We start from the raw sequence: 56334 nt of genomic DNA, 5'->3' as shown, positions 1-56334 counted from the left end.
AGATGCCGGCGTCGACGAACAGGTCAACCGCTTCCAGGGTCGAGGGCATGTTGGCGCCCTCGGCCACACAGATGCAGCCGTTCTTCAGCAGCGTGCGGGCGTTGTCGCCGTCCAGCTCGTTCTGCGTCGCGCAGGGCAGCGCGATGTCGCACGGCAGGTCCCAGGGGCGCTGGCCGGCGAGGAACTGCAGACCGTAGTGCTCGGCCATTTCGCGCAGACGGCCACGGCGCACGTTCTTCAGATCCATCAGGTACAGCCACTGCTCATCGCTCAGGCCGCTCTCGATATGCAGAGTGCCCTCGGAGTCGGACAGCGAGATGACGCGACCGCCCAGTTCCATGACCTTCTGCGCCGCATACTGGGCGACGTTGCCGGAACCGGAGATGGCCACGCGCTTGTCTTCGAAGCCCTTACCGATGCGTTTGAGCATCTCCTGAGCGAAATACACGCAACCGTAACCGGTCGCTTCCGGGCGGATCAGGCTACCGCCGTAACTCAGGCCCTTGCCGGTCAGCACCGAGGTGAACTGGTTGGACAGACGCTTGTACTGGCCGAACATATAACCGATCTCGCGGCCACCGACGCCGATGTCACCGGCTGGTACGTCCAGGTCGGCACCGATATGGCGGTACAGCTCGCTCATGAACGACTGGCAGAAGCGCATTACTTCGCCCTCGCTCTTGCCCTTGGGATCGAAGTCCGAACCGCCTTTGCCACCGCCCATCGGCAGCGAGGTCAGCGAGTTCTTGAACACCTGTTCGAAGGCCAGGAACTTGAGCACGCCCAGGTTCACCGAAGGATGGAAGCGCAGGCCGCCCTTGTACGGACCGATGGCGCTGCTCATCTGGATGCGGTAGCCACGGTTGACCTGCACCTGGCCGCGGTCGTCGACCCACGGCACACGGAACAGGATGGCGCGCTCCGGCTCGACCATGCGTTCGAGAATACCGGCATCGCGATAGCGCGGGTTGGCTTCAAGGAAGGGCCACAGACTGCGTACGACCTCCTCCACCGCCTGGTGAAATTCCGGCTGATCGGGATCGCGCTGTTTCAGGCGCGCCAGGAAAGAATCGACGGACAACGACATGCGGCACCTCGACACCACAAAGACAAAAGTGGCCGGCACTCTATCAGGCGGCAAAGCACCAAAACAGATCAAAATGTCGCTTTAGTGAAACTTTTTAGTGCATTAACCCGGGCGCATGGCCAAATGGCCCGCTTTAAAGCCGTTCACGCCCGTTCACGCGCGCACCAAAATCCGTCCTACTGCGCACAGTTTTCGATCACCGCCGTCATCTCGAGGTCCGCTATCGGTGCGCCTTCAGCGCCCAGCAGCAGCGCCTCCATGCTCTGCCGCGTATCGGCCATCAGGGTGGCGAGGCTATCGCGGTCATAGCGACTGGCATCGATCGCAGCGCCGATCGCCAGCTGTACCGGTTGATCGAGATTAAGGCGCCAGGTACGCGCCGGCAGCACATGCTGAATGCCGCGGATGGCGACCGGCACGATCACCGCATCGGTATCCAGCGCCAGGTGGAAGCAACCTTTCTTGAACGGCTGCAGCCGGCCATCGACCGAGCGCGTCCCCTCCGGCGCGGCCCACAGCACGATGCCGCTTTCCATCATCTGACGGGCGCGCTGTAGATCACGTCGGGCCTGCTGCGGATTGTGCCGGGCCACTGAGGGAAATTCTGCAGCGCGCATGGCGCGGCCGAGAAATGGAATGCGGTACAACTCGCTCTTGGCCAGCATGCGAATCGAACCCGGCATGGCAACGAAGCTGGCCGGAATGTCGTAATGGCTGGAATGCGTGCTGAGGATCAGGTAACGCCGACCGTCATTGAAGTCCGGACACTGGCCCTGCACCGTCATATGCATGCGCACCAAACGCAGCAATGTTGCAGACCAGGCACGGGTATAACCATCGACGTGCTCGCGGCGCAACCGCCCTACCGCGGCCCGGCCAATCACCAGCAGGCAGAAATGCAGCGTCACGCCAAGCGTGCACAACACCACACCGGCACGACGAGCCAGATTCGCGCTGTGCGCGATGGGTTGCAGTCTCAGCATGAAATGGCTCCTTACTTATCGGGAGGTTGATCCGGGTGCAGCGCATTGGCTAGGCGGTATGATGCCGACAAACGCGTCTACGACACAGGAGGTACCATGCCATTCGCTCAACTGATCAGCACGGAACAGCTTCAAAGTCGCCAGGGCCAGGACAACCTGCTGATCCTGGATTGCCGCTTCGCCCTCGAAGACCCGGCCTATGGCCGTCGCAGTTACCTTGACGGGCATATTCCCGGTGCCCACTTCCTCGATCTCGAACAAGACCTGTCTGCCCCGGTGATCAAGGGCGTAACCGGTCGCCACCCGCTACCGGACCCAAGCTCACTGGTCGAACGTTTGCGCAGCTGCGGCCTGCGGGCGGACAGCCAGGTGGTGCTGTACGACGACGGCCCCGGCGCCTTCGCGGCTCGGGCATGGTGGTTGCTGCTTTGGCTGGGCAAGCGCGATGGCCTCTACCTGCTCGATGGCGGCTTGAAGGCGTGGCGCGAGGCCGGCCAGGAACTGAGCATTGCCCCGCCGGAGAACGCACCCGGTGATTTCTCGGCGCAACCCGACAGCGACCTGCTGCTGAGTGCCGAGCAACTGACCCTGCGCCTGGGCAATCCGGATCTCACCCTGCTCGACGCCAGAGCGTTGCCGCGCTTTCGCGGCGAGGTCGAGCCACTCGACCCAGTCGCCGGACACATTCCCGGCGCGCAATGCGCGGCATTCACCGACAACCTCGGGGCCGATGGCCGGTTCCTGCCGGCACAAGCGCTGCGCGATCGCTTCGACCAACTACGCGGCGATCGCCCACTGGAAAACCTGGTGGCCTACTGTGGCTCCGGGGTTACGGCCTGCCACAACCTGTTCGCAATGAGCCTGGCCGGTTATCCGCTGGCACCGCTGTACGCCGGCTCATGGAGCGAATGGATCACCGACCCGGCGCGTCCGGTTGCCACCGGAGAATGACCGGGTTTTAAGTACCAATCGAAATATGCGCAATAACTCAAATCTGGAATCAATTTAAAAACAGTCCTTTACAGCTGAAATATCGCGCTAGACTTGAAATTGAGCGGCTAACCCCGCTCCCGGTGGGGCCTTTATCGAAGAGCCACTAGAAAAGCTGCCACGCGCCCGGCCCCACCGGCACTCTCCGCGAGGATGCCATGGGAATTGCCGCCTGCGATCTCAGCCAGCACGTGATCCGCCCTACCCTTCTCTATCTGAAGTGTCATAGCGCCACGGCCGAAGCCCTGCTGCTGGGGGCTGCAGCCTGCCAATCGGCACTCGGCAGCGCGCTGGACACCCCGCAAGGCCATGGCCTTTACCGCATCAGCGGGCAGCGTCACCAGACGCTCTGGGATCAGCATTTGGCCTTCGACCCCGAACTGGCCAGCCGCGTCCGTGGTCTCGCCAGCCAGCACGCCTTTCTCGAAGCCCCGCATATGGAACTGACCGTCAACCTGCGCTACGCCACGGCCATCGCCTGGCTACTGGTGGAAGCCGAAAAACTGCAGCTGCCAGCCGCCAATGACCTGATGGCCTTGGGCCGAATTTGGTGCAAGGTTTTTCAACCTCAAGGCCGCCAGCACGACTTTCTCGAAGCCTGGCAGCGCTGTATCGAGCCGGTGAGCCAGGTCGCCTGACCAAGCCGTCAGAAAAAACCTGAGGGAGATACGCGCCAAATCTCACCAATTGTCCGACAATGCGCTCTATTTCGGGAACTTCAGCGCCTTGGCAGCGGTCAGGAAAAACTGTAGCGTGCGCCCCCTCGCCTCACCACAGGAGCTTCCCCGTGAGCAAACGCCTTCTCAAGACCGGCCTTGCCGTCGCTATCACTGCCACTTCCAGCCATGGCTTCGCCGCCGGCTTCGCCCTTAACGAACAAAGCATTTCCGGCATGGGTACGTCGTTTGCCGGCCGCTCATCGTCCGCCGATGACGCCAGCACCGTGTTCGGCAACCCGGCCGGCATGTCCCGCCTCAAGCGCGAGGAAATCAGCGTTGGCGCCGCTGCCATCTATGCCAAGAGCGATATCAGCCATGCCACAGCCAGCTCCGCCTTCGGCCCTGTAGCCGGCAGCAATGACGGCGACATGGTGCCGGTCACAGGCGTGCCCATGGGTTATTACGTCAAGCCGCTGGACGACAAGGTCGCCTTCGGCCTCGGTATCTACGTGCCATTCGGTCTGATGACCGACTACGAAAGCGGCTACCAGGGCCGCTACTACGCCGACAAGAGCTATGTGCGCGTCATCACTGTCCAGCCGACGCTCAGCTATCGTTTCAACGACAAGCTGTCGGTAGGCTTCGGCCCCACCTTCAACCATATCGAGGGCGAGCTCTCCTCGTCGCTGAATGCCGGCACCGAAGACGGCAAGGTGAAGGTCAAGGGCGATGATACGGCGGTCGGCTTCAACGTCGGCGTGCTGTACGAATTCACCCCGCAGACCCGCCTCGGTCTGACCTACCATTCGCGCGTGAAGTACGAGCTGGAAGGCGACACCCGGGTACAGGTCGGTGGCGCACTGGCAGGCCTGGCCGGCAAGTACGATGCCTCGCTCGACGTGACCACTCCCGAATCCGTGGACCTTTCGCTCACCCACGAACTCGACGACCGCTGGACCCTGTACGCCGGCAGCACCTGGACGCGCTGGAGCCGCTTCCAGGAAATCCGCATCGAGAACGAAACCTCGACGCTGCCGCCGCCGCTGGCCACCATCGTCGAAGAGCAGAACTGGCACGACACCTGGGCCCATGCGGTCGGCCTGTCGTACAAGCTCAACCCACAGTGGACGCTGCGTACCGGCGTCGCCATCGACCAGTCGCCGACCAACAACGTCGACCGTTCGCCGCGCGTGCCGTCCGGCGACCGCACCATCTTCAGCGTCGGTGCCGGCTGGAGCCCGAGCGAGGACATGACCATCGACCTGGCCTACTCCTACCTGCGCGAAGAGTCGGTAGACGTCGATCACGTCAGCGCCACTCGCGGCGCCTACAGCGCCCGCTACAAGAACAGCGCGCATGGCCTGGGGGCGTCGCTCAGCTACCGTTTCTGATCGGCGTCACGCACGCGGCCAGGGACGGCTGCGTGAGCTACCTCCAACCGCTGAGGATCAGGGCTGCGAGGCGATGGCCTTTTCCACAGCGGCGATCAACTCGGGATCATCCGGCTTGGTCAGGCTGGAGAAGCTGGCCACCACCTTGCCCTGGCGGTCGACCACATATTTGAAGAAATTCCAGCGCGGCTGCCGGCTCTGTTCGGCCAGGCCCTTGAACAGCGGAATGGCGTCATCGCCTGACACCGCTTGCGGCTCGGTCATAGCGAAGGTCACGCCGTAATTGACGTAGCAGACCGTAGCCGTTTCCTTGCTGTCAGCAGACTCCTGACGAAAGTCGTCGGACGGCACGCCCAACACTTCCAGGCCCTGATCCTTGAAACGCTGATAGAGCGCTTCGAGCCCTTTGAATTGCGGGGTAAAGCCGCAGAAGCTGGCAGTATTGACCACCACAAGCGGCTTGCCGCTGTACTGGCAGAGTTCGATGTTCTCGCCCTTGGTGCGCAGCTTGGGCAGCTCGCCCTGCAGCATCGCCGGACATTCGGCGGCCAGCACCGGCAGCGCCAAACTGGAGAGCAGCAGGAAGCAGGCAAAACGGCGGAAAGACATGACGATTAACCTCGAGCGATAAAGCGATCTCGCCACGCTACTCGCAGGTCCGCCCGCAGGCAACTAGCAGATACCGACGCCCAACTGCAGCAAAGCCAGCCCGCCCTGGCGCCAACCCCACCAGGCCAGCGCCAGCAGCGAAGCGAAGCCCAGCGCCACGGCACCGAACGTCAGCGCCTTGCGGCTCACGCGGGCGCCCCCTGCAGGCGCGCCACCGGTACCTCGCGCACGGGCCAGTTGAGCGCCGCGGCCATCAGGCTCAGGCCGATGGAAATCTGCCAGACCAGATCGTAGCTGCCGGTGGTGTCGTAGAGATAACCGCCCAGCCAGCCGCCGAGGAAGGAGCCGAGCTGGTGGAACAGGAAGACGATACCGCCGAGCATCGAAAGGTTGCGCACACCAAACAGGGTCGCCACGGTGCCGTTGGTCAGCGGCACCGTCGACAGCCACAGCAGGCCCATGGCGATACCGAACAGGTAGGCGCTCCACTGCGTCAACGGCGCCACCAGGAACAGCGTGATCACCACGCCACGCAACAGGTAAAGAATGCTGAGCAGACGCGGCTTGGCCATGCGCCCGCCGAGCCAGCCGGCGATGTAGGTACCGAAGATATTGAACAACCCGACCAGTGCCAGCACCGTAGTGCCGGTGAGTGCCGGCAGGTGGTGGTCGACCAGATACGCCGGCAGGTGCACGGCGACGAACACCACCTGAAAGCCACAGACGAAGAAGCCCAGCGCCAGCAGCCAGAAGCCGGAATGACTGGCGGCCTCACGCAACGCCTCACCCAGGGTTTGCTGCGGGCCATAGCTCGCCGGTGGCGGCGTCTCGTTGATCATCGCGGCCAGCGGCACGATCAGCGCCACCAGCAGGCCCAGCGCCAACAGCGCCGCCGACCAGCCCAACCAAGCGATCAGGCCCAGCGTACCCGGCAACATGGCGAACTGGCCGAACGAGCCGGCGGCCGCTGCGATACCCATGGCCATGCTGCGCTTCTCTACCGGCACGGCGCGCCCGACCACGCCGAGAATGACCGAGAACGAGGTGCCGGACAGGCCGATACCGATCAGCAGGCCGGCGCTCAGCGACAATGACAGCGGCGAGTCCGCCATGCCCATGCACAGCAGCCCCAGCACATAAAGCACGCCGCCGATGACGATGGCCTTGCGCGCACCAAAACGGTCGGCCAGTGCGCCAGTGATCGGCTGCGCCAGGCCCCAGATCAGGTTCTGCAGCGCGATGGCGAAGGCGTACACCTCGCGCCCCCAACCGAACTCCGCACTCATCGGCGGCAGGAACAGGCCGAAGCCATGGCGAGTGCCAAGCGACAGCGCCAGGATCAGCGAGGCGCCGAGCAGCAGCCAGGTGGTTGAACGCCAAGCAGTTGTCATTATTGTCTCCAGCGTACGGCCGCCTGCGACCGCGTAGGCAGTAATACGGCCATCAGGCCAGTTCGTCGAGCAGCTTCATCAACTCGGCGCGGCGACTCTCACCCAGCCGAGCGTTCAGCGCACACTGCACCTGTTCCCACAGCGGCAGCGCCTGTTCGACACGTTGCAGGCCGGCCTCTGTGAGCCGTACCTCGCGAGCGCGCAAATCGCGCCCTTCCCCCAGTTGCACCAGCCCCTGTTCTTCCAGCACCCGCAGATTGCGCCCCAGAGTACTGCGATCCAGCCCCATGGCTTCGGCCAGCACGGATATGCTCGGCTGGCCGAGCCGCTGAACATGGCGCAGCAAGGAAAACTGGGCAGCCCCAAGGCCGACGGCGGCCAGCGCGTCGTCGTAGCGTCGGGTCACGCCACGGCTGGCGCGGCGCAGTTGGGTACAAAGACAGGAAGTCGGCAACATAAATGCAGGTATATACCCGCATCGGCGATTCACACTCATACAGTTACGTAGCGCGTCACCATAACAGTTGCTTCAGAGGCTCAATGCCAACGCCAGCAGCGCGCCGCATTCGGCCAGTTCGACCAGCGCTCCAGCGGTATCGCCCGTGGTGCCGCCCAGGCGCCGCAACAGCGCGCGGCGCAGCCACACGAACAACAGCAATGCCGTCGCCAGAGCCAGCAATGCGGGCCAGCCGAACAGCAGCATGCCCAGCAGATGCCCGCCGAGCACCCAGGGCAACTGCTGGCGCGGCAGATGATCGACCAGCGCCTGGCCCAGGCCACCGGCGCGCACGTATGGCGTGCTTGCCAACAACAGCGGCAGCAGGCTGCGCCCCAGCCAGGGTAGCAGTATCAGGCAGGCGCCCTTTCCGGTTTGCAACAGCGTCAGCAGCGCAGCGAACTTGAGCAACAGCAGCAGCACCAGCACCACCACGGCGATCGGCCCGCTGCGTGGATCCTTCATGATCGTCAGGGTGCGCTCGCGGTCGCCAAAGCCGCCCACCCAGGCGTCCGCGGCGTCGGCGAGGCCATCCAGATGCAATCCGCCGCTCAGGCCAACCCACAGTGCCAGGATGATCGCGGCCTGCAACAGAGCCGAAGTCTGCCCCAGCAGCAGATGTGCAAGCCATAGCAACAGGCCGAGCAACAGCCCTACCGCGGGATACCAGAGCAGCGAGCGCCCCATCTGCTCGGGCGTCGGCATGCCCGGCAGACTGACCGGCAGACGGGTGAGGAACTGCAGGGCGATCAGCAGCGCAATCATGGCAACTCCGTCAGGCGCCCGTCGGCATCCAGGCTCAGGCGAAAGCGTTCGGCGTAGCCGACGTTGACCTGCAGCAGATCCTGGCGCGGCAGCTCACGTGCCCGCGCCAGCAGCAGGCGCATCACGCCGCCGTGAGTGACCAGCAGCAGACGCTGGCCGGCATGCGCCCTCGCCAGCCCCTGCAAGGCGGCGAGCACGCGGGCCTCGAACTGCAGCAGCGGCTCGCCATTGGGCGGCGTGAAGGCATAAGGGTCGGCCCAGAAACGCCCCAGCGCTTCGGCATCGCTGTCCATCAGCTGCGCGGCGCTGCGTCCTTCCCAGTCACCGAAATGCAATTCCTGCAGGCCTGGCTCGTAGTGCAGCGGCAACCCATGAGCTGCGGCCACTTCCTCGGCGAAACGCGCGCAGCGCTGCAGCGGCGAGCTGATCAATCGATCCCAGGGCCCTGCGCCCTGCACGGCGACGCGCAACTGCGCCCAGCCCTGCTCGGTCAACGCATCGTCCAGGCTGCCGCGCAAACCACCGCCCTGCTCCGTCTCACCGTGACGCAGCAACTCCAGATGCAGCATTAGCTCGGCCTCTCTGCCACAGCAGCCTCGGCGAAGGTCGCCATCTGGCCGTGCAGCGCACAAGCCAGACGCAGCAAGGGTACGGCCAGGGCAGCGCCGCTGCCCTCGCCCAGGCGCAAACCCAGCTCCAGCAGCGGCTCGGCCTCCAGCGCCTGCAACACACGCACGTGGCCTGGCTCGGCTCCGTGGTGGGCGAACAGCAGCCAGTCACGGCAACCAGGATTCAGGCGCACGGCGAGCAAGGCCGCAACGCTGCAGATAAAGCCGTCGACCAGTACCGCGACGCCCTGCTGTGCAGCGGCCAGGTAGGCGCCAACGAGGGCCGCGATCTCGAAGCCGCCAAGGTGGACGAGCGCCTGCAAGGGTTCATCGATCTGTGCCCGATGCAATGCCAGCGCCGCATCGATGACCCGCGCTTTGTGCGCCACGCCCGCGCCGTCCAGGCCGGTGCCGGGGCCAGCCAGATCGCTCGCCGGACAGTTCAGCAGCCAGCAGGCCAGCGCTGCCGCTGCCGTGGTATTGCCAATACCCATCTCGCCACCGACGAACAGATCGCAGCCGGCGGCGCGGGCGCGCTGGATACTGTCGCGTCCCGCTTCCAGACAGATCATCGCCTGGGCCAGAGTCATGGCCGGATCACGGACGAAATTCTGTGTACCGGCGCCAACCTGCAAATGTCTTACCCCAGGCAGCAGCGGCAGCGGCTCGGCAGTACCCAGGTCGATCACCTCCAGCGCGGCATCCAACTGACGCGCCAGCACGCTGATGGCCGCGCCGCCGCTGACGAAGTTGGCCAGCATCTGCCCGGTCACGGACTGCGGGTAGGCGGAAATACCCTCGGCCACCACACCGTGGTCGCCGGCGAAAATGGCGATCCACAACTTGTCCAGGCTGGGCCGCTCGCGCCCCTGCAGCGCCGCCAGATGAATGGCCAGCGCCTCCAGTCGGCCGAGCGAGCCGGCCGGCTTGGTCAATTGCTGCTGACGGGTTTCAGCCTTGGACTGGGCAACATGATCGAGCGGCTGACACGACCCCTGCCACCATTGCAGACTCATAGGGCATTTCCCTTGAGGGTCATCGGCAGCCCGGCGACGGTGAACACCACGCGCTGGCTGCGTTCGGCCAGCGCCTGATGCAGCCAGCCAGCCTCATCGACATAACGGCGCGTCAGTTCGCCCAGCGGCACCACCCCCAGCCCGGTTTCGTTGCTGACCAGCAGGATGCGCCCCGGCAACTCGGCCACGCAGTTCAGCAGCGCCTCGCGCTCGGCATCCAGGCGCTGCGGGTCTTCCAGCATCAGCAGGTTGGTCAGCCACAGGGTCAGGCAATCCACCAGCAGGCAACGCCCGGGGGCTGCCTGTTCGCGCAGCACGCGAGCCAGCGCCAGCGGCTCTTCGATCAGCGCCCAATGCGCCGGACGCCGCGTGCGATGCTGTGCGACACGGGCGCTCATCTCGCCATCGAGCGGTTCGCTGGTGGCGATATACACCACGTCCAATCCGGATTCGTCGGCAAGCTTCTCGGCCAGGCGGCTCTTGCCGGAACGGGCACCGCCGAGGATCAGTTCAAGCATGATTCAATCCACATTCGTTTCTACCGATAGGCCGCACAGCGCTCTGAGTTTTTCGCTATCCAGGTGCAACTCCACCTGATCGGCCAGGCGCTCGATATCGCGTTCGCGCAAGGCCTGATAATCCACGTGCTGCACCTCGTCCAAGCCAGCCCAACGCAGCAGCGCAGCGAACGCTGGAGGCTGTTCGAACAGGCCATGCAGGTAGGTGCCGAGCACCTGGCCATCGGCGCTGAAGCCGCCGTCGCTGCGGCCGTCGGCGAGCCGCACTGCGCCATTGAGACCCGGCCCGCGACTGACGCCGGCATGAATCTCGTAGCCGCTGACATCCGCTTGTTCCAGGCAGAGCTGGCCGTGCACGTTGCGTAGCTGTTTCTCCGGCTCCAGTACCGTCTCGAAATCCAGCAGGCCCAGGCCTTCGCTGGTACCAACAGCGCCCTCCAGGCCATGCGGGTCATGAATCTGCCGCCCCAGCATCTGCAGGCCGCCGCAGATGCCCAGGACCTTGCCGCCGTAACGCAGATGGCGGGCGATAGCTGCATCCCAGCCCTGCTCGCGCAGACGCGCGAGATCAGCGCGCACGCTCTTGGAGCCGGGCAGGATGATCAGATCCGCAGGTGGGATGGCCTGACCCGGTCCGACGAAGGTCAGCTGTACCCGAGGATGCAGGCGCAGCGGGTCGAAATCGGTATGGTTACTGATACGCGGCAGCACCGGCACCACCACGCGCAACGCCTGTTCTTCCTTGGCCTGCTGACGGGTATCGACGGCGTCCTCGGCCTCCAGGTGGAAATCCATCAGGTACGGCAACACGCCAAGCACCGGCTTGCCGGTGCGCTGCTCCAGCCAGTCCAGGCCCGGCTTGAGCAGGGCGATATCACCGCGAAAGCGGTTGATCACGAACCCCTTCACGCGCGCCTGTTCGCTGGGGCTGAGCAGCTCCAGGGTGCCGACCAGATGGGCGAACACGCCGCCCTTGTCGATATCGGCGATCAGTATCACCGGGCAATCGACTGCCTCGGCAAAGCCCATGTTGGCGATGTCGCCGGCGCGCAGGTTGATCTCGGCCGGCGAGCCGGCGCCTTCGACCAGCACCAGTTGGTGGCTCTCCAGCAGACGAGCGTGGGACTCCAGAACCGCCGCCATCGCCACCGGCTTATAGCCGTGGTAGGTCAGTGCCTGCATATTGCCGATGGCCCGGCCATGGATGATCACCTGGGCACCCATGTCGCTGTTGGGCTTGAGCAGCACCGGGTTCATATCGGTGTGCGGCGCCAGGCCAGCCGCCTGCGCCTGCACCGCCTGGGCACGGCCGATCTCGCCGCCATCTTCGGTCACCGCCGAATTGAGCGCCATGTTCTGCGGCTTGAATGGCACCACGGACACGCCCTGGCGGCGCGCCCAGCGACACAGCGCCGTTACCAGGGTGCTCTTGCCGGCATCGGAGGTGGTGCCCTGCACCATCAGGGTCGGCATCAGGAGGTTTCCTCAAGACTGGCGAGGATCGGCGCGCACTCCAGCAAGCCCTGCTGCAGCCGCAGCCAGCCGGCCTCGTCTGCCGGCAGGCCGAAACGCAGGCTGTCCAGCTCAGCGAACAGGCGTACCAGGATGCCGCGCCTCGCCAACAGCTCCATGCAGGGCACCGCACGACGGGTGCAGCAGAACTGGAACAGCGCCGAGCTACCGGTGACCGGCATGCCGCAATCACGCAGCAGTGCCGCCAGGCGCTCGCCGTCGGCCAGCAGGCGCTCGCGCTGGCGGCGCTGCCCATCACGGTCGGCCAGCAGACTCAACGCCACGCTACGCGCCGGACCGCTGACGGCCCAGGGCCCGAGCAGCACCTCCAGCTCATCCAGCAGTGCCTGGGCGGCCAGGACGAAGCCCAGACGCAGGCCGGCCAGGCCGAAGAATTTGCCGAACGAGCGCAGCACGATCAGCCCGGGCATATCGCTGTAGGCAGCCAGACTGTGCTCCGGCGTGCAGTCCATGAACGCTTCGTCGACCACCAGCCAGCCGCCGCGCTCGGCCAGCTCATCGTGCCAGTCGAGCAGGCGCGCCGGCTCGATCAGGCGGCCAGTCGGATTGTTGGGATTGACCACCAGCAATACGTCGAGCTGTGGCAGGGCTCGATGCACCGAACCCTCGCTGAGCTTGGTGATGCGATGACCTTCGCGGCGCCAGGCCGCTGCATGCTCGGCATAGGTCGGCGTGAGGATGCCCACGCTGCTGTGCCCGTGCAGACGTGGCAGCGCCTGGATCGCCGCCTGCGAGCCGGCCACCGGCAACAGGCTGGCGGCGCCGTAGTAATCGCGCGCGACCGCCTCCAGGCCGTCGTTGACCTCGGGTAACCGCGCCCAGGCGGCAGCCGGAACCGGCGGAAGCTCCCAACCGTAGGGCGCGACACCGGTGGACAGGTCCAGCCAGTCTTCCAGGGGAATGCCGTAGCGCTGCGCCGCGGCGCGCAGTCGACCTCCGTGTTCAAGCACCCAGCACCTCCCAGATCATCAGGCACAGCAGCCACAGGCCAACGCCGGCAACGACTCTGTTCATTGCCCGCTCGATATCCCGCGCGCGCGGCGCCGGGCCCTCGCCTAGCTGCGGGCGCTCATGCAGCTCACCGTGGTATTCGGCGGCGCCGCCCAGACTCACTCCCAGGCTGCCGGCACCGGCCGCCATCACCGGGCCAGCATTGGGACTGTCCCATAACGGCGCCTGCCTGCGCCAGCAGCGCAACGCCAGCCAGGTACGCCCGAGCAGTGCATAAGTCAGCGCCACCAGGCGCGCCGGCACGTAATTGAGTACGTCATCGATTTTCGCGGCCGCCCAGCCGAAGCGCTCGAAGCGCTCGTTGCGATAGCCCCACATGGCGTCCAGGGTGTTGCTCAGGCGATACAGCACGACGCCAGGCGCACCGGCGACAACGAACCAGAACAAGGCGGCGAATACCGCATCGGAACCGTTCTCCAGCACCGACTCGGTACCGGCGCGGGCCACGCCGGTGGCGTCCAGCTCGGCGGTGTTGCGGCTGACCATCCAGCCGACGCGCTCACGGGCGAGCGGCAGATCGCCCAGGCGCAGTGCGCGCGCTACCGGTTGCGCATGCTCGTAAAGGCTGCGCAGGCCAAGGGCGAAGTACAGGGCGAAGATCTCCACCGCCCAGCCCAACCCGCTGATCTGTACCAGCAGCCAGGTGAGCAGGGTCAGCGGCAGCACCGCCAGGCACCAGGCAGTGACACCGTGGCTGCGCCAGCCGCCGCCGGCGGGATTGAAGCGTTGCTCCAGGCGATCGGCCAGGCGCCCAAAGGCCACCAGCGGGTGCGCGCGACGCGGCTCGCCCAGCACGGCATCCAGCGCCACGCCGGCACAGGTGATCAGCGCCAGGCTCATCGTTCAGTCACCCTGCACTCCCCATCGATTCTCGAATAGCAACTCGCTCAGCGGTCGAGGCGTGGCCCAGCCCTCTTCAACCAGCATCGGTTTCTCATAGAAGGCGTCCACCGGCCCCAGACACAGCAGCGCCACCGGCTTGCTGCCGGCCGGCATACCCAGCAGCTCGGCCAGCGCCTCGGGGTCGAACAACGATACCCAGCCGAGCCCAAGGCCTTCGGCGCGCGCAGCCAGCCACAAATTCTGAATGGCGCAGGCGACCGAGGCCATATCCATTTCCGGCAGCGTGCGTCGCCCGAAGACATGCGCTTCGCGCCCCTCCATCAGCGCCACGGCCAGCAGTTCGGCGCAGTCACGAACGCCCTCGACCTTGAGCCGCATGAACTCGTCGCTACGCTCGCCCAGGGCCTCGGCGGTGCGCACCCGCTCAGCCTCCACCAACCCGTGGGCGGCCTCGCGCAGTTGCCGGTCACTGATACGCAGGAAACGCCAGGGCTGCATCAGGCCGACGCTGGGGGCGTGATGCGCCGCTTCGAGCAGACGCGCCAGCACTTCGGGCGGCACCTCGCCGCCGGCGAAGTGACGCATGTCGCGACGCTCGGCGATGGCGCGGTACACCGCCGCGCGCTCTTCGGGGCTGAAGGCGTGCTCGCTCATGGACGCAACAGCGCGGCGGCCGCCTCCGGGTTGGACGGCAGATAGAAGTGGATGTAGCTGGCAGTTAGCCGCCCCAGGCGATACACCGCTTCGGCCACCGGCTTGCCGTTAGGGCAGCGACCCAGTGCCAGTGGATCGAGCGGGCTTTCCAGCCGCGAGTGATGGTAGGTGTGACCGCGCAGCTCACCTTCCGGGAGCGTCACTTCCTGCAGGGCCAGTGCGGTCAGGCGCGGCTGCAACGCGGCGCTGCCCGCCAGCAGACCAAGCATGCGCCCGCTGGCGCCATGTTTGTAGCGCAGCTCATCGAGCAGATAGAGCATGCCACCACATTCGGCGAGCAGCGGTTTGCCGGCCTGGTGATGGGCGCGAATCGCATCGGCCATGGCCTGATTACTCTCCAGCTCGGACAGGTACAACTCGGGGTAACCACCAGGCAGATAAAGGCTATCCACCTCGGGCAGCTCGCTATCGGCCAGCGGCGAAAAGTAACGCAGCTCTGCGCCGAGGGCCTGCAGCAGATCAAGGTTGGCCTGATAAAGGAAGGCGAACGCGGCATCACGCGCCACGCCGATACGAACTCCGGCCAGCAGCTCAGGTGGCGGCTCAATCACCGGCGCGGCAAAACTCACTGCCGGCGGCAGGTCCACATCGGCGGTAGCTACCAGCGCATCGGCCGCAGCATCCAGGCGCGCATCCAGATCCGCGAGCTCGGCAGCCTGCACCAGGCCCAGATGCCGACTCGGCAACTCCACTGCTGCGCTGCGCGGCAAGGCGCCGAACCAGTGGATGCTGGGCGGCAAGGCATCACGCAGGATATCGCCGTGGCGGGTGCTGGCGACGCGATTGCCGAGTACGCCGGCAAAGGGCAAGTCCGGCTGGAAAGTGGCCAGGCCATGGGCCAGTGCGCCAAAGGTCTGCGCCATGGCCGCACCGTCGATCACCCCCAGTACGGGCACGCCGAAATGGCGGGCCAGGTCGGCCGCCGAGGGCTTGCCGTCGAACAGGCCCATGACCCCTTCGATAAGGATCAGATCAGCCTCGCCCGCCGCCTGCCACAACAGCCGCCGGCTCTCGGCCTCGCCGACCATGGCCAGGTCGAGCTGGTACACCGGCGCGCCACTGGCACGGGCGTGGATCATCGGGTCGAGAAAGTCCGGCCCACATTTGAAGACACGCACCCGCCGGCCCTGGCGCGTATGCAGGCGCGCCAGCGCGGCGGTGACGGTGGTCTTGCCCTGACCAGACGCCGGGGCGGCGATCAGCAGCGCCGGGCAGTGACGTGCATTCATCAGAATTCGATGCCCTTTTGCGCCTTCACCCCGGACTTGAACGCGTGCTTGACCAGGCTCATCTCGGTGACCGTATCGGCCGCCTCGATCATTCCCGGCAAGGCGCCACGGCCGGTCACCACCACATGCTGCAGCAGCGGCCGGGCTTCGATATCGGCCAGGACCGCCTCCAGCTCGAGGTAGCCATGCTTGAGGGCGATGTTCAGCTCATCCAGCACCACCAGGCCGACAGATTCGTCGCTGAGCAGGCGCTGAGCCACGGCCCAGGCTTCCTGCGCCTTGGCGATATCACGCTGGCGATCCTGAGTTTCCCAGGTGAAGCCCTCGCCCATCACGTGGTAGCTGACTTCCTCGGGAAAGCGGCGGAAGAAGGCTTCTTCACCGGTACTGGCCGCGCCCTTGATGAACTGCACCACGCCCACCTTGAGGCCATGACCGAGGGCACGCGCGACCATGCCGAAGGCGCTGCTGCTCTTGCCCTTGCCATTGCCGCTGTGTACCAGCAGCAGACCGTATTCATCCTGGGCCTGGGCGATCTTTTCATCGATAAGAGCTTTCTTGCGCTGCATACGCGCCTTGTGGCGGACGTCGCGTTCGGTGGACTCACTCATGCTGTGCTCCTGCAAGTCAGGCGCCCTCGTTGCCTGCATGAGCAGTGCGAACGGTAATGAAGAGATCGCGATGCGCTGCGCGTCCTCATCCAGGCACCAATGGCTGATCAGGCGAGCGGAAGACAGACAACACGAACGCCCCGGTGGAACCGGAGCGTTGGCCGGGCAGCGCCCTCCGCGATGCCGTGAAACTGCGACAGGCCGGTCTCCGGGCTTGTGAGCGAACCCGAAGGTTCGACGCTGCGCCTTCCCGTGCATTGCACAGTGGCCTGAAACAGCGTTTGACTCACCTACCGTTGCGGGGGCAGCGCCGGCATTGGAACCGGCTTCCCTGTTTCACCCTGGCGTGGTCATTCATGACGACTTGGGGCACCTGAAGCAAGGCGCGCAGGGTAGAGGCTGGCAGCCCTGCCCGTCAACGCCGCCGCACTAATGCCTGGGTGTGAACCCCGGCGGCTTGCTCGCCAGCCACTCGACGAAGGTCCGCAAGCGCTCGTCCGCCAACAGCGCCTCGCGACTGTTGTAGGTCAGGGCCAGCTCCTTTTCACTGAACAGCCGGTGAATCTGGTTGTGGCAGGCCCGGCAGACCCAGAGCGTGGCGGTAATGCGCTCATGACGGGCAAAGCGCTTCTGCACGTAGGCCTTGTCGTGCAGCGCCTTGGGAATCAGATGGTGACGAGTGAGTGCCACAGGCCGCGCGCAAAGCTCGCAGACCTCGGGCTGGGGCGGCAGGCGGATGGGCTCGGCCATGGCGAATCAGGGGTTGCGCGCAAGCTCGGGCGTGATCACACGCTTGGCATCGAGATAGACGCGCTGCCAGTAGACGTTGTCGAGGCTGTCCAGGCGCACGGTGCCGCCACTGGATGGCGCATGCACGAAGCGCCCTTCGCCGACATAGATGCCGGCATGGCTCACGGCGCGCCCGCCGTTGGTGGCGAAGAACACCAAGTCACCGCTCTGCAGCGCATCACGGCGAACGTCAGGAGTGCGCATCGCGCTCAACTCGCGGGTCGAGCGTGGCAGGCTAATACCGGCAGCATCGCGGTAGACATAGCCGATCAGGCCGCTGCAGTCGAAACCACCTTCCGGCGTGTTGCCACCATAGCGATACGGCGTACCGACCAGTCCCAGCGCACGGAACAACACGTCCTGCGCGCCACCCTGATAGGAGGACGAAGAAACCGGCGGATGGTAGATGGGCTGGGGGGCGGGAGCGCGGCTGCTACAGGCAGTCAGCAGCAGTGCGAGAGAAACGAGGACGACACGGGTCGTGAAAGGCATAAGCGAGGCGATCCAGGGCCTGAATGCGCTCTACTCTGCCGCTTGCAGGCAAACGGCGCAACCCTGGAGTTACGCCGTGACACATCAATTGTGGCGCTTGGCCGCGACTTGCTCTTCCACCGGAGCCAGCGCAAGGACGCGCTTGGCCTGCAGGTAGCTGCGGTTCCAGTAGCTGTCATCGAGGCTGTCGATGCGCACGCCACCGCTGCGGCTGCTGCTGGAATGGATGAACTGGTCATCACCCAGGTAGATGCCGGCGTGGCTGACACGACCACGACCGCGGTCATTGAACAGGATCAGGTCGCCAGGCTCCAGATCGGCGCGCGCCACCTTGGGCGCGTCGAGATTGATCAGCTCGCGAGTGGAGCGTGGTAGCTCCAGGCCGACTTCCTCACGGAACAGGTAACCGACGAAACCGCTGCAATCGAAACCGGACTGTACCGAGGTGCCGCCGTAGCGATAGCGCGTACCGATCAGCGAACGCCCGAGATCGAGCAGGCTGTCGGCCAGCTGCGGCATTTCATAGGGTTCGTCGTCGATCAGCGCGTTGATTTCATCATCGGCAGGCTCGGCCTGCTGAGACAGCGGACGAACAACGGGCTCGACCGTGGCTTCGCTGACCTGCGGTTGCGGCGAGTGGCCGGCGCAGGCAGCGAGAAAGACTGTAAGTGCAAGAGGCACGAGGGGTGCGAAGCGTTTTAGCATGGGCACGACCGTGTCGATTGAATTTATAAGTGCGCGACTATGCCCTCTATAAAGCCCATTTGCAAATTCTATCGACGGAAATGTGACCCAGTGGTTTCACCGCGCCATCTAAAGCGCCCGACCATTCGCACAACCGGGCGCTTCAGGGCGCTAGCCGAGAATCTCGCTCAAGGGGATGAAGCGCAGCATATCCCCTTCGGCCAGCGTGCTACCTTCCATTACTTCTGCCAGCCCTTCGGCCCACGCGGCGCTTCGCAAAACACCCGAACTCTGGTTGGCGTACGGCACTACGCGGCCATTCTCCAGGCGCGCGCGCAGGTACTCACGACGCATGCCCGGCTTGCCCCAGGTGAACCCTGCCGGCATGGCGAAACCCAGCGGCTCCACTCGCTGCGCGCCGAGGCGACGCAACATGTACGGACGCGCCAGCAAACCGAAGGTGACCAGCGTCGAAGCCGGATTGCCCGGCAGACCTATCACCGGAACGCCCTGGTAATGACCGAAGGTCAGCGGCTTGCCCGGTTTGATCGCCAGCTTCCACAACGCCAGCTCGCCCGCCTCGCGCAGCGCCAGGCCAAGGTAATCCGCCTCACCCACCGAAACACCGCCCGTGGAAAGAATCAGATCCACCTCGCTCAAGGCGCCCAGCGCCTCACGAGTACGCTGCAGGTCATCGGGCAATATCCCCGCATCCACCACCGCGCAGCCCAGACGCTGCAGCCAGGCGATCAGCAGGCGCCGGTTGCTGTTATAGATCTGGCCCGGGCCAAGTGACTGCCCCGGCTCGACCAACTCGTCGCCAGTGGACAGAACCGCAACACGCAGGCGCCGACGTACCAACAGCTGCGCCGCCCCCAGAGACGCGGCCAGCCCAAGCTCGATGGGCCCCAGGCGCGTACCCGCGGGCAGCACGCATTCACCTGTGCGGGTTTCCTGGCCCTGGGCGCGAACGTTCTGCCCGACCTTCAGCCGCTCGCGGAAATCCACGCGCCCAGCTTCATCGACCTCGACGTTCTCCTGCATCTCCACGGTGTCGGCGCCTTCCGGCAGCGGCGCACCAGTGAAAATGCGCGCGCAGGTTCCCGGCTGCAGTGGCGTGGGCGCAGTGCCGGCCTGGACGCGCTGACTGACCGGTAATGGCAGGCCGCTCCAGTCGGCCAGCCGCAGGGCATAACCGTCCATGGCGCTGTTGGCCCAGGGCGGCAGATCCAGCGCCGCGATCAGCGGCTCGGCCAGCACCCGGCCATCGGCATCGGCCAGCGCAACCTGCTCGGTCTGTTCGATGGGCGCAGCATCGGCCAATGCCAGCAGACGCTCCAGCGCCGCCTCCATGGGCAGCAGGCCGGGATGATCGCAACAACTCATCCGCGCGACTCGCAGGCACCCATCGGTTTCAGGTGCGGCACGAAATTGCAGGGGCGATGCCGTGCATCCAGTTGTTCAGCGAGAATTCCGTCCCAGGCCGTGCGGCAGGCATTGGTCGAACCCGGCAGGCAGCACACCAGCGTGCCGTTGGCCAGGCCGGCCAGCGCGCGCGACTGGACGGTGGAAGTGCCGATGTCGGCCACGGAGATCTGCCGGAACAGCTCGCCAAAACCATCGACCTGCTTGTCCAGCAGGCAGGCGACCGCCTCCGGCGTGCTGTCGCGCCCGGTGAAGCCGGTACCGCCGGTGATCACCACGACCTGCACCTGATCCTCGGCAATCCAGGTCGCGACCTGGGCGCGAATCTTGTACAGATCGTCCTGGAGCAGGACGCGCGCCGCCAGTTGGTGCCCGGCAGCGGTCAGGCGATCGGCCAACAGTTGCCCCGAGGTATCGGTCTCCAGCGTGCGCGTGTCGCTGACGGTCAGCACGGCAATGTTCAGCGGCACGAAAACCGCATCGGCCTTGTGGTTCATGGCAGGCTTCCAATTGAGAGAGAATGGGCGCTGTTATATCACACAGCCTGACTTCGGAGACTGTCGCATGCACGCATCCACCACCCTTCCCGCCTGCTCGGTGTTACTGCTTTCCGGCGGCCGCGGCCAGCGCATGGGCGGACGCGACAAGGGGCTGATCGAATGGCGAGGCCAGCCGCTAATAGCCTGGCTGCACGACCTGACCAGGCCGTTGAGCGACGACTTGATCATTTCCTGCAATCGCAACACCGAGCGCTACGCAGCCTATGCCGACCAACTGGTCGCCGATGCGCACCAGGACTTTCAAGGGCCGCTAGCCGGCATTCGCGCCGGCATGGCCGCGGCGCGCCACGAGCAGATGCTGGTGCTGCCCTGCGATGCGCCGCTGGTGGACCGCGCACTGATCGAATCGCTTCTCGCCCACGCCGGCAGCCGGCCGGTGGTGATTCGCCAGGGCAGCTATTGGCAACCACTTTTCTGCCTGCTGCCGACACGATTTAAGGATGACCTGGAACAAGCCTGGCACGCAGGCGAACGCAGCCCGCAACGCTGGTTCGGCAGGCTGTCGCCCGTGGCGATCGACTGCGCCCTGGACGACCTCCGGCTAGCCAACCTGAACACACCGGAAACGCTCGCGGAAAACGCAGCCCCCAATTGAAGCGCAACGCCCTAAGCGGAACTCATACGACAGTTTTACGTCAGAGCGAGGGTATGGCACTTATTTGAATGCAAGGAGACAGACCATGACCAAACGGATCATCCCCGCCCTGCTGATGACTATCGGCCTCGCTGCACTGGCCGGCTGTTCTACGCCGTCGGTGATCACGCTGAACGACGGGCGTGAGATCCAGACCGTGGACAAGCCGAAGTTCGATGAAGACTCCGGCTTCTACGAATTCGAGCAACTCGACGGCAAGCGCGCCACGATCAACAAGGATCAGGTGCAGACCGTCAAGGATCTCTGAGCCCGGACCTGAGGCACTGCTGACAGACACCGGGGCTCGCCCCGGTTGCAAAAAGGGATGATTGGCCTACAGATTTTTTCAGGCTAACCCCTTGTGCAATAAAAGTTTTTCGGTAGAATACGCCTCATTCGGAGTGTAGCGCAGCTTGGTAGCGCGTCTCGTTCGGGACGAGAAGGTCGCAGGTTCGAATCCTGTCTCTCCGACCAATCCCTTGTTCCAGCATGTTCCTACATGTCTCGGAACCCCAGAAAGCCCGGCCTCCAGCGCCGGGCTTTCTGTTTCTGGTTGTCTCACCTTATCCCCGGCTATCTCTACCGATTTGGTATGCCCGTTGGTATGCTGCCCGCTCGTTAGAACTCGGCATACCAAAAACGCATGAAACGAGCGGATATCAAGCGCCGGCCGATGGCCGATACCACCCTTGCCAACCTCGAACCCGAAGACAAAACCTACCGCGAACACGACGGCCAGGGGCTGTATTTTCGGGTGAAGCCATCAGGCCAGAAGCTCTGGGAACTACGGTACTCGAAACCTGGCTCGAAGGCCCGTTCCTGGCTTGGCCTTGGCCCCTACCCTAGCGTCAATGGCGCCGGCGCCCGCGCAAAGGCACAGGAAGCGCGCGAGCTGATCGCCAAGGGCATCGACCCGTCCACCCAGCGTAAAGCTGAGGTCGCCCAGGAGAAGGCCAAGGCCGAGAGCACTTTCGAGCCACTGGCCCGCGAGTGGTATGCCGCCAGGGTGAAGAGCTGGGGCGATGGGTATGCCAAACGAGTAATGGGCGCCCTGGAGCTGCACGTGTTCCCGAGGATGGGCAAGCGCGCCTACGTCGATATCACTCCGATGGAGTGGATGGAGTTCTTCAGGGGCATGGAGAAGAAAGGCATCATCGACCAGATGGGCAACGTGCGCCGCTTCTGCAAAGAGATCTACGACCTGGCCAGGGTCACCGGCCGCGCCACTACCAACCCGGTGGACGGCCTCGACAAGTTCCTGCAGAAGAAGCAGAGCGAGAACTATGCCCACGTCGACCAGGCCGACCTGCCCATGCTGCTACAGTCGATCAGCGCCTACACCAACCGCGTGGTGCGGATCGGCCTGCGCCTGCTGATCCTCAATGGCCTGCGACCGAGCGAGGTGCGCGAGGCGCGCTGGTCAGAGTTCGACCTTGATGCCGCGATCTGGGAAATCCCGGCCGAGCGCATGAAGAAGCGCCGCGAACATATCGTGCCGCTGTCTACCCAGTCCCTGAACCTGCTGCAGGAACTCAAGATCTACTCGGGCTCGTTCGACCTGCTATTCCCTGGCCGGAACGATCGGACCAAGCCTCTGAGCAACATGGTCTTCAACATGGCGCTACGCCGCATGGGTTACCAGGGCCAGCAGACCGGTCACGGCTTCCGCCACATCGCCAGCACCATCCTCAATGAGCACGGTTTCGACGAAAACCACATCGAGGCCCAGCTATCGCACGCGAAAGCAGGTGTTGCCGGCGTATACAACAAGGCGAAGTACTTGGAGCAGCGTCGGACCATGATGCAGTGGTATGCAGATCATTTGGATGCGCTGGAGAAAGGGAATGTCGTTCACGGCACCTTCGGTAAAGCAAGCTAGCCTTTCGTCACCTTGTTCCCGAACTAGGAATCGCAATGATAGCCTTGCGCCATAATTCAAAGCATCGACAGATCGCGTAATACCACTGCTTGATTCATGAATGAGGGATCCACCATGAAACATGTTATTCCCGCCATCCTCACTGTTCTGCTCTCTTCGCAGGCGTCAGCCGCCTGTTTCGGTGGCGGCTCGTACCAGACCTGCTCCGACAACAGCGGCAACACATACAACGTGCAACGCTTCGGCAACACCACCAATGTTCAAGGATTCAACTCCGGCACTGGCTCGCAGTGGAATCAGACCAGCACGAACATAGGCAATACCACCTTCCATAACGGCACTTCTGCAGACGGAAATTCTTGGAACGGTACCAGCACACGAATCGGTAATATCACCTTTCACAGCGGCATGGACTCCAAGGGCAACGCTTACTCCAAGACCTGTAACCAGTTCGGCTGCTTCTGATCGCCGAAAGAGGGCCTTCCATACATTGTTAGCTTGGCCGAAACTGGATCGAAGTTTCTGGGAGATACCCATGCTTCAAGTCTGGATAGGCGCAATCCTGCTGGTGCTCGGCATGTTCATGCTGCTGGCGAACCCTGTTGCCGGCGGCATACTGATCGGCATCGGCTACCTGCTTTACAAGAACACCAGCAAGGCCACACGCGCTGCCGCAGAGTCCACGTTCTGGGGCATCTGCCTGCTGTGTGGCGCGATCGTCGGCGCCGTGGCCTTCCTTGGCCTGGTCTGATCAGAAATCCCCGCCCGCCAGCTTCACGATCCTTTCCGCAATCTGATTCGACTGACGCTGCAGCGCATCCAGGCGTTGCCGCTTCTGCTCTGGCGTCATCTTGGCGTCGCGATAGACCGCATCCATCTGGTTGCGCACGTTGCCCAGTTGCTTACGAGCGAAGCCCAGCGCCGGGCGGTGGCGCAACTTCTCGCGGTTCGCCGCCATCAGCTGCTCTGCAGCGTCGACGCGACCCTCTTCCCTGTAGGCCTTGATCGTGCGATTGAGCTGGTCGGCCTCGCGCATCATGTCGTAGAACTCAGACTGATACTTCGTGCTGCGCGGCGAATCGCCCTGGTACAGCACTTTCAGAATCGGGATATCGCCGCTCCGGCTGGCCGGGCGTTCTGCGTCGCTCATGCTGTTGGCCACCAGGCTCGACATATCCAGCACGTACTGGCCGAGGGTGCCGGTGTAGGCTGCGATCAGGTGGTCGACCTGCTTGGGCGAGAGCCCGGCAATCGGCCCGGTCACCTGGCCCAGCGCGCGGCCAATTGCGCTGGTGCGCTCGTCGTAGCGCGCTTCTGGCAGTTTCCCCTCGTCGCTCATATCCTCGATCGGCGAGTCGCGGAAGAAGTTGCGATTGGCCTGCAGCTCGCGAATCGGCTGGTAGAACTGCGGTACCGGGTTGAATGCCAGGGTGTCGAACACGCCACGCGATACCGCCTTGGCCAGATCGCCGCCGTCCTGAGTACCGGTGAGCGCATGTAGGATGCGCTCGGGCACGGTACCGAAGATCAAGCCAAGTTCGAACGGTTTGGGAATGCGGAAGTGCTCGTCGCCCAGGAAGATATGCCAGTGCATGTCTTTGTCCCAATCCATCAGCGCCTGATAACGCTCGTCATCATCGTTCAGGCCAGCCAGCATCAGCGAGAAGAGCGCGATATACCCGCCCTTCATGGCCACTTCCTTGGCCAGCAGGGTCTTGTCGCCCTTCACCGCGCGGCCGAGCTTGTATAGGCCCTGCAGGCGAGCATTCAGGAACGGCACCACGTCGGTGAACCACTGCGCCGCGGCGAAGTTGCCACGCAGGCTGTAGTCCATCAGATCCTTGGCTTCATAGGATGCCTGCCGGCGCGACTTGCCAGCCTCGATTGCAGCCTTGTAGGTGCTCAGGCGGTTGGCGTTCTCGACCTTATCGCCCAGCTCCCGGTACTTCTGCCATCCCTTGCCCAGCATGGCCGCGGCCTTGGCCGGGGTGTTCACCAAGCTACCCAGGTATGCCTCCTGCTGCTTGCGGGTGAAGCCCTTCTTCTCGAGCGCGCGGCGGATGATCTGCGCCGAGGCCTCTGGGTCTGCCCCGTGCACGTAGCCACCTTGGAAACTGCCGCCGGCAAACATCAGGTCACGGTAATCCTGATCCTCGCGCAGGGCGTCGCGCATACCCTTGAGCGAGTCCTTGCCCAGCGTGAAGCGGTCTTTGTTGATCACCCAGGCATGCGCAGCGTCACGGATGAAGTTGCGCAGGATGAAGTCAGGCGACGCGGTAACGCCCGTGGTGAGGATCCGCTTGAAGGTTCGGCCGATCTTGGTGATGGGGTCATTGAACACGCTGCCTTCCATGAATTTCAGGCCACGCAGCAGGCTCTCGTCATTGACGCGGTAGTACTCGCTCTTGCCGTCGCGTTGCAGCCGGATGATATCGGGGTCAGTCGGCGCCACGCGGGTCCACAGCTTCTCGAAGCCTTCGCTTTCAGGCTTCATCAGCTGGTTCACCACCTTGATGACGTTGGAGCCGGCCGGCAGGTCGAGCAGGTCGGCAGCCAACGCCAGCGCCTTGCGATCCTTGCGGATCTGCTGTGCGATCTGATCGCGACTGATCAGCACCTGCTGCCAGCGCGGGCTTTCGTCGGTCAGGTAGTCGCTGCCCTGCAGGTTATCCACCACCTCCAGCAGTGCCTTGTTCTTCATCGCCGCGTCAATGCGCTTGGTCCAGCCTGCCAGCATGTTGGCCAGCAGGTCGTTGGTCGGCAGGTTGCCGCCCTTCAGCGCTTTGATAGCTGCAGTCTGGTGCGACAGACCGCGTTTGCTGCGCGGTGCAGTAAAGATGCCTTCGCTTTCGTCCTGGCGGTAGAACGGCACGTAGTAATCCGTCAGCCACTTCGCCCGGGCGTCCTGATCGATCAGGCCGGCTTCTTGTGCCAGGTCGAGAACAGCATCGTTCACTTGGGCATATTCGCGATACACCTTCTCGAAGAGCTCTTCCTTGCCCTGCCCCATGGCCACCAGTTCGGCAATCTCGGTATCGGTCAGGTTGTTCTCGCGCCCCTGAGCCTTGAGCAACTGGGCGCGCTTGCCGCCCAACCATGCGAGCCAAGGCGTCAGGTTGTCCGCGCCGAGGTCGCCCAGGATCTCCAGCACGCCGCGGGTACCGGCCTTGCCGGACACGATACCGTCGCGCCATTCCGGCGCCGCGTAGTGCAGCACACCATGCATAACGTCGGCGATGCCACTGGCCAGGCGGGCCGACACATAGCCCTGCTGGTTTGCATCGGTGACGCCTACCGCCTCTTCAGCACGACGAATGCCGGCCAGGCCGTCGAATATCCCCTCTTCCGAACGCACCGACCATTCTTTCAGCTTCGCCTGCAGGCCGCCCAAGGTAACGTTGCGCACCTGATCCACCAGGTTCTGCGCCTCGCTGCCCGCTAGCCCCAGCTTGCGTAGCGCTTCGGTATCGCGCTGGCTGGCACGGGAATAGCGAATGTCCGGATCGACGCCGTCGAACGCCCCAGTGTTGTTCGTGGCCGACTTCACCTGGTTGTTGTAGAAGGCGACCCAGGTACCGGTATCGCCCAACTGAATACCGTCATACCCTTCGCGCTCGAGCTTCTGCCGCATCTCGATGGCAGCCTGCGGCGTATCGATCGCCTGCGACTCGGCAACACTCATGCGGTAAGGGTTCTTGATCGAGGCGAACAGCGGCATCACCGAGGCACTACCGGGAGAACCACCGGACACGTTCTCAGCGTGACCACGGGCATGCTGCTGGTCAGCAGTCAGGAAAATGCCCAGCGGGGCGATGCTATGCCCAGTGGACTCGCCTGCCCGCGCCTGATCGAACACCGAGAACTCGTTCGGCGAACCATGATAGATAACGAGCGGCTCGCCATTACCGTCCGTCAGTTTCGACACGTCGCCTGGGTTGACGCGCTCCAGCGGTCGGCGTACAAAGTCGGTGACCCCGGTATGGGCCGATGTGGCGCGTTCCCCAGCAATGGGGGTATCCCGCGGAGATACTGCCGGGGTTTCTTCCCTCCCCTCCCTGATCTCTGGATCTACAAGCATCGCGTTATAGAACTGCGCGCTGCCATCCTTCAGCCTCTGCACAGTAAAAATTGCAACAAGCTCAGTGTCGGCAACACTGACTTTGGCCAGCAGTTTCTCAAACGCGGCAACGTTCGGTTCTGCAGATGGATCCTTGGGCGCCCTTGAAGACGAATAGACCGCTCGCTTGAAAGCGCTTCGCAGGTCTTCGGCCATCAGCAATTTCGCGGGATCAGCACCTTCACTTATAAACTTGTTGACGCCTTTGTTCCGGCTGATGCTCACCTCGCCGATATCGTCATTCATCAACGGCACACGACTTTTAACAATGGCATCCAGCGCCTGCTTCGCCTTGGCGCGCAGTTCCTTGATGCTCAGATTGCGCCAGCCATCAGGAACCCTGATCCTGACCGGCGACAGATTCGCCAAGCGAGCTTCCGCAGCCACAGCCTGCCAGTCACCGAACCAGCGCTTGAAGTTCTCGCCGCGGGCCTGATGCCACTGCTTCTGCGTCAGTTTCGACGGCTTCCCGTTTGGCGCCAGCAGGCGACCTTGTTCGTCGACGATCTCAGCCCCCATGCCGGAGCGCCCATCACGCGAGAACGCCTCCCGAGCACCAGCACGGCGCCGGCCGTTCTCGATATAGGCCCGGGCATTGGCCAGCAGCCCCTGGATATCGCCCTCGGTCCAGCGCATATTGAAACCGATCGAGCGCAGCGCGTTGCGCATGGCGGTCACCAGACGCGGCCAGAAGTCCTGCTGCTGGATCGTACCGGCGCCAGCCATGTCGGCCAGTACTTCCTCCATGGCCACGGCCGGCTTGTAACCGAACCGGCGCACCAGGGCGTCAGCCTGCGACTTCATTTCAGGATTGCCGTTGTAGATGCTCATGAGCAGCGGCGTCAGGCGTTGGCCGTAGGCGCCCTGAAGGCCGGCATGGCCAAGCACTTCGTGCTGCAGGACGAAAGCCGCATGTTTTGCGTCTCGCAGGTTGTCGGCCACCAGATACACCTGGCCGTCAGCGAAGATGCCTTCCACGTCGAAGGCGCCATCGCGCTCTACCTGGCGGCGCTGGCGGTCGGGCAGATCCTTGATCGACTGCACCACCTTCACATCTGGCGCGTTCTGCCATGCCCCGGTTAGGCGCTTGATCTGCATGCGCAGTTGGCCTGCACGGGCACCCTGGCCCTGCTCTGGCGCACGGCGGTAGCTGTTGCGCGAGTACTGCTGCTGGCCGAACTCTTGGCGCAGAGCCTCCCAGGCCTGGCGGTTCACGCCCTCCGGGCTGTCGCTGTTCAGTTCGTTGTACTGCTCGAACGTAATGCCGGCCGAGGCACGGTCTACGTCCGCCTCGTATTGATCCTGCAGGCGCTGGATGGCCTGGTCGTAGCCTGGCGATCCTTTCTTGATGCCCGCGGCCTTGGCCTGGCGGTCTATGTAGCGCTTGCGCGGCGTCGCCAGGATCTCGGGCAGGGCCGGTGCCTGGTCATCGGCTTGAACTGGTGCATTTTCTTCACTGGTTGCTGATTGATCAGCAGCAGGCTGCTCGCTCAGTGCAGGCTGTCCGTCGGTGGCCGGTGCTGCAGCAGAAACACCTGCTCCACCAGCTTCTGCCGATCGCCCGGCAGCGGCAGGCCGTTCAGCCACAACTGGCTCTCGCGCCACGTTATCTGCCGCATCTGGCACAGCAGGCGTATCGCCTGCGGCTCGGTCATTAACAGGCCCTGGCCGACTATCAGCACCTTGCACCTCCTGGGACGCTTGGTCAGTGAACGAACTGGGGAACTCACGCGCCAGCGGCAGTAGCTCAGCCATCGGTGCATTGAGGCGGATCACCTTCACGTCACCGCCGGCCTCACGCTGCGCCAGCCACTGGTGGTGGCCATCGAGAACATAGCCATCACCGGATACCAGAATGGAACGCTCGGTACCCTCCCGAGCAGCAGCGCGCCCTACCCGCTCCGGGCTGAACTCGGCTTGTGTCGGGCGCAGGCTGCGAGCCGGAACGGTCTGTTCTTCATGGGTCACGCCTCGGGCGTTCATGAAATTGACCATTGCCCCGCGATGGTCGGCGCGAATCTGCGGCATGTCCGCGCGTGGCACGCCAAGACTGCCGGACTGTTGGTTGAAGCCAACCCAGCCGCTACCAAGGTCGTCACCCTGCAGGTCACGCGCAAAAGTCACACCGCTGTCACGGCTATTGTCACGTGACACGTCCGTGACAGGTTGCCTTGCTGCCGGCGCCTGTCGCTCCATGCCAGGGCCACCAATAGGCCGAACCTGCGCACCAGGCTCAACAAAAGGCGCTGTCACACCGCGCTGAGCATTGCCCTGGCTGTCCACCACCATGGTGCTCGGAGCCGGCAGGCCAAGCGGCGCAGGCGGCGGTACCGGCTCACGCGGTACGGCAACGGCCCATCCACCCTCATGCGGGACGATGATCGGGCTTTCACCCTCGCGCTGCAGTTGGTTGAACAAACCCAACAGGCGCACATCTCGTTCGCCACGGAAAGGACGGCCGTTCTTCTGCACGCGGATTTCGAAGTTTGGATCGCCGGCCACAGGCCTGGCCTGCACGTCCTCGACCGCCATCGGCCCGGTGTCCGACTCAACCGTCGGCAGTGGTAGCGGCTGCTCGATCTGCTCTACCGGCTGCGGGCCAGTGTCCGATTCGACGGTAGCAAGCGGCGGTTGCGCTGGCAGTTCCTCTACCTGCGGCACCAGTTCATCCAGGCCGCGAGTGTCCTGCGGATCGAACCCCTGCTGCGCCCAGGTGTCGAGTTGCCGCTGTGCAGCGGCCAGGGCCTCTGCCTCTGGCACCTCAACCATCGACTGGAGGTTCTGGTCGTAACGGTAGAAGCGCAGATTGCCGCTCTCGTCCAGATCAGCCGGGAAAAGCTCCTGAGCAATCGCCAGTTGCTGGCTGATCGGCTCGTATCGACCACCAGGCTGGGTATCGGGCGCACCGCTGAGCATCGATTGACGCACAGCATCCTGCACCGGGGTCTGGCTGCCAGTTGGGGCGCCATCAACGGCAGTTGCAGCAGCGGCAGACAGCGGGCCAGCAGCAGGGTCCAGCCCCATTTGCTCAGACGGCCGACGCGCGACGTTCACCGCACCGCCAATCGCGGAGCCTGCCAGCGTGCCTTCAACTGCGGCACGCGGCACGCCCTCCATCAGCGGCTTCTGCTCGGCCCAGTTCTGCAGCATCTGCTCTTGAACGGACTGCGGCAGCTCTTCTAGCACGCCCTCGGTCAGCGCGCCGCCGGCAACACGTCGGGCAAGGCCTGGCGATTGCCCGGCCACCTGGCCAACGCCGCCAGCCAGTGCACTCTCTACGTCGATCAGGCCGGCACGCTGCGCTAGGCGCGCACCAAAGCCACTCAGGGCAGCACCAGCCACGCCAGCACCAGCAGACGCCAGGGCAGCGCGCCGCGGGTCGACCTCGCGATCGATCTGATCCATGGTGCCGCCGGCGATCACAGCACCTTCACCACCGGCACCCGCCACAACGGCCTGGCGCGCCGCCTGCGCAGCAGTTGCAGGCGCCGCGATAAGCCCAGCCGCTCGCCCACCCACCAGCGCACCGCGACCGATGGCACCACCGGCAAGCATCTGCGGCAGAGACTCAGCGACAAGGCCAGCGACATTGCCGGGGTTGCGCGCATAGGCACCGGCAACATCCAGCGCATCGCCATCCTCCCAGGCCTGTTCGATCTCTGCAGTACCGGCCTGGCGTGCTGGGCTATATTCCTGCCGCGCCTCTTCTTGCCACTTGCTGGGCTGAAAACCGGTCGCCTCGCCGATCTTGTCGGCAGTCTCGTCGACAACGCGGCGTCCGGTCAGGGCGCCAACACCAACGTCGGCCAGACCGGTAACGACGCCTGGCAGTTGCTGAACGCCGCGCTTGAGGTCGGTACCCAGATCGCCGATAAGGGAGGTGTTCTGCTCTGGCGATGGCTGCGATTGCACAGGCTCATCGAAGCTGTCGAAGAAATTGCTGGACTGTCCGCCCGAATCGAACTCGTCGAAGAAATTCGCCACGCCACCCTCCAAAAGAAAACTCCCGCTATAGCGGGAGTTTCAGAGGTAACGCAGGTATGGCCTAACCCTACAGGGGGTGGCCAATGCTAAGAGCTTGAAAAGCGCTCCTGATCTACAACCATTCCTGGATGATCCAGAAGGTTGTTGACGATAGCATCGTACTCTTGATGGTCATTATGATCTTTCTCACGCAACCACCAGAGCACGAATTTAGCCTCGGCATGGCTGCGCGGCTTTATTTCAGCGAGCAGACCAAAGACAAACCATTCTCGAACAGTCGCTTCAGCCGGCCCGTCACAGCTACTAAATGAGTTACGAAGCCAGTAGAGGTCGTTCCAATAATTGAGTTCATACAAGCAGTCAGTGAGAGTATATGGCAGCAAATCGTCATATTTTAAAAAGCGTTTCCTTACCGCAGCCTCATCATAGTCATGGCAACCTTTAAACTTCGGGCAACGCTTAAGCGTAGTTACACAGAAATCCTCGGCTGGCGTGTTGTCCCAAATAGTCTCCCCTGGAAATCTTGCGTTCGCCTCTCGCCTCTTCATCTCCTTTTCAATGGATCGCTCTGCCAACCCCTGAATATCAGCAAATCCAAAAGAAGAAAAAGCGGCGGCCCAATTTCCGGGATTGTCTTTGATGAGCTTCTGCGTATACCGCTTCTCCAGCTCTTTAAACGGGGTCTTGATGTTTTTTGCCGCTTCCAGAGCAATTGCGATAAGACCCTCCTGCCCGGTACTAATCACCTCACGCAACCACAGCAGTGCATCAACCTCTTTGTCGCCCGTGACAACCTTCTGAGGCGGTAAATCCTGAGCAACAAGGGCGGTCTCTTTGCTTGATTGAATTGGCGGCAAGCTGAACATGGCGCGATGCTTCTGGTTATCTTCCAGACGTTTATTCATCGTTGCGCCCTCCTGTGTCCTTTCCAGAAAGCACTCTTCCTATCTTTCCTTCTGCGACCAGCTTCACCATGGTGAACTCGCCATCCCACCCCTTCTTCATTGGTAGTTTGTGCATGAGATAAAACTGATGAAGACGCTGCGCCCCTGCTAGCAACAACTGCAGGTCATACTTTATGAAAGAGTCACACCCCTCAGCCGAAATGGTTCGCGGCTTTTCTGTCAAATAGCGGTCGCGCACCCTGCTTGCAACACGGTACTTGGGGGAGCGCTCAGCATCGCGTTCGGAGTTATATATCCAGCCAAGCTCCAACAAGGTCGCGTTTACCTGCTGAGTATTGACACCGTTAAGTCGCTTACAAAATTGCGTTGGTGTCTCTCCTGGGAGAAAAAGATTTTCCAGGCTATCGATCCGCTGCGCTTGCTGCTTGTTCTCAACCTGCAGCTTGGCCTTCTGCTCTTCCAAATCTGCCGCCAAACGCAAGGCATCGGCGAATGACTGGGGCAAGGATGGCAACTGCACCTCACGCTTGGTGAAGTACCCCTTCACCAATTGCCGCTGCACCTCCCAAGCGAGATCGTCGGTGAAGCTCTTGACCAGCATCAGGTATCCCGATTCGGTTAGCAGGATTCCTTTGGGTGTCCGGGGTGGGAATACATGCCCCAGCGACTGACGACGAATTTCGTCGGAAGTCACCTCGAAATAGTCCTCAGCCTCGATGAAGCGCGGACGATTCTCCCGGAAATTACGGCTTGCCGTGCCCTCGGGTCGCTGGTGAACTTTATCCACCATCGCCAGAGTGACAACCCGCTGGCCGTTGAATTCGACAACCTGAATCTGCTGACCTTGGATGATGACTGTGGGGGATGTGAAGTTTCCCATCATGCAACCTCCCGATCGCACAGCGCGCGATCCAGATAGGTTTTCATCTGGCTCAGCTGCGACTCCAGCAGCCATAGCACGTTCTTCTCATGCGTAGGCAGGCTACCGCCTTGCAGCACAACAGCCAGGCCGATGGCCCGACCGAGGAAGGTATTGAGTACATCCTGATTCAGCGGCACATTGTCGGGCAGGCTGAATATCTCCTCCGGCGTACTGGCGTCCTCAAGGTTGCATTCTGCGGGCTTTGCGTTAGCATTCATCAGGTGAACTCCTTCCAAAGTTTTCACAGCCGAGGCCTCAGGTGTGACCAGCACCTGGGGCTTCATTCTTTCAGGCGTCTGCCTGCTTGCCTCGCTGACTCTCATCTTGCTTCCTCGATTGTTCCAACCTGTAAACGACCTCTGCCGTAAGGCTGCGGCGGCTTTGTCCTGCCTGTTCTGATAGATAGCTTTTCAGCTCCTCAGGCAGGCGCAATTTGAACTGCAGATCTATGCGACTCATCTCTCCTCCTATTGGACCCAATGGGTTCAAGTCGATTAGAACCCACTGGGTCCATTTACGTCAAGACCCATTTGGTCCATCATTCGCGCATGAAAAGAACCGACCCTCAGTTCAAGCTGCGAATCCCAGAAGACCTGAAAGCCAAGGTCGAGGAATCCGCCAAAGCCAACCACCGATCTTTGAATGCGGAGATCGTCGCTCGCCTTGAGTCCAGTTTTGATCGTGAAGTGATTGATTACGCACTGACCCGCCCTGGCGCGGATACGGCAGGGACTTCTTTTGCTCGACCACTCGCCCTGGGCGATGCCGAAAGCCTTCTGGATGCAGCGCGTGCAGCTTTCCGCAAAGAACAGATCGCGCTTCTCACCGACCAGCTGATTGCAGAAATCGAGTTGACGGCTGTTCGCGGCGAAGGCACTGATTTCGACTTGACCATGACCGAGTCGATTACCGAGAACATCGACAAGCTGGCCGCTCTAAAAGGAACTGACCCGCTTCAGGAGTACGCCGCCCTGATGGAGACGGTGGAAAAACGACTGGACGAGGCTTCAGCACCCAGCACCGGCGCTAAACGCATCAGGCGCACCCGCACGCCTAGGGTTTAATCACTCAGTGGCAAGCGCTGGCCATGGATGAATGACCAGCTACCAGAATGGCTCTTGATGGTCTAGCGTCACAAGGCCACCAACCACGGATGATAGCCATGAGCGACTTGGAACAACGCGTTGAAGTGCTGGAAAAGCTACTCCTGAACCTTCAAGCCCAGACGGTTGGTATGCGCAATGCACTGCATGCCATTATCGAAACGCGCCACAACCCCGCCGCTCTGGACGCCATGCTGGCTGACTACAAACTCAAGCTCGAAGCTACTCTTGGGGCTTCAATCGCGTCTGACTCGGCGATTGAAGAGGCACTAGCGCTGCTTGATTTAATGCGTCTATCTGCGCAGAAAGACCGCTGACAGCCCCGGCACTTCGCGCATCCAACTTCTCCACCACCTTGCCGGCCAGCCGCTCAAGGAACTCTTCATCGTCCAGCAGATGATCAGGCCCAGGCCTTGAATCCGCTCGTCCAAGTGCTCTGCTGGCAAACTCGAACAGCGCATTTACGTTGCCCTGCAGGCGGCTTTGCCTACCGCGGCCATCGCTCGATGCTTTACTATCTTCCATCTCACACCTCCAGGCTGTGAAGCCCATGAAAAAACTGCTGATCACCGCCGCCCTGCTCTTGTTCTCCTGCTTTGCCCAGGCCGGCAACTACGCAACCTGCCTGCTCGATAAGCTGCCAGGCGTGCAGAACCATGGCGCCAGCGTGTCAGCCGTGCGCGTGTGCCAGAGCAAGTACCCTGGCGGCCTGGCCGGCGTAGAACAGGGCGCCGGCCGCGGCCTGTTCGCTTCCTACGACAATGGCGATGAATGCACCTACGACAAGGCCAAGGACACGCGCTATACCGGCGCTGTTCGTGTAATGGCCGAGGCGTGCATGCGGCTCTATAACAAGCCGCAGCCGAAGCCCAAACCGAATTTTTTCGACCAGTTCGACGAATAATCCCTCTACCCCTGCAAGTATCTGGCGGCAGTACCTGGCCCATACTTCTGATCAAATTCAGCGGCGCGCTGTGGGTTTGCTCGCAGCGCTTGAACAGCCGCATTCGGCGGATTCGTAGCGGACACCTGCTGCCCACCACCCTGGATAGCCCGCAGCGCTGGCTGTAGCCATTCCTCGAACGACATAGGCCGTGCGCTTTCGCCTTCACCGATGGTTGGCGGTGTCTGCAGGCTGCTGAACGACTTGTAGAGGTCGCTGATCACTCGCTGCTGCTGGCTGTTGGCTTCCTGCTGAGCCTTCAGGCGGGCATCCGGGGTGATCGACAATGCGTTGTAGGCATCCATGGCTTGGGCTCGCTGCTGCTCGCTCAGGGTTGGGTCGTTGATCTGCGCACGCAGCTGATCCAGGCGCTGGCGGTCCTGCACGCCCAGGTCGCCCTCGGCGATCTGCTGCTGCAAGCGCTGCTGGTTGAGCTGCTCGGTACCCATGCGCTGGGCAGCGGTAGCGCGCTCTACGGCTGCATTCGCTTCTCCCTGCTGAGTCTGGCTGCGAATCGCATCAGCTTGCGCGCTCGCGCCAGCCATGCGCGCCCGCTGACGCTCTGCGATAGTTGGTGCACGGCGGGAAGCAAGCCACGAATTGTCTTCAACCACAGTAAGGCGGCCACCGCCTTCTCCGATCTGCCCTCTCCGAGCCTCCCGAATGGTATCGGCATGAATGTCGTTGGCACGCTGATAGCGATCGAGCGCGAGCTGTGCATCACCTGGCTGACCTACCGAGAACGTACCGCGTCCGTCACCAACACCGCTCATGCCCCCTTGCGGCATCGTGCGCGCACCAGAAACAGCCGTGCTGTCGTTGGTGAACTCCGGCACTCCATCATCGCCCCGGCGCATGGCGATGCCATTTCCGACCTGGGAGTAACCGTTACCGATAGAGGCCGGTGCTGGATCTTCGGCAGCCTGACCAGCACTAGGCGCGGCCCCCATATCGCCGGGCACCAGCGTGTTTCCCCTGTACGCCGCCGGTGCCGTTGGTGAGACCGCCTGACTGCCGCTGGCTTCCTGTACCCCGGTAGCATTTCGCAGCCCTGCACGAACGTCGTTGAACAGGTTGACATTGGCATCAGCGAAGTCAGATGCACCCTCGGCAGTCTGGCGCGCAAGCTCGGCCGTTCGCGGGTAGCCCGGGTGCGGTAGAGGATCACCACCAATTGCTCGGCGACCGAGGTTGGCTACAGCCGTGCCGGCAACGTTGGCGAACTCACGCGCAGCCGCTACAGGCACCCCAAGGGCGCCACCCACCATCCGCCCGATGCCGGCACTGTCATCCTTCACCAGCCCGCCATTGGCGAACGGCTGCAATCCAGCGCGCGGCATTTCTTTCCGCTCTTGAGCGGTGACGGGCTTCGGCAAACCATATCCCCGCGGCTTCTGGTCATCCACCAAGCCGCCATCAGCGAAACGCTGGCGAGCACCAGGCATACCAAGGCGCGGCTGCTGCTTCGGATCACGCTCTGATGCAGTTCGTGGCATTCCCAGGCGCGGCTGCTCCGGCGGCATAAGGGTGGTGGTCGGAATGCGCACACCTAAGCCACGGCGCGAATCTACCTCGACTAGACCACCATCAGCGTATCCCCTCACCGGCTCTTGCGCCTCGTCCGCCGCTACGCTTCCCGCAACACTTGCACCAGTTCCAAGAGCAGTCTTACCAAGTGAAGGAACTGCCCCTGCTGCGGTTTTCAGTGTTGGAGCAACAGCCCTAACTGCACCGAAGATTGGCACGCTCTGCAGTGCAGCCACCCCCATTCCAGGCAAATCACCAGACCCAGCAGCATCGTGCATAGCACCCAAAGCAGAGCCGAAGCCGGTCACAGGGTTAAGTGCTCGAGTACCGCGCTCCAGCAGGGTCGGATTACCAGCCTCAAAATTCGCGTTACTTTCTGACCAGTACTCGCCAACTCCATCCAATGGATTAAAGGCTACGCCACCATCAGCAAAGAACTGACGCGGGCCGTCGGCTTGCTGCCTTTTCGCAGCAGCCATCACCGCCTTGGTGAGCCCGAAGCCCTTCTGCTGATGCGTTGCGTTCTTCAGCTGGTCGAGCACCACAGCGCCAAGAGCATGCACATCCTGCGGTGGCACTTCGTACTCACCATTGCTGACCGCTACCGGCACCTGCTTGCCTGGCATACCAAGCCCTGGCTGCTCCTGCGCAGGCCCGTTCTGACCATTTCGCCCAGGCATGCCTAGGCCAAGCTGGGCAGTCGTGTCCGCTGGCAGAATGTAGGTGCCGCCTGGGACGTCCTTGTTGATCGAGTCAGAGGTGCCAGTGCCGGGTCCTTCAATCAGACCGCCATTGGCTGCGTGTTTGCGCTTTGGGATGCCGTACATTGCCTATCTCCCGTGTAATTGGGGGAATCGTTCCACCGACCAGGCAGCAGGCCAAACCCTACAGGGGGCCACGTGCTGACACTGGGCGCCCAACCTATGGCACATCAGGTACCCACCCAGCACCTGCGCCGCCGAATCCATCCTCAGAGCACTGTTTGAACGCCGTCCAGAACGCCGGGATAGCTGGCCCGCTACTGCTCTGAAACAGCGTGGCCAGACCTGGCTCCTGCTCCATATCTGTTTGAACCACTGACCCTTCGCTCATAACACTGTCGGTGGTCAGCTTGAGAGCTTCCCCAGTCAGGTAGATCTCCCATCCAGTTTCGGTTCGAAACGCCACCGCTTCGGGAGAAATCAGCGTTTGAGCATCAGGGTAGGCGGCAACTACACCAGCCATGATTGGCACCGATCGCCCACCAACCAGATCGCGGACGCTTTCGTAGTCGCCCACCTCCTGCTCGATCAGGGTTGGCCCATTCATCGGGCTGTTCGTCGGGATCAGAAAGGCACCGGTCACATCAACGCGCGTTGTCATACCAGCTGCTCCCCTAGTCCCAGAACATAGCCCGACGCCAGCAACCCCAGTACCCGACTTTCCACAGGCCTACTTCCACCATGGGCATTACCCTGCGGTACGGCGCAGTCTGGGAACACCTGCGCAACTGAGCCTGGCGACATCGCCACGGTTACGACTGATCCAGGGACATACGGGGAGAAGAACGCCTGCACGCTCGGCCCTCCAGGCAACAGGTACCCAACTGCTTGGTGGGAGAAGTCAGGTTCTGCACCACCGACAACAGCGGATGCCACCACAGATACCGGAGACGGCGCCCCTCCATCCCATCTGGTCACCCAGCGCAGCAGCTCGATCAGGTAGTCGGAACCATCACGCACTGCCGTTAGCGCATACAGGTTGCCGTCCATTCCGAGCACTGGAAGCGCCGGCATCCTGTCGTAGTCGTTTCCAGTGCTTGGCAGCGGAGAGTCAGGATCGTAGGAAGCACGCCCGTAGACCGTCCCATCTGGCATGTTCAGGTGCACGATGCTGCCCGGGTACAGTTCATTTGTCTGCAGCGAGTATGTTGTCGGCGTCATGCGCCCTCCCCGGCCGGCGGCCGCCTCAGTATGTAACGTCGATCAGCACTGCTGTCGCCAACAGGGCCAAGCACATGAAAGCCGAGCGAAGGCGTTCCGTTCCTGGCGTACTCGCCGCCAGCTGCGTTCACTCGATGCGTTGAATTGGCGTCATACAGCAGTTCCCAGTTCACGCCGCCATCGATCGAGGTCAGCACTTCGCCTATCTCGTCACCACGACCGCGCCGCAGCATCAGACATGGCTCTTGGACCACCTGCCCCCCGGCATTCACGATCTCGTACTGGTAGCAGGTGAGAGCCAGAAACTGCCCGACCATCGGGCTGTTCGGCAGGTGCTGTACAACGGAAACGGCGTGGGCCTCGCCGGTCACGGAGGAAAAGCGGCAGATCACTGCATGGTACCGACGAGTGCTGCCGCCGATGATCTCTCGCTGACTGAGCGCAAACATCACGTCTGTTTCGCTAACCTGGGCGAAGGTGTTCATCTCCAGCCCGGCCGGCACGTACTCGTCAGCGTAGAAGTCCAGCAACTCATAGTCGCTCTCGTCTGCCAGGCTGAACATCCCCAGCATCTGCCGGCGATGGCAGTTGATCGCGGAGCCAATCCACTGAAAAACATCCAGCACGCCATTCCCGTACTTGCCTTCGGTGATCGGCTCGATGTTCCCGCCAAGGGCCCTGGAGTCGACGACGTGCTTCACGCCGTCGACCACAAACCAGAGCTCTTCGTACTTGCTGCGATCTGGATATGGTCCGAACTCACGGTCGGTGTAGAAGACCGGACCGCCCACTGAACTATTAACGCGCCCCTGATAGTCCTCTGTATAAGGCATCGGGACGTTGACCCCGATATGGGTGAGCTTCGCGGCCAGGTACTGATTGCGCTCGTAGCGCACTGCACGCACAGCGTAGGTCCGCTGCCCATTGAGCACGCACGCGAAGCGAACCTGCGGCAGATAGGCCACGCCACTGTCCATGCCCGCAGAATATTGTGCGCAGTCACCCGGCCCAATGACGTCATGGAAAGCCGAATCGACGGTGTACGTGCTCGGGTCATCCATAGCCGCGCGAACAAACACCAGGCCAGTTTTTGTAACCGCCAGAAGGGCCTCACTCGGCGCTGATGGTTGATCGTCTGTCGCCCTGCGTGTCGGCAGCGTCGGCACCAGAGCGCTGTCGAGCGCCTTCACCGCAAACGCGAACTCGACTTCGCCGTCGATCGTCGTCGAGTAGACCGCGCCGAATGCATGAGGCAACGGATGGCCGCTGTCAAACTGCGGTATGAACCCATCCGCCGCAGTAGCTTGCGCCCAACTCCCGATTGCCGTTCGAAACATCGCGGATCGATCGTCGACAGTCCCAGGCTGGAACCACATCGGCAGATCAGCCATGGTCACGCGCCACGCGCCCGACCACCCCATCGCAGGCGCACCAGCCCGTGGCTCTGCGTCAGGGCTTGGCACCGGCTCCTGCCCTGGCACGGGCACGATCAGGTAGGTGCCGTCCCGGCTGCTGATGGCTCGCTTTACATAACGCACGTCTGCAGACGCCTCTACGGTTGCGCGCCACCAATTTTGCTGTTCCGGTAGTGTCACAGGCGCGTTTTCGAACTTCATCAGCAATAGTTCAGGGTGATACGCGGCCGGCATCAACGCGGCCCCCACCTCGAACAATGCCGACATAGCCAGGGACCGAGACGAGACGTAGCCAGATTGCGGAGTGCCAGAAGGCGACCACGCGCCATGCAGCTCAAACAGTCCGTCATCCAATCGAGCAACAGGCGCCCCGATAAGGCATCCTTCTGGGGTTGCACTGATACCCGGCAGGCAGTTTTGTCGATATGCAAAATGGGATTCACGGGACACCCGATGCGGCGAACTTGTCGCGCCTACACCGCCCTCATTGGCGTCCGGCAAAAGCCGCGGCGTAGCGGTTGGCCTGAGATTTACCCATGCTGCGTTCCACAGCTCATTATCAAGAGCAGTCCGCCACGCGGCACCCGTAAATAGCAAAGTTTCCCCGACTTCAGCACTGACCCAATCGTCCTGCAGGCGCAGGCTCCATGATCCCCTGCAGTTCCAATGCGTAACCTGCAGGCTGGCCCCCAGCGTGCGATATCGAGCGAGCCAGGGGCCAATGCCAAGCACATTTTGCCCGAGCGCGTTCGCTACGCTTGTCGCACCAACCCACGCATGGGTCACTCCCTGGTCTACCTCGACTTTTGCCGCAGGCGCGTAGAACGACGCACTGGCGCCATCCATATCAGCACTGCTAGCTGTGGCATTCAGCGTGCGACTGAACGACTTGCTACGGTACAGCGATTGCGGGAAGCGCACATTCCACTTCGGCAACCCGGTGTACATGAGATCATCAGCGCGATAATCGCTTTCCGGCAGCCGCCCACCACCAGCTGAAAGCCTGAGCGACAGAGGCAAACGCCATTGTTCCTGAGCACTGTTGTTTTGCTCATAGATCATCGAGACACCCCACACCGCAACGCAGCGCAGGCCAAGCTCGAGGGCGATAGCAGTGGTGATATCGCGACCACCCGTTATGGTCACCAGATAGCCCTTCAAAATGAACTTTCTTGACGAACCAGGGGCAACGCTGCGCCCCTCTGATTTTGCTCTACGCTGGACCAGAGGGTCGGGAGCACCCACGAACTTGACGATGACCTGCGCCATCACACCGACTCGATCTGCGCCGTGAGAGAGCCTGCGGCGCTTGCTGCACCCTGAGCGATGCTGGCAAAGCCCTGAGCGGCCTGAGCATGAGCGCCAGCCGATCCTCGCTGCGCAGCATTGGCAACGCGATTCCGATCGATATCGGAGCTCACGCCTGCCTCTGTTGCCGCCGCGCGCAGGCGCAGCCCCTCCCATGCAACCTCGACGTTGTAATAGTTCGATAGCGCACCGTAGTAGGTGTTGTAGGCTTGGGCGCGAATGCGCTGGGTGTCGTTGTCCAGGCCGTACACGCTGAAGTACGCGCGGAAAAAGTCAGCGCTGATGCCGAGAATCCCTGTCTTCAACTGGGCGGCGATACCCAGCGAGTACTTCAGAATGTCATTCTTGATCTCGGCATCGCGAATGGTTGCATCACGATTCGCATCCAGAGCAGCATCGGTAGCACGCTGCTCAGACTGCGCGATAGCGTCAACCAGAGCGCCAACTGGCATCGTGAAGCCACGCCCCGAGAATGCTGCCTCGAGCGTGCGACGCTCGCTGCTGCTGGTTCTGTACGCACGATCACGCGCCTTGTGCCAGACAAGATCGAAGACCGTCGAGTCAATGCCGAACGGCTTCGACCCACTGATCACGCCCAGCACAAAATCTTCAGGCTGATTTTTGAATCCGCTATTGATCGATGGAAAGTAGTTGTTCAGCCACTGATCGACCTTGTCGTCGATCTGCGCAGCGATGGCGCTGGCATTGTCTGCACCTGATAGCAGGTCACTGAACTTTGGTGGAGCCTGCAGATTGAGCTGCCCAGGATCATAGTTCATCCGCTGCTCTTTCAGCCTGGCTTCATTGCCAATACTGATTCGCGCGGCACTCATGCTGGCACGATCCATCGCCGACGTGACGACAGAAAAAAGGTTGTTCGTTGTATCCGGATAGGCGCTGGCCATGGCTACCTCGTCGTTCTACGGCTGGAGGTACCGACCACCCATTCGACATTGTCGATACGGGCCTCGGTCGCGTCCTCGATGATGATCTGCGCCCGCCAGAACCGGCTGGTACGCCCCTTGGGTAACAGCGCCCGCGCCTCGCTGCCGCGCACCTGAACCGGATGCGTGGTGGACACGCCATGGTCATCGGTGATGCGGACGAACATGCGTCCATCGGTAGATGCCCCAATCAGCAGGCTGTCGAGCCGCTTGTGGTTGGCCACCCCGAAGTCCTGCGCGGCCAGTTCAATCACTGCGCTGAGCACTTCCCGATCATCGCCAGGCACGCCAAGCCGGTATAGGCCGTCCCGCTTCCAGCCATAGGCCTGCATGCCCACCTTCGTGAATCCGCGGAAATCAAAGCCGTCATAACGGCTGACGGCCCCAGTCGCGAGATTGGTCGCGTACTGCAGCAGCTCCCTTGCCACCTGGCTGGCATTGTCCGAAATCGCAACGCCCGAACTGATCAGAGCATGCAAAATAGCGTTGGCGTCGACGGCATCCCCGACGTTCAGTAGCTCGGCCAGCACGGCATCGACGATGATCAACACATCCAGGGAACTGCCCACCGACAGCGATTCCCTGATCAGGGCGTAGATCACCGGGTCTGCGTGGTATTGATCGCGCAGATACAGTGGCTCCAGATACGACCCTGTGCCAGGTGCCTCTCCCAGATCCAGGCCGCGAACAACTACACCACCAACGCTCCCCTCCATGAACCCGTAGTCGTAGTCGGCACCCAGCGCCAACACGTCGAAGCTGGCATTGATATCGCCGCCGATTACGCTCGATCCGGTGACCATGTGGCTCATGGGGATGACGGTCGACAGCATGCTGAACTCGACTTCGGCAAAACCGGCCTCTGCTTCAACCTCAACGCCGCCGGCGTCGATCAGCATCTCGCCGTAGTCGTTCTCTGACATGCGTGCAAGAAGCGGAAGCTCGACCGATACCCTGGCATCGTTGAACTCAAGCTGTCCGGCCCATCCCCACTGCGACTGAGCCTGCAGCCGGCCCTGGCTGTACTCGTCTGACCACCCCCAACTCGACTGCACCGCCATGGACGCGATGCCCTGAAGAACAGGGTCAGATACCGCGTCACCAGCCGCATACAGCACTGCCGCCAGCCGAACGTCGCCACCGCTTTCTACCAGGCTGGTATACGACCAATCGTCGATCGAATAGGTGACCCGCCGCCCAACTCGCCGAATCGCGATTGCCGTGCCGGCGGCCAAGCTGATTCCGCTGTCAGCCTTCTCGACCCCACCCTCTACAACCCGAACGGTGCTGCCGGTGTAGATCACGCCATGCGTTATTGCGTTGAAAGCGCCGACCACCGCCCCAGCACCTGCCAGACCGACGAGCACACCCGCACTACTGGCGACGATTTTGAAGCGAGCCAAGCAATCACCCGCAACGGCCTTGATGCTGACGGCCCCAGCGTTCCAACCCAGGTTGGCGCTGGTGTTGTACTGGGCATCACGTCCTGGACTATATGGAATCGCGGGGAAGCACAGGAGTTGTGAAGCGTCGTAAACCGTACCGTTCAGGTACGAGAACCAGGCCTCCAGAGCTGATTCGTATTGCCCGCGTGGCGCATAGCAGTACGCCGGCCGGGCCAGTTGCTCTGGAATGGCCGGCACGTAGGTCAGACTGATTAGCTTTGAGAGGCGGTTTGCCACGGGTCAGACCTCAGCCTGCAGGGATTGAGGCCACGAAGTTGTTGATGCGCCGCGCATCGCCAGAGATTAGGTTGACGCTTGAAAAATTCAGGTCAGCGCCGATCAGCCCTACGGAACCCTGCAGTCGCGGCGCCGACGTAGAGGCGCCACCCGCATCTGCTGGTTTCTGCATGCGGAAGAACGTGGCCTGGCCGCTCACCAATACGTCGCCAATCCAGACTTCGCTGGGGCTCTTCGTCACCGCACCGGATGCAGCGGAAGCATCAAGCGTTACACCAGTACCAGAGCCGTTAACGGAAATAGTGCAGAGCAGCGTCGCACCCCCAATTGCGCCATCTGCCGACGCGGGTTCGGTACCGGCGTAGATCATGATCACGCATCCATCCATCGCCGACTTCAGCGGCCCGGTAACTAGCATGTGGTTGCGAAGCCCAGTCGAACGCTTCATCAGTTGGTACCTCCAATGATCAGTTCACCGGCGGCCAGAATGGCGTCCACGCCAGCGGGTAGTGTTTTAGGATCGCGAAGTGCCTGTATCACCAACGGCACGGAACCTCCCCACACCACCACGTGCGTAACGGTCTGGTCGGTGCCGGGCGCGGGGAATGTCAGGTCCGCAGTGTTCGATGCGAACGGAGCCGCAGGCGCTGAGTCATCGAAATCGAATACCACAGCCCGGCGGGCGTACCCCGAGTACGCCAGTTCGTTGGCTATGCCATCGACACCCGGCGCCGCGCTATGCAGCGAGACGGTCCAGGCGGTTGGCCTGGATGCAATAGCCTGATTGCTCAGGTAGTAGGTCAGACTGTCGAGAGTGACAGCAGCGGACATGGCCATGCGTCACCTCAGAGAGTTGGCAGCAGGGTGGTGGATACACCCAGGCGGAAGGTAGTGCCGGCCGGCACGTCGTATGGCGACCCGAATCGAGCGATCGACAGCAGCACGCCGCTATCGCCGCCCTTGGTCGCCGACGAAATCAAGAACGCCCCGTAGATCCGCTTGTCAGCGGTAAAGCTGAACTCTGCGCGGCTGCTCAGGTTGGAAACGACCGACACGCCGTCGTAGTCATCGACCCATTCCGGCCTCGAGGCCTGGCTGTACGCCTGCGACTCCTGGGCGTTGGTCTGCAGATCTGCCGACGTGGTCGCACTGGTCGGCACGAAGTTGCCTTCGAACAGGCCGACGTACCAGCTCGAAATGGGCACACCGGTACCGCGCAGCAACGCCACCAGATGGTCGATGCCGACCTGCGGCACCAGGTTGTGATCGCGACCGCTGGCGATGATCGAGCCATCCGGCAGGATGATATCGCCCTCGTAGACGAACCCCTTGCCGAAGAGGTTTTCATGAATCATGGGTATACGATCTCCGCTTCGTAGTGGTCGCTCACGGCCAGTGGCGTGCGATCAGCACCTGGCCGCATGGTTGAGATAGCGCGCTGATTGCCTTCGGACTCGAGCACCGTGGTAGCCCCTGCCACAGCCGGCGCCGGCACGAACTTCTGATCGCCGATCAGTTGAGCACCGCCGCCAGGTACTTCTGCTGCCAGGCCGTACTGGGTCATCCAGGCGATACGCCCATCCGGCAACTCGACGTTGGTTCCCGGTACGCCCGGGTAAGGCAGCAACTCGCCCTGAGCTGGCTCTGCGCTCTCAGGCGAGGTGATCAGGTAGGTCTTTTCTGCCGAGACGATCAAACCAGCAGATCCGGACGCAACGAACCCGACCGGCGCCGGGTACTGGAAGAAGCGCTTGGCACGATCAAGCAGATACGGGCGAAGCGGCTCGGTCAGCCAGACCGTGCTACCCGCAGCGATAGCTAGGACGCCATCGCGCGATGCGATGCAGTCGCCCGGGGAAGGCTCTCGCAGATGCATGGTTTCCAGGCGCGCCGTATCGTCTCGAACCACATTCACCAGGTGCTGGCCGGCGCCCTTGTCCTGCAGGTAGAGCGTTGCCCCATCGGGAGCACTGACGTACAGCAGCGGCGTATGCCCCTCAAGCGACGGCAGGTCAAAACTCAGGCCTTGGCCAGTGCCGACAACGATCTTCGCGGCCGAGGTAGTTCCTCCCTCTTCCCCGAACTCGTTCAGCCAGGTCATGGCCACCTGATAGACGCCAGGCTGCATGCCGCCAGCAACAACGGCTGGCAGCGGCTGAACCGACACAGTAGGCACACCCCAACGACGCAAGCGGCCCGCCCGGTACCGCAGAGCCTGGTTCTCGGTGCAAAAGAACAGCTCTTCGTTGTGCACCGCACCGACCAGGCGCCCAGCACCAGCAATCGTCGCCAGCACGCTCGGCACCTGGGTGCGAGTGTCGAAGTCAATCAACTGATCGCCGTCAGCAATCAGGATGCGATCGCCAACCGCCAGCGCGCCGCGCACATCAGATCCGCTGTAAACGACCTCAGACCCAAGGCGCAGAGAAAGCGACCCGTCCTGCGCCACGTCCACATTGAGAGCGTCACGCAGAGAGCCTTCCGGCACCTTGCGGTAGTCGTCTCGGTTGTTGACGCCACCCTTCCAGGCGGCTTGGCGTACTCGATCCCGCATCGCAGCAAAACCCCAAAGCCGCACAGCGCGGCAACTGCATGGAGTTTCATTTCACGGGCGAGCGATGGCGAACCCTACAGGGGGTCAGGCTGCGCACCCTCACTTCTGTGAGGGCTACGGAATGTCACTGAAAGCGAGCTGTCCACACCAACCAAAAGCCCACTTTCTCGTCACACCCCTACTACCGCCTCAATTGATGAAACGATGGCGTCGGTGTCCGCCGCGTATACAGCGAGAGTATGAATCTGAACGGGCGCAAAGAACGCCGACCCGGCACGACAACCTAGGTAAAGCGTCTGAGTTGTGAAGTTAACGGAAGGCGTTGCCGGCGTACCGACGCTGGCAACGGAAGATATATCTACACCGTCGACACGAAACCGCTGCTGAGCAATAGATGCGTCAGAAGTTGCCATTTGGTAGCGGTTGGTGATAACCCGCAAGCTTGTCGCGCTAGATATTGAGTAATCTCGTCGATATGAAACCGCCGCTCTGGTTCCAAGGGCATGCAGGTTGTTCTCCATATACCAGATAAACCGGCCGGACCCATTGTTGTAGTTCGATGACGACTCCAGCATGATCGCTAGCGCTGACTGGTTAGGCATTGCAGCCTTCATATACGCCGCAGCATAGGCGGTACCAAATGGTACCGACGCTGCACTCATCCAGTCGTTTGTCCCGTCGAATATTGCAGCACCGTCGAATGCTCCGGCATTGACAATACGCGGTTGAGAAGCGGCCGTTGCCTGTACCAGATTGATTCCAGTAGCGGTCTGGTCATAGAAGGTTGTCACAAACGCGCTATTAGATCCCACGAAAGCAGCGAGTGCTGCGGTGTCAAGCGCATCTCCAGCAAACCCGATATCTTGCTCTGCGTTGTCGCTGCTGCGCCGGACGCGGATCGCTACGGTCGCAGTGCTGATGACCTTTCTCAGTGAATAGGCTACGCGCGGCGCTGGACTGAAATCATCGAGATACCCGGCGCTAACACTAGCACCAAAGAAAAAAGGATTTACGAGCATCGTCATGGCTGATACCCGACCAAAGTAACTTTCAAACCCTTTGCAGTACCGTCGCCGATCTGATCAATGTCGATGGTAATTTCTGCATCTGCGGCAATGGCAGAATCCGATATTACCGGTGCAGTTGCGGCTGTTGCGCTCGTCTTTTCGGTGTTGTCGATCGTCAACTTTGTGGAAAGGATCGAAACACCAGCCTCATTGATATCCACGGTCAGGATTGACCCACTGGTTTGCGCTGTTGTCAGCGACGCGAGTACGCCAGTTACCGTGAAGGCGTAGGGCATACGGAAAGTTACCTTGGCAGTACCGGCTGTCAGCGCTGTTGTTTCGTCGCTGCACGCAACGATTATCGGCACCAGCACCTGAACAGCACCCGTCCGCCCATTCACCGATGACACCGCCCCGCCACCGGCTATGGATAGATCGCCGGCTCCAAGCAGACTGTTGCCATTGACCGTCTTGATACTGGTACCGCTGACCAGTGTGTCCTGCTTGCCGCTGACGGCGGCGATCAGGTCGGTAATCTGCTTCTGCAGTTTGCCGAATGCCACCAGCACGTTGTCAGAGCTGGTGATCGCGGTACCGGTGGCCAAACTCAGGCCGTTGAGTACGGTGGTTAGGACGCGCGCCGCAGTGTGGTAGAGGTTGGTCGAGCCCTCGGCCAGGCTGTCGGTGTTGGCGTTCGCCGTGGCGCCGGCCGCGATGCTGCCCAGCTTCGACTTTTCCGTATCGGTATAGGCGTTGGTGTCGGGGTTGCTCTCGTAGAGCACCTTGACCTGCGCGGCGGTGATCGGGTCAGCGCTGCCGGCCTGCGCTACCCATTCGCCGTCGCTTTCGTCCCAGATGTAGCGCTGCACTGGCGCACCAGCACCAGCGTCAACGTCTGCGTAGTCGCCTTCTTGCGCGGTCGGTATGGCCGTCTGCAGAGCGGCCAGATTGATGAACGTGCCGCGATAGTGGCTACCTTCCAGGGCTGCCAGTTTGGCCTTCTCGGCCGCGGTGAAGTTCTCCTGGCTGAGTCCGTAGCCGGCAACCTTGTCGACCTTCAGGTCGAGCTGCACGGAAAGCGCGCCAGGCTGCACGGCGGTATCAGCCAGGGCACCCTGCGCTGCCGATGCGGCGCCAATATCGCCTGGCCCGGTCGGAATGAATGGCTTATCTGCGAGGTCGGCGTAACTACCACTGAGCGCCACAGCGGAAAGGCTGGCAGCGTTCGCCGGAGTGTACGCCAGTGCAGCGGTCACATCTGAGCCAGTCAGCGACACCACGCCAGTGCGCCCGTTGAAGCTGCTGACCCCTGCACTACCACCGCCACCAGTACCTGGCACACCGCGCAGGCCGGCAAGCACAACTACCGGAGTTCGGCGCAGCGCAGCACCCAAGACAATGGGCTTGGCTACCTGTCCGGCGCCGATCACCTTCATGCAGTCACCTCGTCAGCAACCTCGATATCGCTGATCGCTGTCAGCGGGTAGACCTCGCCGCCCGGGGCGATCGCTTCCACGTCGTACTTGCCACGCTTCCATTCCAGGGCTGCAGCAGTAGCGGCATCCATCTTGAGCACGAACGCGCTATGCGCCAGGTCGACCTCGATCTCGCCGTCGGGGCTCTCGCCCGGATCGCTGTGCCAGGTGAACAGCACGGTACCGCCAACGCGATCGCGCACTTGAGCGCGGCAGTGCCAGCCAGTCAGATCCATGGGCTTGTTCAGCACCAGCAGGCCCGAGCCGCTGAACGCCTTCCAGCAGTGCGCGTTCAGGGCGTTCAGCTCGACGGTGTCGACGTCGACCAGCTTGGCAATCTGGCTTTCGTCATCCGGCGTGTTGAGCTCGGCCGGCGCCTTCACGCAAGTGACCTGCACAGGCCACCCATCCGGCACCCCGTGCCCCTCAACGGTCAAGCGCACAGGCGCCTTGCTCGGCATGCCAGTGATCGGCAGATACAGCAGCTCGTCCTCGGCATACACAAAGCCGAATTCGAACGTCTTGCCGCGCTGGATGGTGATGGGGATTTCAGGCGCCGACATGCCAGTCTCCTTACTCGCCGCTCAGGCGTTCCTTGAGGGCGTAGCCCATCAGCGGCCAGACCTTCGCGATGGCGTTCTCGCGCGCGATCTTGCGGCCGATCTCAGCGTCGAAGTTCTCCGGCGAAGCGCAGGCCGACTCACCGGTTACGGTGAAGCCGTTGCGCAGCACCAGCACGCAGAAGGTCAGCAGTCCGAGACTGCCAGTGTTCAGGTTGTGGATCGGGTGATTGCCATGCGAAGACATGCGCGCGCCGTCCGCCGCCGTGAAATAGTGCTCGCTGGCAATGTTCGCCTCGATGTCAGCCGGTGTGATGCGCGGCGCAGTCAGCCCCTTGGCCTGGATTTCTTGCTCGATTGCTTGGTCGCTCATTGTGGTGCTCCGATGATCTTGCACTGCCTGTGCAGGGATACGAGCTGCTCCTGCAGCTTCAGGATTTGGTCGCGCTGGACTTCGAGGCCGGCATAGAGGGCTGGATAAGCTCGTCGAGCAGCGGCTGTAAGTTCTGGGGTTCCTGCATCAGGCTCGCCGGCAGCGGTGCTGGCTCCGTCCACTCGCACTGCGGGGCAGGTGGCAGCGACTCGCAGCCCGCAAGTACCGTCAGCGAGGCAGCGATGCAGAGAATCGGCACGGTCTTCAGCACGTTGTTTCCCCTTCAAGAAAGCGTCTTCGCGCGCGGCCTGGTCAGTTGCCATTTCGCGCTGTAGGCGGTTGGTGTTGCGCAGCGACTTGATCGCCGCAGCGCTCTGTTTGGCCAGGGTCACAGCGTTGTCACGCTCGAGCGCCACGGTGTCGAGGCGCAGCCAGAGCAACGCCAGGGCAATGGCCATGGCGGCACACGCGGCAACCAGGGCGCGAGTCACTGGGCGCTCCAGCACGCGGCATGGCGATCAAGCTGACGGGTCCAAACGCCCCAGCAACGCTTGTTTGGTCTCCCATTAACAAGCGTCGAGCAGTCATATCCGGCCGCGAATCGCCAGTTCAGCAGAGCATCGCAAGCACCTGCGTAATCGCCTTTCAGCAACCATGTGCGCGGTGACTTCGGCTTTCGCCAGTTGCCGATGCCGTACTGGCCGATGAAGTCGAGGTAGAGGTCGTATTCCTCTTGGTAAAGCTTCACGCCCGGCAGCGAGGCCTGGAATCGGCGCTCTTCCTCGCTGTGCAGCGCCCGGGCCAGTTGCTCGGCTCGCTCGCGGGTGATGGGAGGATCTGCCAGGGTGACGCGCGTACCGTCCTCGTAGCGGGTCGAGCCGTGGCCGATGGTCGGCACGTCACCCTTGGTCGGGATATGCGGAGCAAGCAGCTCGACGCCATCCTTCTCGACCACAGGGCTTTCGCCCTCGCTCTTGATCCAGGCACCGAAGCCGGCCAGGCTGAGCGTCAGCGCTGTAATGGCGATTCGGTTGCGGATGCTCATTGCTGTGCACCATCGACAATGGCGTCCTGCGCCTCTTGGGCTTCCTGCGCCTCTTGCCGTGCCTTGTAGACGTATTGCACTTCAAGGTCATGCAGACGCTGCTCGCGCCGGTCCTTGCGGTACTGGTAGAAGAGATTGGCGCCGAAGGTCAGCAGCGCGGTGACGATACCAACGACGATGCCCCACTCAGTAAGCGTCAACCCTGACGCCACCGACACACCTGCGCCGGCGTAGCTCACTCCACTCATAACCTTGTCGCTCATACGCTGATCCTGTCAGAGAGGGGTGGCCCCTCGTTTCGGTATGGTCAAAGGCTATGCAGGTGGCAGGTTGCGAGCGAACCCTACAGGGGGTCAGGGCCAGGCTTTGTTGTGGTGCTCAACGTCCTGGCGGGTGATACGGCGCAGATCGCTGTCGGGGCGATCGCCGAAATAGTTGGTAAACGCGGCCAAAGCTGCCTCGGCGCGACCGAGATCCAGCGTCTCGCTGTCCGGCATGCTGAATGCGCGGTACAGCGCCCAGTTCACCAGATGCCGGTGATGGGCCTGATTGATCTCCGGCTTCGACGTCTTGTCGGCGCTCAGCCCACGGATGGGCAGACGGTAGCCTTCAAGCTTGAGTGTTCCACCGAGGCGCGGCGTCGGCACCAGGCGAATGCTGGTGTCGCCCTGGATGGCAAAGCGGGGAATGTCGGTGCGGTCGCGCCAGCCTGGCATGTTGTCATCCAGCCACTCACGCGAAACGAGCTTCACCTGGCAGCGCTCGGTCGAACCAGCCTCAAGCAGGCCCAGGTGATCGATTTCGTACAGCCCTTGGCTCAGCGCATAGACCGTCTCACCGGCAGCGATATCGATCTCGAAGCTCGAATCATGCAGCAGGCGCCCGCGAATGCAGGCCTCCTGCTCTGCCTCAATGAGCCACCGCGCAACGTCAGGTTGCTCGAACAGGTACGGCTCTACCTTGTCCTGAGTGGTTACCCTGAAATCCTTGGTCAGCTCGTCGAGGGTCATGTCACACCACGCCGTACTGGTCGATCATGCCGGTGACCGCCTGGCGCAGCTCCGCGACAGACTTGCGCTTGTCGAGGTTCTGCTTGTAGTTGGTCATGGCGTACTCGGCCAGCGAGTCCTTGGTCATGATGTTGATCTGCTGCTTCAGATCGAGAATGCGATTCTCTTTGTCGCGAGCCTCGTCCTCGAGCTTCTTGGCTTCAGCCAACTGGCGAGCGGTGTCGTCGTCTTCATCCTTGTCCTCGACCTTGTCCGACTTCGCAGGCGCATCGGCTACGGCCTTGGCGCTGCCTTCCTCGAACATATCGGGGTGACGCAGGAACTTGCGGGCGATATCGGCCGGCATGGCGCGCTCTTGGCCCTGAGTGAAGCTCAGGCCGGTGCCATACAGGTGATCGGTGTAGGTCGGCTTGCGGCCGATGTAGACCACCACGATCTTGCCCGGGCCAGCCGGAGCGCTCGGTGCTGCCTGACGTGCGGGGACCTTGGCCAGCGCAGCAGCAACGGCAACGGCAGCCGCTTCATCAGCGTCCGGCAGATCCTTCAGCGCATGCACGACGGCGCGGAACAGGTAGTCCTTCGACTTCTGTTCGGGCGGCAATTCGTCGTAGGGGCGGCAGCACGGGTGAGTCTTCTTCTCGGCGTCCTTCACTTCACCGTATACCCAGCCGTCGGCGACCTTCTGAGCCAGCCAGCTTTCGTGCGACTGCTCGGGGGTGGCATCAGGATTGGCCAGGTGCATTTCGACACCAGCGATGGCGCTCTTCTGCTGCCATTCCGGCGCGTCATCCCAGGTTGGCTGGGAATCATCGCCCAGCGACAGACAGAACGCCGCGTTGATGGCGTGCGCGACCTTCGCAATGACCAGTACTTTCATGTTCGTGTCCTACCATGCGGAAAAAGAAAGGGGCCGAAGCCCCTCCCAAGCTGCGTATCAGCGGGCGCCTTGAAGCTCACCGGTCACCAGCACCTCGATCTTGCTGGCCTTGGCGTTGTCAGCAACAGCCGTGGTCAGGATCAGGCGTGCCGGTTTCGGCAGAACCTTCAGGGCTTTACCCGCGTTGGCACGCAGGCGCGCAGCGGTTGCCAGGTTGAGGCCGGTACCGAAGTACGCGGCATCCTGCGGTACGGCAGCGTCATCCACACCATCCGCGTAGGCGAAGCCCAGCGAGCCGGTGATGGTGGCGGTCATGCCAGTGCTGATCAGGATCGAAGCATCGTCCAGGCGCATACCTTCAGGCAGCGGGCCGAGGTCGACCACATCACCAGTGGCGATCGCCGCAGTCGAATCAGCGTTGAGCGCGGCACCGTTGGCGCCGGTCTCCAGTTTGAAGCAAAGGGTGGTGGTGTTGCCGTAGGCACCAGCAGCACCGCCAAACTGGCGAGTGCCGAAGGTCTTGAGGGTTACTTTGGCCATGATGGGCTCTCCTTCAATGGGGTTCAGTAAAGGCGGGCCGGTGTTACCCGACCCAACCCATCACTTGCGAGCGCCGATGATCGGCACGGCGGTATCGATCGCAGTCGCACCGTAGTCGGTGAACTCAGTACCGTTGCCAGTCTCGATCGCAAAGCGGATCTTGCTGACGCCACGAATGGCACCCAGCAGCAGCTCCACCTTGTCGCCATGGTCCAATTCCTTCTCGCTCCAGAAGAACGGGATCTTCGATTTCTCGCTGGCAGCCATCGCCTCGGCCACGGCCTGGCCACCCAGCAGGATGGCGCGGTCAATGGCGTGAGTGGTACCAAAGCCAGCCGGCACGATGCAGGTGCTCTCTGCTTCGCTGTTGCTGGCTGCGCAGTAACGAATGGTGTCGCCAGCGTAGAAGCGGATCGGCTTCGGCATCTTCACGATCAGCACGCCATTCCACAGACCGACTTCGCCCAGGAACAGCGGGTGGCCTTTGGCTTGCTGGGCACGCGCCATTGCACTGGCTTGCAGCTGGCGGAAGTTGGGATCGGCTGCGAACAGGTTGTACTGAGCAGCGGACACCAGCATCACGCGCAGCGGCGAGTCGTTGGCAGCGGCGTCACCCTCGAAGATGACCGGAGGCGGCGGCAGCGCCACCTGATCGATGAAGGTGCGGACGCCGTCCACGGTATCCATCTTCATCAGGTCGGTGGTCGCCAGGTCGACCTCGCCAGCGTTCACGGTGAACGGCTTGATGCCATTGCCGCCATCAGCGATGAAGTGACGGTTCTTGGTCGGCGCCTTCACGCGGTTGACCATGATCTCGGCGAACTTCGGATGCTGCTCGGTGGGCACAGCCCATTCGATGTTGTCGTGGAAGCCACGGGCACCAGCCATGTGCACCAGCAAGCTCTGATCGACATAGGCATCCATGCGAGCCTGGGCCACCGGACGACCCAGGCGACGGAAGTCTGCAGGGCTGCGGATGGTGGTCATGGTGTCGCCGAGGTCGATCGGGAAGCGCGCCTGGTTCACGCGCAGCTTGTCCTCGGACAGCTTCATGCCCACACCGCGACCCTCGGCGTACTCGCCACCCATGATCGGGTAGCCGCCAACCGGGTTCAGCAGGTTGAAGGTGACTTCGTCACCGCGCCCCTTGCTGAGATCCTGACAGCGCACGATGGGCATGTGCTGGGTGGTCTGCTTGCGCAGGGTAGCCTCGGCACCAGCGGTACCTTTCGGCATCTTGCCGGTGAGGCGGTTCAGGGTGGTATTGCGCTGGGTGTGGACGGCGAACAAGCCGACGGCCTGCTCGACCATCGCCTGCGGGTCGCCGTAGCGCATATGAGTCTTGTCGGTCACGGTGAATCTCCTTGATCACGGGACACGGAGCGTCAGACGCTCCGGTTCAGAAATGCCTCGATCTGCTCCGGGCTCTTGTCCATCAAGGCCTCGGCCATATCTACGGCGCCTAAGTTCGCCAGGGCTTCGCTGCCAGTGGCCGGTCCTGCTCGGCCGCCCGGAATGTCCGAGAGGCTTACAGGTACTGCCGGCTTGGCCGCTTCCACGGCTTGCTTGGCTGCTGCCTGAACGCCCGCACTGGCGGGCGCAGCGGCTGCTGCCTGAGTTTTCCCAGTGGCTTCCTTGTACGTGTCGATGAACTCGATGATCTCGGCCGCCGTGCCCCTCTCCATCACCGAGCGGTATGCGCTACGGGCGAATCCAGGCTGCGACTCGATCCACGCATCCAACTCCGAGCTCTCGATAATCGAATCGAGGTCAGGGTGCTTGGCGTAGATCGCCTGCGCGTGAGCTTCCTGCTCGGTCATCTGCTGCTTCTGCTGCAGGGGGGCCACTTGCTGCTTCACCAGATCGGCCAGCAGTGCCGGGGCACTCTTTGCGATCAAGGCTTGCACGCCCTTGGCCAGCGCTTCCGGGGAGAAATCCCCGAAAATGTCCGGGTCGATACCGGCATCCATAGCGGCCTCAGCGGCTGCCAGGTTCTTGTCGGCATCGGTCGGCGCGATCCCTGCATCCGCCCGTTGTTGCGCTTGATTCCTGAGCGCTTCCAGCTCCTGCTGTGCGCCCTGCAACTTCTGCAGTAGCTCCTGCTCGCGGGCTTCCGCCGCCTGCCTTCCTTCTCGCGCTTCCTGCAGGCGCTGATACGGAATGGTGTGGACGTTGTCCTTCGCCATGATCACGGACTTGGCCGGATCTTCCGCCTCAACGCTTGCCGCGTTGTCATCGGTGCTCGATACGTCTTCAGTTGCCTGTGCGCCGTCGGTGGCTGGTGCGGCTTCTGCAGCAGCAGCGGCGGGCGTCTCGCTGCCAGTGTCCGGGGTCGGTTCCCCGGTATCGCCCATATCCGCCAGCTCAAGAAGCTGGGCGGCCTGCTCTGCCGTCATCTCACCGTTCGGTGCGTGTTGCTGGATAAACTCGTTCGGATTCATGCCTGTCCCGCCACATATCGCCGTGGCCGCAATGGGTTCAGCAGTTACGAGGCGTCGCCGCCTCGCGCATCGCCAGGTCGCACCTGGCTTGCGAACGAGTGTCGCGAGGGGATCGGAAAAGAAAAAACCCTACAGGGGGTCAGCTCTGTAGGGCTTTCAGGTCAGGCGAGGTTGTCGGTGGTGCTGGCAGTCTCGATTCCCTGCATTCCGGTACCAGGCTCAGCAGGTACCGGCGGGAAGGCTGGACTGGTGTTCTCGCGCACTGGCGGCAAGCTATCAGGGCCACCTGGCTGCACATAAGGCGTCTTGATGTTCATCGCCGCAGTGGCATCAGCCTGTGGGAAGTTCGGATCGTCGCCCTGTTGCTGCTCGTAGCCGGCGCCCTTCATGATCTCGTCGGCGACCGGGGCGATCATCGGCATCTGAGCGACCTGGGCGGCAGCCTGCATCGCTGAGTAAGCGGCCTGCACGCCAATCTGCACGGACTCGCGGCGGATCTTCTCGATCTCGGCGTCCGTCTTGCCCTCCTTCATCGCCAGTTCGCGCATCTTCAGTTCGGTACCGGACTTGGCCAACGCATCGTCGACCGACTGCTTGATGCGCTGCTCGATCTGCTCGGGCGATTCCTGCTCGCTGGCCGCGCGGATTGCTTCGACCACATCGCGCTTGAACGGCACATCCATGAGGCTGACCAAGAACGGCAGTACGGCGGCCTGGTACTGTGGCGGCAGACTCTTGACCGCCTCGGACAGAGCCGACAATT

59 protein-coding genes, 1 tRNA gene and 1 riboswitch (2 of these 61 cut by a window edge) are annotated in these 56334 nt (G+C 62.5%); of the genes, 12 read left to right on the top strand and 48 right to left on the bottom strand.

What is annotated here, in order from left to right; genetic code table 11:
- Together gdhA and B2U07_RS21915 are read right to left on the bottom strand one after the other, a co-directional pair.
- On the bottom strand, positions 1-1087 hold the 5' portion of the coding sequence (gene gdhA / locus B2U07_RS21920; protein WP_275546164.1) for an NADP-specific glutamate dehydrogenase. It extends 251 nt beyond the left edge of the window; the window shows 1087 of its 1338 coding nt (coding positions 1-1087); it begins with the start codon at positions 1085-1087; its stop codon lies beyond the left edge, outside the window.
- A gap of 176 nt (positions 1088-1263) precedes the next feature.
- Positions 1264-2070 carry a lysophospholipid acyltransferase family protein gene (locus B2U07_RS21915; RefSeq protein ID WP_275546165.1) on the bottom strand — a complete coding sequence of 269 codons (807 nt, stop codon included), beginning with the start codon at positions 2068-2070 and terminating at the stop codon, positions 1264-1266.
- Positions 2071-2166: 96 nt separating this feature from the next.
- Here B2U07_RS21915 and B2U07_RS21910 point away from each other — a divergent pair, with 96 nt between their 5' ends.
- From B2U07_RS21910 to B2U07_RS21900, 3 genes are all read left to right on the top strand, one after another.
- Complete coding sequence (locus B2U07_RS21910) at positions 2167-3021, top strand: sulfurtransferase (protein ID WP_275546166.1); 855 nt, start codon at positions 2167-2169, stop codon at positions 3019-3021.
- Between the two features lie 197 nt (positions 3022-3218).
- Entirely contained in the window at positions 3219-3698 is a 480-nt protein-coding gene (locus tag B2U07_RS21905; RefSeq protein WP_275546167.1) for a hypothetical protein, read from the top strand.
- A 149-nt stretch (positions 3699-3847) separates the two neighbouring features.
- Positions 3848-5110, top strand: coding sequence for an OmpP1/FadL family transporter (locus B2U07_RS21900; protein WP_275546168.1), 1263 nt, complete (start codon positions 3848-3850; stop codon positions 5108-5110).
- Between the two features lie 57 nt (positions 5111-5167).
- On the opposite strand, the gene B2U07_RS21895 is transcribed toward B2U07_RS21900, so the two are convergent.
- The 19 genes from B2U07_RS21895 to moaB all read right to left on the bottom strand — a co-directional run bounded on the left by B2U07_RS21895 (position 5168) and on the right by moaB (position 20341).
- Positions 5168-5719 (bottom strand): glutathione peroxidase, encoded by a 552-nt coding sequence (locus B2U07_RS21895; protein ID WP_275546169.1) that lies wholly within the window; start codon positions 5717-5719, stop codon positions 5168-5170.
- A 63-nt stretch (positions 5720-5782) separates the two neighbouring features.
- A complete protein-coding gene (locus B2U07_RS21890) occupies positions 5783-5908 on the bottom strand; it encodes a hypothetical protein (protein WP_275546170.1) in 126 nt (41 codons plus the stop codon).
- Positions 5905-7110, bottom strand: a complete 1206-nt coding sequence (locus B2U07_RS21885; protein WP_275546171.1) for an MFS transporter — start codon at positions 7108-7110, stop codon at positions 5905-5907. Before B2U07_RS21885 ends, B2U07_RS21890 begins: the two co-directional genes overlap by 4 nt.
- A gap of 52 nt (positions 7111-7162) precedes the next feature.
- Positions 7163-7567: a MarR family winged helix-turn-helix transcriptional regulator gene (locus B2U07_RS21880; protein WP_197856656.1), complete on the bottom strand. Its 405-nt coding sequence runs from the start codon at positions 7565-7567 to the stop codon at positions 7163-7165.
- Between the two features lie 72 nt (positions 7568-7639).
- On the bottom strand, positions 7640-8371 hold the full coding sequence (locus B2U07_RS21875) for an adenosylcobinamide-GDP ribazoletransferase (RefSeq protein ID WP_275546172.1): 732 nt from the start codon (positions 8369-8371) through the stop codon (positions 7640-7642).
- A complete protein-coding gene (gene cobC / locus B2U07_RS21870; protein ID WP_275546173.1) occupies positions 8368-8940 on the bottom strand; it encodes an alpha-ribazole phosphatase family protein in 573 nt (190 codons plus the stop codon). Before cobC ends, B2U07_RS21875 begins: the two co-directional genes overlap by 4 nt.
- Positions 8940-9995, bottom strand: a complete 1056-nt coding sequence (gene cobT, locus B2U07_RS21865) for a nicotinate-nucleotide--dimethylbenzimidazole phosphoribosyltransferase (protein ID WP_275546174.1) — start codon at positions 9993-9995, stop codon at positions 8940-8942. Before cobT ends, cobC begins: the two co-directional genes overlap by 1 nt.
- Positions 9992-10513, bottom strand: a complete 522-nt coding sequence (gene cobU, locus B2U07_RS21860) for a bifunctional adenosylcobinamide kinase/adenosylcobinamide-phosphate guanylyltransferase (RefSeq protein WP_275546175.1) — start codon at positions 10511-10513, stop codon at positions 9992-9994. The genes cobT and cobU overlap by 4 nt, the downstream gene beginning before the upstream one ends.
- Positions 10514-10516: 3 nt before the next feature.
- On the bottom strand, positions 10517-11986 hold the full coding sequence (locus B2U07_RS21855; protein WP_275546176.1) for a cobyric acid synthase: 1470 nt from the start codon (positions 11984-11986) through the stop codon (positions 10517-10519).
- Positions 11986-12996 (bottom strand): threonine-phosphate decarboxylase CobD, encoded by a 1011-nt coding sequence (cobD, locus tag B2U07_RS21850; protein WP_275546177.1) that lies wholly within the window; start codon positions 12994-12996, stop codon positions 11986-11988. Before cobD ends, B2U07_RS21855 begins: the two co-directional genes overlap by 1 nt.
- Positions 12989-13897, bottom strand: a complete 909-nt coding sequence (gene cbiB / locus B2U07_RS21845; RefSeq protein ID WP_275546178.1) for an adenosylcobinamide-phosphate synthase CbiB — start codon at positions 13895-13897, stop codon at positions 12989-12991. Before cbiB ends, cobD begins: the two co-directional genes overlap by 8 nt.
- Before the next feature lie 3 nt (positions 13898-13900).
- The gene (gene bluB, locus B2U07_RS21840) at positions 13901-14554 is read right to left on the bottom strand and encodes a 5,6-dimethylbenzimidazole synthase (RefSeq protein WP_197856664.1); all 654 of its coding nucleotides are present in this window, start codon (positions 14552-14554) and stop codon (positions 13901-13903) included.
- The gene (locus tag B2U07_RS21835; protein ID WP_275546179.1) at positions 14551-15843 is read right to left on the bottom strand and encodes a cobyrinate a,c-diamide synthase; all 1293 of its coding nucleotides are present in this window, start codon (positions 15841-15843) and stop codon (positions 14551-14553) included. The genes bluB and B2U07_RS21835 overlap by 4 nt, the downstream gene beginning before the upstream one ends.
- Complete coding sequence (cobO, locus tag B2U07_RS21830; RefSeq protein ID WP_275546180.1) at positions 15843-16454, bottom strand: cob(I)yrinic acid a,c-diamide adenosyltransferase; 612 nt, start codon at positions 16452-16454, stop codon at positions 15843-15845. Before cobO ends, B2U07_RS21835 begins: the two co-directional genes overlap by 1 nt.
- Before the next feature lie 182 nt (positions 16455-16636).
- A riboswitch (cobalamin riboswitch) is annotated at positions 16637-16846 on the bottom strand.
- A gap of 37 nt (positions 16847-16883) precedes the next feature.
- Positions 16884-17204, bottom strand: coding sequence for a hypothetical protein (locus B2U07_RS21825; protein ID WP_275546181.1), 321 nt, complete (start codon positions 17202-17204; stop codon positions 16884-16886).
- 6 nt (positions 17205-17210) lie between these two features.
- Positions 17211-17735: a C40 family peptidase gene (locus B2U07_RS21820; protein ID WP_197856668.1), complete on the bottom strand. Its 525-nt coding sequence runs from the start codon at positions 17733-17735 to the stop codon at positions 17211-17213.
- Between the two features lie 84 nt (positions 17736-17819).
- Positions 17820-18440 carry a C40 family peptidase gene (locus B2U07_RS21815; RefSeq protein ID WP_275546182.1) on the bottom strand — a complete coding sequence of 207 codons (621 nt, stop codon included), beginning with the start codon at positions 18438-18440 and terminating at the stop codon, positions 17820-17822.
- Positions 18441-18590: 150 nt separating this feature from the next.
- Positions 18591-19805, bottom strand: coding sequence for a gephyrin-like molybdotransferase Glp (glp, locus tag B2U07_RS21810; RefSeq protein WP_275546183.1), 1215 nt, complete (start codon positions 19803-19805; stop codon positions 18591-18593).
- The gene (moaB, locus tag B2U07_RS21805) at positions 19802-20341 is read right to left on the bottom strand and encodes a molybdenum cofactor biosynthesis protein B (RefSeq protein ID WP_275546184.1); all 540 of its coding nucleotides are present in this window, start codon (positions 20339-20341) and stop codon (positions 19802-19804) included. The genes glp and moaB overlap by 4 nt, the downstream gene beginning before the upstream one ends.
- Positions 20342-20408: 67 nt before the next feature.
- Between moaB and mobA the strand changes: the two genes are divergently transcribed.
- From mobA to B2U07_RS21775, 6 genes are all read left to right on the top strand, one after another.
- Positions 20409-20999, top strand: a complete 591-nt coding sequence (mobA, locus tag B2U07_RS21800; protein WP_275546185.1) for a molybdenum cofactor guanylyltransferase MobA — start codon at positions 20409-20411, stop codon at positions 20997-20999.
- 85 nt (positions 21000-21084) lie between these two features.
- A complete protein-coding gene (locus B2U07_RS21795; RefSeq protein ID WP_197856673.1) occupies positions 21085-21306 on the top strand; it encodes a YgdI/YgdR family lipoprotein in 222 nt (73 codons plus the stop codon).
- Between the two features lie 129 nt (positions 21307-21435).
- A tRNA-Pro gene (locus B2U07_RS21790) sits at positions 21436-21512 on the top strand.
- A gap of 169 nt (positions 21513-21681) precedes the next feature.
- On the top strand, positions 21682-22917 hold the full coding sequence (locus B2U07_RS21785) for a tyrosine-type recombinase/integrase (protein ID WP_296277898.1): 1236 nt from the start codon (positions 21682-21684) through the stop codon (positions 22915-22917).
- A gap of 114 nt (positions 22918-23031) precedes the next feature.
- A complete protein-coding gene (locus tag B2U07_RS21780) occupies positions 23032-23382 on the top strand; it encodes a hypothetical protein (protein ID WP_296277896.1) in 351 nt (116 codons plus the stop codon).
- 70 nt (positions 23383-23452) lie between these two features.
- On the top strand, positions 23453-23668 hold the full coding sequence (locus B2U07_RS21775; RefSeq protein WP_279533505.1) for a hypothetical protein: 216 nt from the start codon (positions 23453-23455) through the stop codon (positions 23666-23668).
- On the opposite strand, the gene B2U07_RS21770 is transcribed toward B2U07_RS21775, so the two are convergent.
- The 5 genes from B2U07_RS21770 to B2U07_RS21750 form a co-directional block, all read right to left on the bottom strand.
- Positions 23669-31018 (bottom strand): LPD38 domain-containing protein, encoded by a 7350-nt coding sequence (locus B2U07_RS21770; protein WP_296277892.1) that lies wholly within the window; start codon positions 31016-31018, stop codon positions 23669-23671.
- An 86-nt stretch (positions 31019-31104) separates the two neighbouring features.
- A complete protein-coding gene (locus B2U07_RS21765) occupies positions 31105-31923 on the bottom strand; it encodes a hypothetical protein (protein WP_296277890.1) in 819 nt (272 codons plus the stop codon).
- Complete coding sequence (locus B2U07_RS21760) at positions 31916-32806, bottom strand: ORF6N domain-containing protein (RefSeq protein ID WP_296277888.1); 891 nt, start codon at positions 32804-32806, stop codon at positions 31916-31918. The genes B2U07_RS21765 and B2U07_RS21760 overlap by 8 nt, the downstream gene beginning before the upstream one ends.
- Positions 32803-33063 (bottom strand): hypothetical protein, encoded by a 261-nt coding sequence (locus B2U07_RS21755; protein ID WP_296277886.1) that lies wholly within the window; start codon positions 33061-33063, stop codon positions 32803-32805. The genes B2U07_RS21760 and B2U07_RS21755 overlap by 4 nt, the downstream gene beginning before the upstream one ends.
- 70 nt (positions 33064-33133) lie before the next feature.
- The gene (locus tag B2U07_RS21750; protein ID WP_074914226.1) at positions 33134-33304 is read right to left on the bottom strand and encodes an Arc family DNA-binding protein; all 171 of its coding nucleotides are present in this window, start codon (positions 33302-33304) and stop codon (positions 33134-33136) included.
- An 89-nt stretch (positions 33305-33393) separates the two neighbouring features.
- On the opposite strand from B2U07_RS21750, the gene B2U07_RS21745 reads away from it, so the two are divergent.
- The 3 genes from B2U07_RS21745 to B2U07_RS21735 all read left to right on the top strand — a co-directional run bounded on the left by B2U07_RS21745 (position 33394) and on the right by B2U07_RS21735 (position 34852).
- The gene (locus B2U07_RS21745) at positions 33394-33909 is read left to right on the top strand and encodes an Arc family DNA-binding protein (RefSeq protein ID WP_296277884.1); all 516 of its coding nucleotides are present in this window, start codon (positions 33394-33396) and stop codon (positions 33907-33909) included.
- Between the two features lie 98 nt (positions 33910-34007).
- Complete coding sequence (locus tag B2U07_RS21740) at positions 34008-34265, top strand: hypothetical protein (protein ID WP_143507523.1); 258 nt, start codon at positions 34008-34010, stop codon at positions 34263-34265.
- A gap of 233 nt (positions 34266-34498) precedes the next feature.
- On the top strand, positions 34499-34852 hold the full coding sequence (locus tag B2U07_RS21735; protein WP_296277883.1) for a hypothetical protein: 354 nt from the start codon (positions 34499-34501) through the stop codon (positions 34850-34852).
- 5 nt (positions 34853-34857) lie between these two features.
- Here the strand turns inward: B2U07_RS21735 and B2U07_RS21730 are convergent, their stop codons facing one another.
- The 22 genes from B2U07_RS21730 to B2U07_RS21625 all read right to left on the bottom strand — a co-directional run.
- On the bottom strand, positions 34858-37245 hold the full coding sequence (locus B2U07_RS21730) for a hypothetical protein (RefSeq protein WP_296277881.1): 2388 nt from the start codon (positions 37243-37245) through the stop codon (positions 34858-34860).
- A gap of 94 nt (positions 37246-37339) precedes the next feature.
- On the bottom strand, positions 37340-37780 hold the full coding sequence (locus B2U07_RS21725) for a hypothetical protein (RefSeq protein ID WP_296277880.1): 441 nt from the start codon (positions 37778-37780) through the stop codon (positions 37340-37342).
- Between the two features lie 556 nt (positions 37781-38336).
- The gene (locus B2U07_RS21720; protein WP_296277878.1) at positions 38337-41024 is read right to left on the bottom strand and encodes a hypothetical protein; all 2688 of its coding nucleotides are present in this window, start codon (positions 41022-41024) and stop codon (positions 38337-38339) included.
- Entirely contained in the window at positions 41024-41968 is a 945-nt protein-coding gene (locus B2U07_RS21715) for a hypothetical protein (RefSeq protein WP_296277877.1), read from the bottom strand. Before B2U07_RS21715 ends, B2U07_RS21720 begins: the two co-directional genes overlap by 1 nt.
- A 2-nt stretch (positions 41969-41970) precedes the next feature.
- A complete protein-coding gene (locus tag B2U07_RS21710) occupies positions 41971-43689 on the bottom strand; it encodes a hypothetical protein (protein ID WP_296277875.1) in 1719 nt (572 codons plus the stop codon).
- Between the two features lie 10 nt (positions 43690-43699).
- Positions 43700-44137, bottom strand: a complete 438-nt coding sequence (locus tag B2U07_RS21705) for a hypothetical protein (protein ID WP_296277874.1) — start codon at positions 44135-44137, stop codon at positions 43700-43702.
- Complete coding sequence (locus tag B2U07_RS21700) at positions 44137-44520, bottom strand: phage tail fiber protein (RefSeq protein WP_296277873.1); 384 nt, start codon at positions 44518-44520, stop codon at positions 44137-44139. The genes B2U07_RS21705 and B2U07_RS21700 overlap by 1 nt, the downstream gene beginning before the upstream one ends.
- Positions 44521-44534: 14 nt before the next feature.
- The gene (locus B2U07_RS21695; protein ID WP_296277871.1) at positions 44535-45044 is read right to left on the bottom strand and encodes a hypothetical protein; all 510 of its coding nucleotides are present in this window, start codon (positions 45042-45044) and stop codon (positions 44535-44537) included.
- Entirely contained in the window at positions 45041-46243 is a 1203-nt protein-coding gene (locus B2U07_RS21690; RefSeq protein ID WP_296277869.1) for a hypothetical protein, read from the bottom strand. Before B2U07_RS21690 ends, B2U07_RS21695 begins: the two co-directional genes overlap by 4 nt.
- A gap of 170 nt (positions 46244-46413) precedes the next feature.
- Positions 46414-47268, bottom strand: coding sequence for an arabinofuranosidase catalytic domain-containing protein (locus tag B2U07_RS21685; protein WP_296277867.1), 855 nt, complete (start codon positions 47266-47268; stop codon positions 46414-46416).
- Positions 47265-48686 (bottom strand): hypothetical protein, encoded by a 1422-nt coding sequence (locus B2U07_RS21680; protein ID WP_296277865.1) that lies wholly within the window; start codon positions 48684-48686, stop codon positions 47265-47267. Before B2U07_RS21680 ends, B2U07_RS21685 begins: the two co-directional genes overlap by 4 nt.
- Positions 48683-49288 carry a hypothetical protein gene (locus B2U07_RS21675; protein ID WP_296277863.1) on the bottom strand — a complete coding sequence of 202 codons (606 nt, stop codon included), beginning with the start codon at positions 49286-49288 and terminating at the stop codon, positions 48683-48685. The genes B2U07_RS21680 and B2U07_RS21675 overlap by 4 nt, the downstream gene beginning before the upstream one ends.
- Before the next feature lie 10 nt (positions 49289-49298).
- Positions 49299-49658 carry a Gp49 family protein gene (locus B2U07_RS21670; RefSeq protein ID WP_296277861.1) on the bottom strand — a complete coding sequence of 120 codons (360 nt, stop codon included), beginning with the start codon at positions 49656-49658 and terminating at the stop codon, positions 49299-49301.
- Positions 49655-50116 carry a lysis system i-spanin subunit Rz gene (locus tag B2U07_RS21665; RefSeq protein WP_296277860.1) on the bottom strand — a complete coding sequence of 154 codons (462 nt, stop codon included), beginning with the start codon at positions 50114-50116 and terminating at the stop codon, positions 49655-49657. The genes B2U07_RS21670 and B2U07_RS21665 overlap by 4 nt, the downstream gene beginning before the upstream one ends.
- Positions 50117-50145: 29 nt before the next feature.
- Complete coding sequence (locus B2U07_RS21660) at positions 50146-50703, bottom strand: glycoside hydrolase family protein (protein WP_296277858.1); 558 nt, start codon at positions 50701-50703, stop codon at positions 50146-50148.
- A complete protein-coding gene (locus B2U07_RS21655; RefSeq protein ID WP_296277856.1) occupies positions 50700-50966 on the bottom strand; it encodes an HP1 family phage holin in 267 nt (88 codons plus the stop codon). The genes B2U07_RS21660 and B2U07_RS21655 overlap by 4 nt, the downstream gene beginning before the upstream one ends.
- 90 nt (positions 50967-51056) lie before the next feature.
- On the bottom strand, positions 51057-51713 hold the full coding sequence (locus B2U07_RS21650; RefSeq protein ID WP_296277854.1) for a DUF6682 family protein: 657 nt from the start codon (positions 51711-51713) through the stop codon (positions 51057-51059).
- A gap of 1 nt (position 51714) precedes the next feature.
- Positions 51715-52590: a RyR domain-containing protein gene (locus tag B2U07_RS21645; protein WP_296277852.1), complete on the bottom strand. Its 876-nt coding sequence runs from the start codon at positions 52588-52590 to the stop codon at positions 51715-51717.
- Positions 52591-52647: 57 nt separating this feature from the next.
- Positions 52648-53130 (bottom strand): hypothetical protein, encoded by a 483-nt coding sequence (locus B2U07_RS21640; RefSeq protein WP_296277850.1) that lies wholly within the window; start codon positions 53128-53130, stop codon positions 52648-52650.
- 60 nt (positions 53131-53190) lie between these two features.
- Positions 53191-54483: a DUF4043 family protein gene (locus B2U07_RS21635; protein ID WP_296277848.1), complete on the bottom strand. Its 1293-nt coding sequence runs from the start codon at positions 54481-54483 to the stop codon at positions 53191-53193.
- Positions 54484-54515: 32 nt separating this feature from the next.
- Positions 54516-55571 carry a hypothetical protein gene (locus B2U07_RS21630; protein ID WP_296277846.1) on the bottom strand — a complete coding sequence of 352 codons (1056 nt, stop codon included), beginning with the start codon at positions 55569-55571 and terminating at the stop codon, positions 54516-54518.
- A 161-nt stretch (positions 55572-55732) separates the two neighbouring features.
- Positions 55733-56334, bottom strand: the final stretch of a protein-coding gene (locus B2U07_RS21625) for a hypothetical protein (RefSeq protein ID WP_296277844.1). The gene runs 1681 nt beyond the window's last position; the window shows 602 of its 2283 coding nt (coding positions 1682-2283); its start codon lies beyond the right edge, outside the window — the gene reads right to left on this strand; the stop codon is at positions 55733-55735.

It is taken from the genome of Pseudomonas sp. UBA7530 (assembly GCF_002479365.1).
Classification (GTDB): Bacteria; Pseudomonadota; Gammaproteobacteria; order Pseudomonadales; family Pseudomonadaceae; genus Aquipseudomonas.
The sequence above is the reverse complement of the archived record's forward strand: the minus strand, read 5'-3'. Positions and strand labels throughout refer to the sequence as shown.

Coding starts and splice junctions, on each gene's coding strand:
- B2U07_RS21915 (WP_275546165.1), bottom strand. CDS start 2,070: ATGCTGAGACTGCAACCCATCGCGCACAGCGCGAATCTGGCTCGTCGT.
- B2U07_RS21910 (WP_275546166.1), top strand. CDS start 2,167: ATGCCATTCGCTCAACTGATCAGCACGGAACAGCTTCAAAGTCGCCAG.
- B2U07_RS21905 (WP_275546167.1), top strand. CDS start 3,219: ATGGGAATTGCCGCCTGCGATCTCAGCCAGCACGTGATCCGCCCTACC.
- B2U07_RS21895 (WP_275546169.1), bottom strand. CDS start 5,719: ATGTCTTTCCGCCGTTTTGCCTGCTTCCTGCTGCTCTCCAGTTTGGCG.
- B2U07_RS21885 (WP_275546171.1), bottom strand. CDS start 7,110: ATGACAACTGCTTGGCGTTCAACCACCTGGCTGCTGCTCGGCGCCTCG.
- B2U07_RS21880 (WP_197856656.1), bottom strand. CDS start 7,567: ATGTTGCCGACTTCCTGTCTTTGTACCCAACTGCGCCGCGCCAGCCGT.
- B2U07_RS21875 (WP_275546172.1), bottom strand. CDS start 8,371: ATGATTGCGCTGCTGATCGCCCTGCAGTTCCTCACCCGTCTGCCGGTC.
- cobC (WP_275546173.1), bottom strand. CDS start 8,940: ATGCTGCATCTGGAGTTGCTGCGTCACGGTGAGACGGAGCAGGGCGGT.
- cobT (WP_275546174.1), bottom strand. CDS start 9,995: ATGAGTCTGCAATGGTGGCAGGGGTCGTGTCAGCCGCTCGATCATGTT.
- cobU (WP_275546175.1), bottom strand. CDS start 10,513: ATGCTTGAACTGATCCTCGGCGGTGCCCGTTCCGGCAAGAGCCGCCTG.
- B2U07_RS21855 (WP_275546176.1), bottom strand. CDS start 11,986: ATGCCGACCCTGATGGTGCAGGGCACCACCTCCGATGCCGGCAAGAGC.
- cbiB (WP_275546178.1), bottom strand. CDS start 13,897: ATGAGCCTGGCGCTGATCACCTGTGCCGGCGTGGCGCTGGATGCCGTG.
- bluB (WP_197856664.1), bottom strand. CDS start 14,554: ATGAGCGAGCACGCCTTCAGCCCCGAAGAGCGCGCGGCGGTGTACCGC.
- B2U07_RS21835 (WP_275546179.1), bottom strand. CDS start 15,843: ATGAATGCACGTCACTGCCCGGCGCTGCTGATCGCCGCCCCGGCGTCT.
- cobO (WP_275546180.1), bottom strand. CDS start 16,454: ATGAGTGAGTCCACCGAACGCGACGTCCGCCACAAGGCGCGTATGCAG.
- B2U07_RS21825 (WP_275546181.1), bottom strand. CDS start 17,204: ATGGCCGAGCCCATCCGCCTGCCGCCCCAGCCCGAGGTCTGCGAGCTT.
- B2U07_RS21820 (WP_197856668.1), bottom strand. CDS start 17,735: ATGCCTTTCACGACCCGTGTCGTCCTCGTTTCTCTCGCACTGCTGCTG.
- B2U07_RS21815 (WP_275546182.1), bottom strand. CDS start 18,440: ATGCTAAAACGCTTCGCACCCCTCGTGCCTCTTGCACTTACAGTCTTT.
- glp (WP_275546183.1), bottom strand. CDS start 19,805: ATGAGTTGTTGCGATCATCCCGGCCTGCTGCCCATGGAGGCGGCGCTG.
- moaB (WP_275546184.1), bottom strand. CDS start 20,341: ATGAACCACAAGGCCGATGCGGTTTTCGTGCCGCTGAACATTGCCGTG.
- mobA (WP_275546185.1), top strand. CDS start 20,409: ATGCACGCATCCACCACCCTTCCCGCCTGCTCGGTGTTACTGCTTTCC.
- B2U07_RS21795 (WP_197856673.1), top strand. CDS start 21,085: ATGACCAAACGGATCATCCCCGCCCTGCTGATGACTATCGGCCTCGCT.
- B2U07_RS21785 (WP_296277898.1), top strand. CDS start 21,682: ATGAAACGAGCGGATATCAAGCGCCGGCCGATGGCCGATACCACCCTT.
- B2U07_RS21780 (WP_296277896.1), top strand. CDS start 23,032: ATGAAACATGTTATTCCCGCCATCCTCACTGTTCTGCTCTCTTCGCAG.
- B2U07_RS21775 (WP_279533505.1), top strand. CDS start 23,453: ATGCTTCAAGTCTGGATAGGCGCAATCCTGCTGGTGCTCGGCATGTTC.
- B2U07_RS21765 (WP_296277890.1), bottom strand. CDS start 31,923: ATGAATAAACGTCTGGAAGATAACCAGAAGCATCGCGCCATGTTCAGC.
- B2U07_RS21760 (WP_296277888.1), bottom strand. CDS start 32,806: ATGATGGGAAACTTCACATCCCCCACAGTCATCATCCAAGGTCAGCAG.
- B2U07_RS21755 (WP_296277886.1), bottom strand. CDS start 33,063: ATGAATGCTAACGCAAAGCCCGCAGAATGCAACCTTGAGGACGCCAGT.
- B2U07_RS21750 (WP_074914226.1), bottom strand. CDS start 33,304: ATGAGTCGCATAGATCTGCAGTTCAAATTGCGCCTGCCTGAGGAGCTG.
- B2U07_RS21745 (WP_296277884.1), top strand. CDS start 33,394: ATGAAAAGAACCGACCCTCAGTTCAAGCTGCGAATCCCAGAAGACCTG.
- B2U07_RS21740 (WP_143507523.1), top strand. CDS start 34,008: ATGAGCGACTTGGAACAACGCGTTGAAGTGCTGGAAAAGCTACTCCTG.
- B2U07_RS21735 (WP_296277883.1), top strand. CDS start 34,499: ATGAAAAAACTGCTGATCACCGCCGCCCTGCTCTTGTTCTCCTGCTTT.
- B2U07_RS21730 (WP_296277881.1), bottom strand. CDS start 37,245: ATGTACGGCATCCCAAAGCGCAAACACGCAGCCAATGGCGGTCTGATT.
- B2U07_RS21725 (WP_296277880.1), bottom strand. CDS start 37,780: ATGACAACGCGCGTTGATGTGACCGGTGCCTTTCTGATCCCGACGAAC.
- B2U07_RS21720 (WP_296277878.1), bottom strand. CDS start 41,024: ATGGCGCAGGTCATCGTCAAGTTCGTGGGTGCTCCCGACCCTCTGGTC.
- B2U07_RS21715 (WP_296277877.1), bottom strand. CDS start 41,968: ATGGCCAGCGCCTATCCGGATACAACGAACAACCTTTTTTCTGTCGTC.
- B2U07_RS21705 (WP_296277874.1), bottom strand. CDS start 44,137: ATGAAGCGTTCGACTGGGCTTCGCAACCACATGCTAGTTACCGGGCCG.
- B2U07_RS21700 (WP_296277873.1), bottom strand. CDS start 44,520: ATGTCCGCTGCTGTCACTCTCGACAGTCTGACCTACTACCTGAGCAAT.
- B2U07_RS21695 (WP_296277871.1), bottom strand. CDS start 45,044: ATGATTCATGAAAACCTCTTCGGCAAGGGGTTCGTCTACGAGGGCGAT.
- B2U07_RS21690 (WP_296277869.1), bottom strand. CDS start 46,243: ATGCGGGATCGAGTACGCCAAGCCGCCTGGAAGGGTGGCGTCAACAAC.
- B2U07_RS21685 (WP_296277867.1), bottom strand. CDS start 47,268: ATGACGATGCTCGTAAATCCTTTTTTCTTTGGTGCTAGTGTTAGCGCC.
- B2U07_RS21680 (WP_296277865.1), bottom strand. CDS start 48,686: ATGAAGGTGATCGGCGCCGGACAGGTAGCCAAGCCCATTGTCTTGGGT.
- B2U07_RS21675 (WP_296277863.1), bottom strand. CDS start 49,288: ATGTCGGCGCCTGAAATCCCCATCACCATCCAGCGCGGCAAGACGTTC.
- B2U07_RS21670 (WP_296277861.1), bottom strand. CDS start 49,658: ATGAGCGACCAAGCAATCGAGCAAGAAATCCAGGCCAAGGGGCTGACT.
- B2U07_RS21665 (WP_296277860.1), bottom strand. CDS start 50,116: ATGGCCATTGCCCTGGCGTTGCTCTGGCTGCGCCTCGACACCGTGGCG.
- B2U07_RS21660 (WP_296277858.1), bottom strand. CDS start 50,703: ATGAGCATCCGCAACCGAATCGCCATTACAGCGCTGACGCTCAGCCTG.
- B2U07_RS21655 (WP_296277856.1), bottom strand. CDS start 50,966: ATGAGCGACAAGGTTATGAGTGGAGTGAGCTACGCCGGCGCAGGTGTG.
- B2U07_RS21650 (WP_296277854.1), bottom strand. CDS start 51,713: ATGACCCTCGACGAGCTGACCAAGGATTTCAGGGTAACCACTCAGGAC.
- B2U07_RS21645 (WP_296277852.1), bottom strand. CDS start 52,590: ATGAAAGTACTGGTCATTGCGAAGGTCGCGCACGCCATCAACGCGGCG.
- B2U07_RS21640 (WP_296277850.1), bottom strand. CDS start 53,130: ATGGCCAAAGTAACCCTCAAGACCTTCGGCACTCGCCAGTTTGGCGGT.
- B2U07_RS21630 (WP_296277846.1), bottom strand. CDS start 55,571: ATGAATCCGAACGAGTTTATCCAGCAACACGCACCGAACGGTGAGATG.